The organism is Hoylesella shahii (assembly GCF_937990675.1).
GTDB lineage: Bacteria > Bacteroidota > Bacteroidia > Bacteroidales > Bacteroidaceae > Prevotella > Prevotella shahii.
On record NZ_CALKQY010000032.1, the window covers coordinates 1 to 57,671 of the forward strand.

General features: G+C 45.8%; 35 protein-coding genes and 1 tRNA gene (1 of these 36 running past the window's edge). 16 read left to right on the forward strand and 20 right to left on the reverse strand.

Features of this window, described 5'->3' with window-relative positions:
• The 6 genes from QME03_RS05355 to QME03_RS05380 all read right to left on the reverse strand — a co-directional run.
• Nucleotides 1-4,243 (reverse strand): SpvB/TcaC N-terminal domain-containing protein (locus tag QME03_RS05355; RefSeq protein ID WP_281723704.1); only part of this gene is annotated, 4,243 nt, incomplete at its 3' end.
• Nucleotides 4,244-4,319: 76 nt separating this feature from the next.
• Nucleotides 4,320-6,002, reverse strand: a complete 1,683-nt coding sequence (locus QME03_RS05360) for a T9SS type A sorting domain-containing protein (protein WP_281723705.1) — start codon at nucleotides 6,000-6,002, stop codon at nucleotides 4,320-4,322.
• Between the two features lie 137 nt (nucleotides 6,003-6,139).
• Nucleotides 6,140-6,952: a hypothetical protein gene (locus tag QME03_RS05365; RefSeq protein ID WP_281723706.1), complete on the reverse strand. Its 813-nt coding sequence runs from the start codon at nucleotides 6,950-6,952 to the stop codon at nucleotides 6,140-6,142.
• A 382-nt stretch (nucleotides 6,953-7,334) separates the two neighbouring features.
• Nucleotides 7,335-8,060, reverse strand: a complete 726-nt coding sequence (locus QME03_RS05370) for an outer membrane beta-barrel protein (protein ID WP_281723707.1) — start codon at nucleotides 8,058-8,060, stop codon at nucleotides 7,335-7,337.
• A 1,718-nt stretch (nucleotides 8,061-9,778) separates the two neighbouring features.
• Nucleotides 9,779-11,164, reverse strand: a complete 1,386-nt coding sequence (locus QME03_RS05375; RefSeq protein WP_281723708.1) for an MATE family efflux transporter — start codon at nucleotides 11,162-11,164, stop codon at nucleotides 9,779-9,781.
• 170 nt (nucleotides 11,165-11,334) lie between these two features.
• Nucleotides 11,335-12,039: a hypothetical protein gene (locus tag QME03_RS05380; protein WP_281723709.1), complete on the reverse strand. Its 705-nt coding sequence runs from the start codon at nucleotides 12,037-12,039 to the stop codon at nucleotides 11,335-11,337.
• A 1,787-nt stretch (nucleotides 12,040-13,826) separates the two neighbouring features.
• Here QME03_RS05380 and QME03_RS05385 point away from each other — a divergent pair.
• Entirely contained in the window at nucleotides 13,827-14,993 is a 1,167-nt protein-coding gene (locus QME03_RS05385) for a sensor histidine kinase (RefSeq protein WP_025816039.1), read from the forward strand.
• Nucleotides 14,994-15,228: 235 nt separating this feature from the next.
• Here QME03_RS05385 and QME03_RS05390 read toward each other — a convergent pair.
• Both QME03_RS05390 and QME03_RS05395 read right to left on the reverse strand, forming a co-directional pair.
• A tRNA-Leu gene (locus tag QME03_RS05390) sits at nucleotides 15,229-15,310 on the reverse strand.
• A gap of 28 nt (nucleotides 15,311-15,338) precedes the next feature.
• Entirely contained in the window at nucleotides 15,339-15,494 is a 156-nt protein-coding gene (locus QME03_RS05395; protein ID WP_156932199.1) for a hypothetical protein, read from the reverse strand.
• A 192-nt stretch (nucleotides 15,495-15,686) separates the two neighbouring features.
• On the opposite strand from QME03_RS05395, the gene QME03_RS05400 reads away from it, so the two are divergent.
• Nucleotides 15,687-16,202 (forward strand): hypothetical protein, encoded by a 516-nt coding sequence (locus QME03_RS05400; RefSeq protein WP_281723710.1) that lies wholly within the window; start codon nucleotides 15,687-15,689, stop codon nucleotides 16,200-16,202.
• Between the two features lie 324 nt (nucleotides 16,203-16,526).
• Here QME03_RS05400 and QME03_RS05405 read toward each other — a convergent pair whose 3' ends face one another.
• Entirely contained in the window at nucleotides 16,527-17,252 is a 726-nt protein-coding gene (locus QME03_RS05405) for an MIP/aquaporin family protein (RefSeq protein WP_273115952.1), read from the reverse strand.
• A gap of 705 nt (nucleotides 17,253-17,957) precedes the next feature.
• On the opposite strand from QME03_RS05405, the gene QME03_RS05410 reads away from it, so the two are divergent.
• A complete protein-coding gene (locus QME03_RS05410) occupies nucleotides 17,958-18,611 on the forward strand; it encodes an outer membrane beta-barrel protein (protein ID WP_281723711.1) in 654 nt (217 codons plus the stop codon).
• Between the two features lie 820 nt (nucleotides 18,612-19,431).
• Here the strand turns inward: QME03_RS05410 and QME03_RS05415 are convergent.
• The 3 genes from QME03_RS05415 to QME03_RS05425 are packed head-to-tail and all read right to left on the reverse strand — an operon-like array spanning nucleotide 19,432 to nucleotide 24,093.
• On the reverse strand, nucleotides 19,432-20,451 hold the full coding sequence (locus QME03_RS05415; protein WP_281723712.1) for a S41 family peptidase: 1,020 nt from the start codon (nucleotides 20,449-20,451) through the stop codon (nucleotides 19,432-19,434).
• Nucleotides 20,448-21,362, reverse strand: a complete 915-nt coding sequence (locus QME03_RS05420) for a DUF3316 domain-containing protein (protein WP_281723713.1) — start codon at nucleotides 21,360-21,362, stop codon at nucleotides 20,448-20,450. Before QME03_RS05420 ends, QME03_RS05415 begins: the two co-directional genes overlap by 4 nt.
• Entirely contained in the window at nucleotides 21,352-24,093 is a 2,742-nt protein-coding gene (locus tag QME03_RS05425; protein ID WP_281723714.1) for a DNA gyrase/topoisomerase IV subunit A, read from the reverse strand. The genes QME03_RS05420 and QME03_RS05425 overlap by 11 nt, the downstream gene beginning before the upstream one ends.
• Nucleotides 24,094-24,941: 848 nt before the next feature.
• Between QME03_RS05425 and QME03_RS05430 the strand changes: the two genes are divergently transcribed.
• From QME03_RS05430 to QME03_RS05470, 9 genes are all read left to right on the forward strand, one after another.
• Complete coding sequence (locus QME03_RS05430) at nucleotides 24,942-25,532, forward strand: outer membrane beta-barrel protein (RefSeq protein WP_281723715.1); 591 nt, start codon at nucleotides 24,942-24,944, stop codon at nucleotides 25,530-25,532.
• 277 nt (nucleotides 25,533-25,809) lie between these two features.
• Entirely contained in the window at nucleotides 25,810-27,351 is a 1,542-nt protein-coding gene (locus QME03_RS05435; protein WP_281723716.1) for a glycine--tRNA ligase, read from the forward strand.
• A gap of 2 nt (nucleotides 27,352-27,353) precedes the next feature.
• Nucleotides 27,354-27,977: an FKBP-type peptidyl-prolyl cis-trans isomerase gene (locus QME03_RS05440; RefSeq protein ID WP_025816032.1), complete on the forward strand. Its 624-nt coding sequence runs from the start codon at nucleotides 27,354-27,356 to the stop codon at nucleotides 27,975-27,977.
• A 506-nt stretch (nucleotides 27,978-28,483) separates the two neighbouring features.
• Nucleotides 28,484-30,364: a family 20 glycosylhydrolase gene (locus tag QME03_RS05445; RefSeq protein WP_281723717.1), complete on the forward strand. Its 1,881-nt coding sequence runs from the start codon at nucleotides 28,484-28,486 to the stop codon at nucleotides 30,362-30,364.
• 238 nt (nucleotides 30,365-30,602) lie between these two features.
• Nucleotides 30,603-31,472: an electron transfer flavoprotein subunit beta/FixA family protein gene (locus QME03_RS05450; protein WP_025816028.1), complete on the forward strand. Its 870-nt coding sequence runs from the start codon at nucleotides 30,603-30,605 to the stop codon at nucleotides 31,470-31,472.
• Nucleotides 31,473-31,540: 68 nt separating this feature from the next.
• Nucleotides 31,541-32,557 carry an electron transfer flavoprotein subunit alpha/FixB family protein gene (locus QME03_RS05455; RefSeq protein WP_273263846.1) on the forward strand — a complete coding sequence of 339 codons (1,017 nt, stop codon included), beginning with the start codon at nucleotides 31,541-31,543 and terminating at the stop codon, nucleotides 32,555-32,557.
• Nucleotides 32,558-32,786: 229 nt separating this feature from the next.
• Entirely contained in the window at nucleotides 32,787-33,176 is a 390-nt protein-coding gene (locus QME03_RS05460; RefSeq protein ID WP_274947050.1) for an endonuclease domain-containing protein, read from the forward strand.
• Nucleotides 33,177-33,405: 229 nt separating this feature from the next.
• Nucleotides 33,406-35,115, forward strand: a complete 1,710-nt coding sequence (locus tag QME03_RS05465; RefSeq protein ID WP_281723718.1) for an acyl-CoA dehydrogenase family protein — start codon at nucleotides 33,406-33,408, stop codon at nucleotides 35,113-35,115.
• 436 nt (nucleotides 35,116-35,551) lie between these two features.
• Entirely contained in the window at nucleotides 35,552-36,559 is a 1,008-nt protein-coding gene (locus QME03_RS05470; RefSeq protein ID WP_281723719.1) for a virulence RhuM family protein, read from the forward strand.
• A 229-nt stretch (nucleotides 36,560-36,788) separates the two neighbouring features.
• Here QME03_RS05470 and QME03_RS05475 read toward each other — a convergent pair whose 3' ends face one another.
• Nucleotides 36,789-37,688, reverse strand: coding sequence for a diaminopimelate dehydrogenase (locus tag QME03_RS05475; RefSeq protein ID WP_274947047.1), 900 nt, complete (start codon nucleotides 37,686-37,688; stop codon nucleotides 36,789-36,791).
• Between the two features lie 407 nt (nucleotides 37,689-38,095).
• On the opposite strand from QME03_RS05475, the gene xseA reads away from it, so the two are divergent.
• Nucleotides 38,096-39,394, forward strand: a complete 1,299-nt coding sequence (gene xseA, locus QME03_RS05480) for an exodeoxyribonuclease VII large subunit (protein WP_281723720.1) — start codon at nucleotides 38,096-38,098, stop codon at nucleotides 39,392-39,394.
• A gap of 144 nt (nucleotides 39,395-39,538) precedes the next feature.
• Nucleotides 39,539-39,733, forward strand: a complete 195-nt coding sequence (gene xseB / locus QME03_RS05485; protein ID WP_025816021.1) for an exodeoxyribonuclease VII small subunit — start codon at nucleotides 39,539-39,541, stop codon at nucleotides 39,731-39,733.
• Between the two features lie 1,108 nt (nucleotides 39,734-40,841).
• Here the strand turns inward: xseB and QME03_RS05490 are convergent.
• Complete coding sequence (locus QME03_RS05490; RefSeq protein WP_281723721.1) at nucleotides 40,842-42,080, reverse strand: reverse transcriptase family protein; 1,239 nt, start codon at nucleotides 42,078-42,080, stop codon at nucleotides 40,842-40,844.
• A 430-nt stretch (nucleotides 42,081-42,510) separates the two neighbouring features.
• Here QME03_RS05490 and ruvA point away from each other — a divergent pair, with 430 nt between their 5' ends.
• Nucleotides 42,511-43,128 (forward strand): Holliday junction branch migration protein RuvA, encoded by a 618-nt coding sequence (gene ruvA / locus QME03_RS05495; protein WP_273113405.1) that lies wholly within the window; start codon nucleotides 42,511-42,513, stop codon nucleotides 43,126-43,128.
• 45 nt (nucleotides 43,129-43,173) lie between these two features.
• Nucleotides 43,174-50,847 (forward strand): T9SS outer membrane translocon Sov/SprA, encoded by a 7,674-nt coding sequence (gene sov, locus QME03_RS05500; protein WP_281723734.1) that lies wholly within the window; start codon nucleotides 43,174-43,176, stop codon nucleotides 50,845-50,847.
• A 230-nt stretch (nucleotides 50,848-51,077) separates the two neighbouring features.
• Here sov and QME03_RS05505 read toward each other — a convergent pair whose 3' ends face one another.
• The 6 genes from QME03_RS05505 to QME03_RS05530 all read right to left on the reverse strand — a co-directional run.
• Nucleotides 51,078-51,503 (reverse strand): hypothetical protein, encoded by a 426-nt coding sequence (locus QME03_RS05505; protein ID WP_281723722.1) that lies wholly within the window; start codon nucleotides 51,501-51,503, stop codon nucleotides 51,078-51,080.
• 4 nt (nucleotides 51,504-51,507) lie between these two features.
• Nucleotides 51,508-53,643 carry a Tex family protein gene (locus QME03_RS05510; protein WP_281723723.1) on the reverse strand — a complete coding sequence of 712 codons (2,136 nt, stop codon included), beginning with the start codon at nucleotides 53,641-53,643 and terminating at the stop codon, nucleotides 51,508-51,510.
• Nucleotides 53,644-53,957: 314 nt separating this feature from the next.
• Nucleotides 53,958-54,500 (reverse strand): rubrerythrin, encoded by a 543-nt coding sequence (gene rbr / locus QME03_RS05515; protein ID WP_281723724.1) that lies wholly within the window; start codon nucleotides 54,498-54,500, stop codon nucleotides 53,958-53,960.
• A gap of 540 nt (nucleotides 54,501-55,040) precedes the next feature.
• A complete protein-coding gene (gene trmB / locus QME03_RS05520; protein ID WP_025816014.1) occupies nucleotides 55,041-55,811 on the reverse strand; it encodes a tRNA (guanosine(46)-N7)-methyltransferase TrmB in 771 nt (256 codons plus the stop codon).
• 133 nt (nucleotides 55,812-55,944) lie between these two features.
• Entirely contained in the window at nucleotides 55,945-56,967 is a 1,023-nt protein-coding gene (locus QME03_RS05525; RefSeq protein WP_281723725.1) for a branched-chain amino acid aminotransferase, read from the reverse strand.
• A gap of 244 nt (nucleotides 56,968-57,211) precedes the next feature.
• On the reverse strand, nucleotides 57,212-57,671 hold the 3' portion of the coding sequence (locus QME03_RS05530; RefSeq protein ID WP_281723726.1) for an ABC transporter permease. Its footprint extends 1,247 nt past the window's final position; 460 of the gene's 1,707 nt are visible here — the last part of the coding sequence; the start codon falls outside the window, past its right edge — the gene reads right to left on this strand; the stop codon is at nucleotides 57,212-57,214.

The window sequence follows — 57,671 nt, forward strand, 5'->3', positions numbered from 1 at the left end:
TACTCGGTTTCGGTTTAACTTTTGGGGAAATACTCACTGCAATGGCTCCTTTACCCTTTCCTTTTACTGCACCTTCGATATTAGCCCCAATGGTAGAGGCATTCGAATCGAATTTGGGAAGCGGAACATCGCTATCCAATCTCAAATTGCTGAGCGTTCCTGTCTGTGCCGTATATTGTGTACGGATATGGTCATCATTTTCATCAATCCAGTCCGGATATCCGTCGCCGTTGATGTCCATAGCGGCAACTTTCGTATAAGATGTCTGCCAGCTTTTGCTTCCGCTTACTCCAAAAGAGACGACACCGACACCCGCACCAGCACTGACAGCAAAGCCTTCTCCTGTCGCTTTTGTCTTCAATACAGGAGCTGAGAGTCCTTCACCTGCAACGTATTGGATGCTATCTATCTTTATTTCGCTCTCACCCATACGTGAAGAGCACTGGAAGGAGTTGCCGATATAGGCGCTGTCGGTTGCACTGACATAGACCTTACGGGCCACATCATAGGCCATTATGAAGAAACGTTGCTTGTTAGTTTCCATCAATCCATCAAGGTCTTTGGGGTCATGGCTATTTTTGAACTTATCTGCCATGTCTTTGTAATCATCCGTCTTTATTTGTAAAACATCGGGATCAATGGCTTCATTTGCATATTCCCCATTTCCATTGTAGCCAAACTGTCCCCAGCCCTTATAGAGATGGCCAAATTCCAAAGAGTTGTAACCCGAAAAAACAGAGGCGGCAAGTGTGTCCAACAGAACCTTTTCTTTATGGTCAAAATGTTTCACTCCTACAGAATCGATTGTATAAACCAAAGAGTCACGAAGAATCTGTACCACAGCCGTTTCTACTGACTGAAGCTCGTTGGGAATATTGAAAGTTGCCTGCAATTTACCTGTGGAAAGTTCTGTAAGTAAGGCTGCATCGGTAATCTTTGTTGTGTCTACCACGAGCGTAGCGCCCTTGCTGAGGGTATAATGGCGTTTATATAACAGTGTACCTTCTTCCTGGTTGATATGCATCCAAACAGATGCCGTATCCTTGTCTTCTCCCGCATCTTTTCTGATGACTTTCAATTTGGATACAAGAGTAATACCTGGGTCGTAGTTGGTACTTGTACCGAGATTTCCAGATAGCTGTTTAGATGCTTTGATAACAAGTGGCTTATTATACATCTGTTTGAACGGTGTGACACGAACAGTATCCGGATTGGAAGCATACTTGATTGTAGGTGTCCATTCCACTTTCTTCCAATTCAAAACACCAACCGTCTGTATCTCGAAACTCAGCTGTACCGAGTCTTTTTCCAATATGTCTAACGAACGTGTCAATACTCCCGTAGCAGAGGCATTGGCAGGGAGAGTTCTTTTTTCTACGACGCTTTCTCCATGAACATCCTTTCTCTTTATAATAAGCGTTACATCATCATTGGTCTTATCTTTTTTGTAGGGAGCATTGATCTCAACCCGCCCATCTTTCTGTAAAGGCAAACCTGTGGTCATTCCCTCCAAGAAGTCTTCCTTAGCATCATAATGAGCAAAATCTTGTCCCAAATAAGAAGAGGCATTGCCTATGATTTGGGTATAAGTTATCTGAGGTGCCCATCCCACGCTGTCTGCAACTCCCGAATAACGTGATTGAAGTCGGAAGAAAATCCTGTCACCTGCGTTGACTGACGCTGTAAGATTATCCTGTTTAATTCCTTCACCGAGGATGGAGTCTTTCTTTAAAACGTTCTTTTCTTTCTGGATGCTGTAAATGATACCATCGCCATAAGTAGTAGTTTTCTCAACCTTGCTAGAAATGGAAACCGTTCCCTTAAACGGAGCACACCATACACGCACCACATCATGCAAAGGATATTCTTTTTCAAGCGAATCCCTGATGGCTTTATAATCGGGAATAAAATTCTTATCAATCTCAGCATTCTTCCCAATGATGGGATTGCCTGTCCCAGTTGTTGAAGGTGTGAAAGTAGGGACTCCCTCCGCATCTATCTTGTTGAACCATACCGTACCATTTTTGGCAATATCTACCAGTCCGTCATTGTTGAAGTCGGAAAAATATACGGGGGTTTCCGTATTATCCCATGTCTTACTGTAACTTACACCCGGAGTGAATACGATGATATCCAATGCTGCATCAGCATTAACGGATTTGCTCCAGCTGGTACTTCGTGAAAACTCACCGATGTTCTTTATCGCAATACTTTTTCCAAAAACATTCTTACCTGTCGTTCCGAAGAGGTTTTTCCTATAACGCAATCCTCCGCCCGACTGGAACACCTTATCGGGGAGTCCGTCACCATCAATATCTATGAGTACGTTCTTTCCGACACTGTTATTTTTTGACTGGGTGTAAGAGGCACCGACATTCATTGTACCAATACTAACGCCAAAGCCCACCATTAAGCCACCGCCATAAGTCTTTCCTTTCGAATAGCCGCCACCCAGCATCGTCAATTCATCGCTGCATTTGTCTATCTTGTGTCCTATTTGTCGAATATAGACATCTCTATCGTCTTGTTCTGCCGTCCACTGATCTCCCTTACCGAACATGCCATTCTTGATATCATTGTAATAGTCGAAACTTTGTGTGGCGACAAGCTGATCTTTACTGTCTTTTTGGTCGATACTTTTAAGCAGCGTTTTTCCAAATTCTCCTTCCTTGAAGTTCAGGTCGTATGCTCTGAGCAGTTCATCTTTATAAAAGACAGATACTTTTCTGAGCAACAGCGAGTCGTATTGCAATACACCCATTCTTGCTCCGCTTGTGATGTCTTTACGTCCTGTTGCCGTATAAGTAAAATTAACACTATGAATTCCCTCTTCATCTTTGCTACCCGTATAGCGGTAGGTATCGGGATAGAGATTATTTCCCTTTTTGAGGTATTTGTAAGAAACAAAATTGCCGTGGGTGTCTTGTGTTTTGCAGAGTGCCCAGCGCAGGATGTTGCCTTGGCTGTCTTTGAGCACGGCACCTTCGTCCACCATACCGTCCACGCCTCCGAAATAAGACACGGTACCGTCTTTGGAGGTTACTTCCCACGTGTAGTTCTGCGGATTGTCGCCCTTGCGGATAATCTTGGCAAAGCCACCCTCGACAAGCGGATAGAAGCGTTTGTCTTTGGTTCTCGCAGGTGCATCGGCTGTGCGGTAGGTGCGGTCGTTGAGCTTACTACCCATGAGCAGGTAGCTTTCGCTTTCCTTATCGGCCTCGAAACGGGGCACACCCCAGCGTGTTTCGATATCGATGCTTTGCAGAGGAAGGCTCCAACCGTAACCCACATAAGAAGAACCGCCATCGCTGCTGTATTGCAAGCCGATGCTCGGCTGCATGCCCGCCCGTCCTTTGGGCAGTTCAAAGGGATAGCTTAATGCTGCCGTTCCGCTTTGATTGGCGGTGGGGGCGCTCACTGTTGTGATGCCAGCACTCGGGTCGGCTGCTTTGAGTTCGCTGATGCCCGTGGGTACGTAGTTCTGCGTCTCGGGATTTTCCGGAACTTTGATGATACCATTGATAACGTCGGTAAAGTGCGAGGTCTCTGCCACAACCAGCTCTCGGTCTTTATCCAAAACCTTATGCCGCAACATTACCCATTGGGCTTTTAATTCGTCGTAGTAGTAAGTGTGTATGTCTTCGGCGGTATAGCCCTGCGGGATAAGGGTACTATCGTATGGCACGGTGATGCTTGCCAACGAATGAACGAAGTGCTCGCCATGTGGCAGGAAACGGTAACCGGCGATGCTGTCTTTCGAGTTGGCGGCAACGGTAGGATTACTCCTATCTGCCGTTACGTTCACCATGCCTGCGGGCAGGTGGGGCAGCTCGCCCTTTCTAAGTGGCGTAATGCTCAAAATCTTTGCATGCTCCATACTGCCATGGGGCACTTTCAGCTCAGCGCGCCCCACAGACAGAGAGTCTGCAAGGGTGCCGGCGAAGTATTTGCTTACCGTGCGTTTGCGAAAATCTTGCAAATGCTTGGACACATGGTTTCTTTTATTTGTCCTTGTTGCTTTTTCCCTTTCTATTTCTTTCGTGCCCGTTACCGTATGTGCATACTTCTTTACCTGTAAAGATTGATTGTCTTTACCCGTTTTCTGTTCTTTGGCATCCGAAACATGAGCTTCCTTTATTTCTTGCTTATTGCTGATATGCGAAGTTCTCCTGTTGCCGTTACAAGAAACAAACAACAGAAACGCACTTAAAATAACCGCTGAAAAACATACCGACTTGTTCATAACTTCGTTTTTATGACTATTCCGTTTAATGGGAAACCGTTTACTTTATTGTCCTTATAAAATATATCCCTATCGCCTATTTCCTGATGAGTTTGACACTTTGTCTGCTCTCGCCACAACTCATCTCAAGTACGTATGTACCATTCATAGGCAGATGGCAACGGGTGGCATGATAGGTGTCGGCTGTGCGCGTCTCCTTTTGCAACAGGGTGCCATCGGGGGAATACAGCCTAAATTCAAGAGGGAGCGACTCGGACATTTCCACGCGCACATCAACGTTGCCGTCGGTGGTGGGATTTGGGGAGACGTCGTGGCGTGCGAAACCGTCTTTGGCCATTGTCGATACGTTTAGCGTGCGGGTGGTGGAGCAACCTTCGGCGTTGGTCAGTTCGAGGATGTACGCTCCATCCTCGTCCAGCGTAACGCTCTCGCCACTCAGGTATCTACCCTTAGGGCTCTTCCATCGGCAGGTGTAATCGCCCTTGGTGTCAAGGTGGTAATCGCGAGATGCACCGCGGGCGAAACGTACGTCCTGCAACTCGGGCACATCGGCCATGTCGGCATTGGAAACCATGATTTCATTCAAAAGTGTCTTACCCGTATGGTCTTTGGCGGCAATCGTGTATTTGCCTTGTTGCAGGTCGGACACGGTGATAAGGCTGTCACTTGTGGATTGGCTGTAACATGCTTTCCCATCAAGGCTTATCGTAACATTATATGGAGCAGTGCCGCCTGTGAAAAGCACTTTGAGCTGTCCTTTTTGCGCTGTGGAACAGTGGGGCCGTGCTATTTCAACGGTTGCAAAGAAGTCTTTAGCGACACGAAGCGTAAAAATGCTTTCCCCCGCATCGGTGGCAATGCCTGCAAAGACGATGCTGTCGGCATGGCTGTCCTGTGCTTTGTAATAGCGTATTTGCCCGACGGGGAATTTACCTGTACCGCTGTTGTCTACGGCGAGATAGTAATACTCGTCCTTTCCGAGTGGTTGCAGTTGATGGATGCTTCGTGTGTCGAAAGTCAAGGTGAGATGTTCTGCGGACTGTCCTGTCGTTGTGGCGGCCCAGCATCGCTGCATCCATTTCCCATTTCCTTTGTCGGCAGTGAAAGAGAGTTGCTTGGCGTTGTCGCCCCAAAGGAAACTTGCGCCTTCGTTAATTGAGCTTGCAGATACTTTGACGACGGCTTCGTTCTCGCTACTCTCGCCCGTGGTGCGGTGGAGTTTCGAGGTGGCGTCGCCGATGATGCCGGCAACGCGGTGGTTGTATGCTTTAAGCCGATAATAGTTGCGGATGGTTTGGCCTTTGGAATTGAGGTAGGAATGGGCAAGGGTGATGCCGTGGCGAAGGGCGAGGGCACTCTCCACGCGCATGCGTTCGGCGGCGGTGAGGGCGCGGGCGTAGACCACATATTCCTCCATGCCATTCTTTAGGCTCTTGATGGGAAGTTTTTCTTTGGTCGTTCCACCCACATTGAGCGTGCCGCGCGTACCGCTTGCAGATGAGGTGCTATAAGCGTACAGGCGCAGTTGTGGCAAGGTGTCGCGCCCGGTGTAGTTCATAAACGTGCCATTGGCAAGGTTGGCGGTGCGGGCCGTGGTCTGCACACGTTCGGTTTTTCCCGCTTGTGTGCTGACATTCCATAGCAGCTGTTCGCCCGCTTTCTGTATTTTCCCTACACCGATAAAGGTCAGGCCGCCAGCACCGGTAAGGCGTACAGGGGTATTGTCGTTGCCGCTTGCCCATTTCACAAAACCTGCCACTCCGCCAGGGGCTTGGCATTCCGGTTTCGGTAGAACTTGCGCTTGGGTCTGCGCTTGTGCCCGACTTGTCGTTATGGATACGGCGCACAAGAGCGAAACAAGTATGCTTGTAAGATGGCGTGCGGATTGTTTCATCGTCATTTCTGTTTGGTTAGGGGAATGGTATAGCCCACTGTCAGCAAAAGCAGGTGACTGTTGTTCGTGGTTTTGTGATAGCCGTAAGGGTTCTCGTTCGTCTTGATAAGGTCCATAAAGCCGTAACCGTATTGCAGGCTGGCTTCGATGCCGTTCTTAAACGACGAGTAGCCTATCTTGAGCAGGGGCATCAGGTGCAAGCGCGCTCGAAATGTTTCTCTTAAATGTTCCTGTGTGAGTTTGTCCACCGAAACGTATAGAGCTGCACGATTGCTCGAAAAGTCGATGCCACCAGGATTGAGCGGGATGCACATGCCCACACCAGCACCCATATAAAGGTCGCTCAGCAGGTAGATTCGCGCGGCTACCTGCGGCATGATGACGTGATAACGAAAGACCGTCTTCTCGTCGATGTTGCCGATTTGCTTATGTTCCTTTAAGGTAGAAGATAGCCACGTGTAGTCTGCCGCCAATTCAATACCAAGGCGGTCGTGCCGCCAAAGGGCAAAAACGCCTATCGAGGGAACAAACGCACCGTTTTCGTCCATCGTATAACGAGGACGGACGGCCCCGTCTTCTACTAAGGCACCAAGATTACCGATAACGCTGTAACCCACGCCAGAACGAATGCCGATACGGGTTTGGTAATACCATTTGTGCGAGAAAATACGCCTCGGCTTGGACTCGCGAATGATTTCCGCTGTATCTATTACCACACCGTCAGATTCAGGTTCTATGCCTGTTTGTTGCTTAGGTTGTTCTTTGGGTGTTTCTTGCACAACAGCAGGTTCTGCTTTCTTTTCCATAACAGCCACTTTCTCTGCGGGTTGAAGAGCAGAGGCGGCAATAACCTTTCTTTTCCTCTTTGGTATTGAAACCCTATGACACGCTTTTGGCGAAACTGTTGTCGTGCCTTGTTTCATAGTGTTTTGCGGGGTAGAAGCCGAGGGGGTTGCTTGTGGTGTCGGCACTTCCTCCTTGCCGTGTTTGCAAAGTCGTAAACACAACAGGATAATGAGGATAACGATTAACGCAACAATGCCGCTAATGACATTACGGCGGGTATTGGGAGTAGAATTGCCCATAGGCACTTTTCTATTATTTACATGAAATATGTTGAAATAAAACCAAGCCTAAATCTTATGCCTATCTTGGCAAAGAGGGGAAAGAGGCTAAGGATAAGAACCAGGTCAGAACTTATCGGATATTAATCATATAGCCCACCGTCAGTTCAATCTGCTGATTGTGGTTGTCGTGTTCCACCCAGTTATAGGTGTTTGTTTCGGTCTTGATACTGTTGGTCAGGCTGTAATGATAGCGCAAGTCGAGCGTCATGCCGAATGGGAAGTCATAGCCGATACCGCCGCCCAATGCCGCATCGGGACGACCTTTGAGTTTGTCTTTGAGCATCCCTTCGGTCTCTTTTAAGTTGGGATAACCCAACGCCGAGAACTTCGCATCCTCTTGGTTACCCGTATAAGTTAGATTGCTTGGAGAGAGGTTTGCGCCAATTCGCCCGCCCAATGATACGTGCAGCGAGTTTTTTGCCTTAAATGGATAGAGATTGAAATAAGCGGCAAGCCCCAGATGGTGATAACGGGTGGAGAGCGTGTAGTTCAATTCGTTCTTGTCCTCGTAACGAACGCGCGCCGTTTTGTTATAATAGGCAATGCCTGCTTCAACACCCCAAAGGCTTGCAGGCTGCCTATAAAGGAAAAACAGCTCGGCACTTGGCACGAACAGTCCTTTGTTGTCGAACGAATAATTGGCGTAATAATCCTCGCTCACTAATATCTTGTCTACATGACTGTTGACACTGTAACCGCCGCCCAAGCGGACACCAGCATTGAAAGCACCCTCCTGAGCGCTTAGCGAAAGACTGGAAACGATAAAAAGAATAAGTAAATTAAATTTTATGCCCATAACAGTCTAACTTCTTTGTTATTAATGTTTCTAAGGGACTGAAGCTCCTCATTCTTCCGCAAATTTAATCATTCTTTTGGAACAAGCAATGTTTTTGCGAAAAAAATATTGTACAAATAGAAAGATGTTGCATAGATAGGCTTTTATTAAAACTGGTAAAACGCCCGAAATATTCAAAAAATACCACAAAGTAAGAATAAATTTAGAGCATATTTTACTTATGCATGCCCTGCAACCGCTTGCGATGGCGGTAGTATGTGTGTGCGTTTTCCAAGCCATTGATTATGCGCGCGCAATCCAAATAAAAGTTTTGTAAATTTTTTAGCCTAGAATTTAACATAAAAAGAGCTACTTCTATTCACCAACCGTAAACCGCGTTGCAAATAATCGATTCTCGCGAAGGTTTGTTTTGAGACAAGAAGGGGGATAAGAGTAAATGCAGAAATATACATTCGCTTTGTATAAACTCTCAATTAGTGTCAGTAATTGGGCTATTTACGGCTAAAAGGTGTGCGTTTTGCTGCTAAACGTATTGTGTTTTGGTGCTAAACGCATTGCATTTTGCTGCTAAACGCAAGGTGTTTTGCTGCTAAATGCAAGGTGTTTTGCTGCAAAATGCAAGCCAAAGTGGTGCTAAACACAAGGCAATAAGCATAAAAATTCACTGCAAAGTAATAGGAAAAACCTTCTCTACCCATCGAAAACGCGGCCAAAAAGGGTCAAAAAATCCGTAAACAAGTAGACATTTCATAGCAAAACGGGTAAAATCGGTCTTATGAAATTTAGAGTTTACAACCAAACTAGAATGGCAAAATGGTGCAAAATGCAGGTTTTGTTCTCAAAAATAGACAAAACAAAAGACGAATAAAGTGAGAATAAGGAACTTTTTACCTACTTTTTAACCTCTTTTAGTGCTAAAATGAAGTAAAAAGCAGAGTGAATATGTAAAATAAAATAAATATTAATTTGTTGATAATTTAGACATCTAGCTCGTTTTGCAAAGTAAAAGAGGACCAATAGCTCATTTTGCAGGCTAAAAGAGTAATGCCATTCGGTATATACTCATGTTTCGCCCATTCAAGGTGCCGACAATAAAACAAAATCTGTTTAGAATCCAATGAGCGATTGGGGTTTGAGAAGCCTCAAAATTCAATGTTAGTATGCTCAAAATGAGCAATACGCCCCCTAAAACCAACCAAAGCAACACCATATTGCCAGTAGGGCATTGGTGTTAATTGGCTAAACACACGCTAAGACAATGATTTGATTTGCCCTTTATCAAAAAGAGCGAACTAGCAAAATTACATAAAGAATAAAAACAACGCAAATAAATTTATGCTTTTATATTAAACATGCTTAGAAACATGTGCGAATATGCCATTTTGTACACTCTATTTGCTTTTTTCTGCATCTTTGTTAGCATTTTCACGGTTTTACTAAATAACTACATCTTTCTATTCATCCCTTTATGTTGTGTTTTACGAAGAGATTGCAATGAAGTAACAACACGTAACTAGAGTTCTAAAACATTCTTTTGGATGGCGCAAAAATGATTGAATGTTGTCTTTTCAATGATGATTTAAATCACAAAGGGTGTTGAAACGTAATTGTTGAAAATGCATTTTACACTGAAACCAGCGCGATTTGCACATTAAATCACGCATCATTTTCGGCAAAAGCCAACTTTGTTTTGCCTCCGTGGCTTTTATTATGCGTGCTTAAGTGGTCTGCGGTTCGCCTTTGAGCCATGCTTTCCACTTTAAACGCGCAAGGAAAAGCAGTCCGCGAATGGTGAGTTCCACTGCCATAGCCACCCAAACACCCTGCAAGCCATACCATTGTACCAGCACTGCAGCAAGCGTCAAGCGCACTCCCCACATGCTAAACAAGTTGATGAGCGAGGGTTTTAGCGTGTCGCCTGCTCCCACACAAATACAGTTACCCACGATGGCAGCAGCAAACATGGGTTCTGCAAAAGCTTCTATGCGTAGCACTTGTGTGCCTAACGTGGTGATTTCTTCTACTGGTGTCATCAAAGCAATCATCTCTGGGGCGAACACATACATCACAACGCCCATCAAAGCCATAACGGCCATACCCATAATCATCGTTAGCTTGGCAAAAGTTCTACACAAACGGTATTGTCCTGCGCCCATACTCTGCCCCACAAGTGTAGTGGCGGCGTCGCCTATACCATAACCGGGCATATAACAAAGACTCTCTGCGGTGATAGCAAATGTGTTTGCCGAGATGGCTATATTGCCCAATGGTGCCACGATATAGGTGCTAACCACATGCGCACCGCTCATCAATACATACTGAACGGCCATTGGTGCGCTTATCTTTATGGCCTTTCGCACATAGCCCCACATCCAAACAAACCGTCCTTTGTCTAGTCGAAGGGCTAGAATGGACGACCTAAACAGTGCAAACCATGCCTCAACAGTGGCTACAATGGCAATAGAAAGCACTGTGCCTAGTGCTGCTCCTGGCACGCCAAGCCCTACAACGTAGATAAATAGATAATTAAATGCCACATCCAACACGCACATCATCACGCTCATAATACTGGGTATCTGCATGTTGCCCGCACTCTTTAGCATGTTAGACGAAAAAATTCCTAACTGCAAGAATGGCACCGAAAGGGCATAAATAAGGAAATATAGGGAGGCATCGTGGGATATGTCGGCGCCTCCACGTAACCAAATGGGTAACTTAAAGGCAATGAGCGAGGCGCAAAACGTAACAAGAAGGCTGAAAACAAGCGTGGAAATGAGTCCGTGACGCATCACTTGACGAGCCTTTACAAAATCGTTTGCTCCGATAAAGTGGGCTACTTGAACCGAAAAGCCTAACGAAACGGCCGAACAAAGTCCACCAAATAGCCAAGTGGCCGACTCAACTAGTCCGATTGAAGCTGAGGCTTCGGCACCCAGTTTGCCCACCATGGCCGCATCAATATAAAACATGAGCACAGTGGTTACTTGTGCCAATATCGAAGGGATGCTAAGTCCTACGATAAGACTCACCATCTCTTGCTGTGTCATTGTTTTTCCCTGCCTGATGCTGGCAAGCAATTCGTCGTTCTTTTTCTTATTAAACATGCCAACATTGTTGGTTGGTGTTAGCCACACTGCTTTTTTGTGAACGGCCTGATGTGTAAATTTTTTGTGCCAGTGCTATGCCTATGGCGTTGTTGTGGCTCACGCTAGTGGGTGGTTTTGTTGCACCCTAGTTGCCAAGCCACTCTTAGCCATTCGTTTTTAGCAGCAAACTACTTGCTCCAACCATTGCGGGCGTACTTGGGATTAACCGAGAACTCGGCTGCTCCAACATCCAAATCGCCACTGTTGGGCACGCGATATTGCCCCCAAGCACAGGGTTTGCTCTTCTTTGTGGCATAACTTTGCCATGTTCCAGCATACTGATTGTTGCAATAACTATCCGAGAAGTCGTCGATATCGTCGTAAACAATCTCTCCTTTATTTGTCTCATACCAGTAGAACAACAGATATCCCACAAACACGCCACTACCCTTTTGTTGCGCATTTTCTGCAAATCTGTACTTGGCAATGGTACAGCCACGGCGCTTAAACTGCCCTTTCATCGAGTTGTCTAATCCAAAAGTGGGATGGCTAAACTGCCTATTCTCTACCACATCTATTGTGCCCTGGAAGTTGCAACGGTTGGTTCTTACCATCGTAACGCCAGTCACCGAGTAACGATTTGCAGTGCTTTTGCGCACGCTCTGCAAACTTATATCAAACTTTTGATAGTTGTTGCCGATGTATCCAATGTATGTGGTCGAACTGTTTGACAACACATGGGTGAAGTCGGTCGTTAATTTCACGGGCTTACTGTCTACTATTTTAGCCACAATCCAGCTAGGGTATCGAGTCAACTCAACCTTAGTCTTACTGTTCAAGCCTATTGTTGCTAATATCAGCAATAACAAACCGCACGCTATTTTTCTTGTCATTATACGCTTAACTTATATTTCATAATACATGCACACAACCGCTTTGCAAAGAGTTACGTTCGTGTTGCAACATTTGTTTTTAGTAAAAACCTGAGATTACAAGGCTATGCTGGTAATCAAAGAAAGCATGGTACACATGCCTTCGAGGCAAAAGTACGAAGAAATTCCGAAAAACACTCTGTCTTTCGATAAAATATTCTTGGCTAAAACCAATCTTAGTTCCAGCCCAAATAACTTTTTTATAGATAGTGTTTCTCAAAACGCTAAACCTTGAACAACAAACAAACACGCTGATACATATCAAGGCTATGCAATTTCCTTATTTAAGTTAGCATTTACGGCGTTTCTGCATATCGCGACACAGCAACAAACGGCTCAAAGTAAATAAAATTCAAGACAAAAAATAAACGGCTGCCATGAAGCTAAGTCTTCATTACATGCCGCACACCAGTTGCGAAAACAGTCATTGTGCCTTCTCACTACCGCAAGGCGGGGGGCACATCTTGTTATCCCATCCCCACCGCTTTGCCCAATGCAGCTTGTGCTGCAAGAGGGCGTCATCTAAACATCTTTCTCTTTTTACCTTATCAAACTAACCTATTGAACCATCAATGTAAATGTCTGTTAACTTAAAGTACAATCTCTATTTATTACCTCGATTTCTACTACCTATATTAATCCTGAAATTATCAATCTTACCTATCAATACCTAACCTAAATATGTATTGTTACCTGAAAAATACTCAATCTTTGTCCTTTAATCTAGTCTAATACATTAACATGTTTCCTTTATTCAATTCTTTCTTACCTATGCTTGAATACCTATGACTATCCTTTATATCAATCTTTCAGAATTATTTTATACTCTCGGACTTAACCTTGTGCAGGTTTTCATGTCTCGTATTTCTTATCTAGCGTCTCCCATTCAGTTGCAATGGGCTATGTTTGTCCCAATACAATCTAAATGCCTCTCAAAAGTAATACCATCTACCTAAACAAATTGGATCACTCCAACAACTAAACAATCTTCAATCTTATACTTAACTAAACACCTACTTTATTCTTTTCTCTCAAACTTCTCACAATGTCGAATCATTTCTTGATTGTGATTGGTTTTCTTTTTACGATGCAAAGTTACATCTGTTTGCGCAAACAGCCAAGAAAAAAAACATGTTATTTATCACCATTTGCCCACTTTTGACGTGAATCAAGCCAAATTGTGACCGCACACAGCCGTAAAAGAGAGCATAAAAACCGCATAAAACCTACAAAATGAGCGATTTGCACGGCTTTATTTCACTACTTGTGAAATAACCTAAAAAATCGTATTAAAAAGAAAATCAATAGCCTTCATTACTCAAAATCTAGAAAAAAGAACAAATTTTGGGATTGAAACGAACAACCATCTGTTTCTTTTCTCTGGCCTTCTTCCTCTCAATTGTGGGTAAAAAGTTGGTGATAAGAACCCGAAAACGGCGTTTTCTATCTCCTCTTGCCACTAAAACTAGGGGTTAACGTGGCTAATCTGCCTGCGATTGCATGGATTTTCTAACCGCTTACAGCGCCATACTTCATCTGTTTGCGCCCGAAGCGTGCCTTTTTCCGCCTTTTTTTTGCCTTTCTTCTGTCCTATTTACGCCCAACGCTCATGCAAAGGTTGTCGTTCTAGTAGCTCAATTGCAACTTGGCATCACCTCTACTACCTCAAATCACAAACTTATTCCACTATAATGGACATCTGTTGGCACGCTTACACAATATATATATAAGACGCGCGTTATCAAAGTATGCAATGGACAGACAGAATTAGGCAAACAAAAATTATCCTTGTGGTGGTGGCAACGATTATTGTTGTGGCATCACTTGCCGTGTCACGCATGCTTACACGCGACCTCGAGGTCGAAGAACGCCACAAAATGGAAATTTGGGCCGAAGCAATGAGAACGCTTAACCTTGCCGACGAAAACACCGACCTCAACCTGGTGTTGCGCGTTATCAACGACAACAACTCCATTCCCGTGGTGGTTCTCGATGCTAAAGGCCATGTGCAGTCGGCGCGCAATGTTAATGTGCGTGGCCAATCAGATGCCGACAGCGTGAAAAAGGTTAACGCAATGGCGCAACAACTACTTGCCGAAGGACGATTTGTGCGCATCTCGCTCAACGATGCGTCTAAAAACGAATATATTTATGTGTGTTATGCCGACTCGCTCATGCTGCAACGGCTGGCCATTTACCCTTATGTGCAACTGGGAATAGGACTAATTTTTGTGCTGGTGGCTTTGATGGCGTTGCGAACCTCTAAACGTGCCGAACAAAACAAAGTGTGGGTGGGACTTTCTAAAGAAACTGCTCACCAACTGGGTACGCCTATTTCTAGCCTGATGGCCTGGACCGAGGTGCTAAAAGAAACGCACCCCGATGATGATTTGATACCCGAAATGGAGAATGATATCAAACGCCTGCAACTTATTGCCGACAGATTTTCTAAAATTGGCTCGCTACCCGAACCTCTACCCGCTAGTCTTAACGAAGTGATGGCGCACGCAATAGACTACATCGACAAGCGCACACCCAAGCGTATTAACCTCGTTACGCAGTTTCCCAGCGAGGATATTATCCTTAACCTCAACGCTTCGCTCTTTGAATGGGTTATCGAAAACTTGTGTAAGAATGCTGTCGACGCCATCGGCGAACAACCTGGCACCATCACTTTGTCTATGCAAAAAACAGCGCAAAAGGTGATTATCGAAATTTCAGACACGGGCAAGGGCATTCGCAAAAAGGATATTGGCAACGTTTTCCGACCGGGTTTCACCACAAAAAAACGTGGCTGGGGACTGGGTTTGTCGCTTGCCAAACGCATTGTTGAAGAATATCATCAAGGCAAAATCATGGTGAAAAGCTCGGAAGTGGGCATTGGCACCACCTTTCTTATCGAACTAAAGGCCTAAGTTTAGCTGCATCGTACTGTGCTTGGCGAGGCTTTACGCCTGCATTTAGTGCTACTACCCCTCCCGTTATTGGCGCAGTACGCTCCACGCGCTCACACCCCTAATACATGCTTTTGCACATTCCGCATAGGTAATTACATATAACAGGCAACCGCCTTTCGCCCAAAGCCCCAAAGATAAAAGGAGAAATAAAAAAAATATCCCAACCACTTAAACAAGCAGTTGGGATATTTTGTGCGCCTGATAGGACTCGAACCTACACGTCGCGAAACACTAGATCCTAAGTCTAGCGCGTCTACCAATTTCGCCACAGGCGCTAATTTGCGGTGCAAAGGTAGTGTTTTTTTATGGCCAAGCCAAATTTTTACGATCTTTTTTATGCATTAATTGCATTCGTACCCTTTTCCAAACGCCATCAATAGGCATAAATACAAGTGTTTTGCGGTATATTTTGCCATCTTGCCCAATACAAACAACTATTAAAAGAACCTTAATATCCATATTTTATCGCGCAATATCGTACCCATAGTGCTGAAAAGCACTAATTTTACAGCCCTATTCAAGGGCACACGCCCTTAAACACAAGGCGCTGCATTCAACTGCAAGCATGAGCAAGACTGCCCAACATGCAAACATTGAGCCAACAAAGTGTCTTATAACCAACTGTTAAACCCCATCATTTGCATCAAAACAATGAAAAGATTAAAGTTTTTTACCGCCTTCATCTTGCTCTCTTGCATCCTTTGTTTCTGCGCCTGCAGCCACGACGAGGAAGAAGAGCCCACACTCCCACCCACACGCGAAAACTTGTTGGGCGTTTGGGAGATTACAAAATACATACGCATTCATGGTCCTAAAGAAGAAAGAGACGACTATGTAAAAATTTATACTGAAGACGACCGTAGATTTCGTTGGAAACTCACTCCCAACAACATATTTTACTATCTTTACGAGGTTATTGAGCCCGAATATGTGGTGGCATGGGATGGAGAATGGGGCGCGCCCGACTTTGGGGTGGGCCGCTTCAGAATTAAAGGCGACACCATTATCACCCACTTCAACTATAAACTGAGCAACGGCAAGAGTTCGCATCATGTATGGAAAGACAAGGTGTTAAGGCTTACTAAAAACAAGATGGAGGTGCAACGTGTTAACAGATACTTACCCAAGCTTGAGACTTATCGCTTCTGGTTAAAACGCATAAGATAAACTTAAACATGGGAGCTACATTCTGCATCTACACCAACGCCCCAACGCTGCACCTAACACCAGAACTCAACCCCTGCATTTGGCGCTGTTGCGCTGATAGAGCATTTTGTTTCTAGTGCATATAAAGCAAAAGATAGCATCGGCGCTTGCCTATGCTATCTTTTTTGTTTCCATGCCTTGACATGGCTTAAATATGTTTGTTGATGCCTTGCTCGTGCTACAAGCCTTTACTTTGTGCGTATATAAAACCTAACTCCACAAGGTGCTCGCTGCCACAGCTCTTACATTTCTTATCGAAGAGAGCAAACAGGCATCGTTAAAAACTTATTCGTCAACCTTGGCAGGCTCGATAACGCGCCAAATAACACTAGCCAACGCGCCGCCTACAAAAGGACCAACGATGAAAATCCACAAGTTGCTCAATGCCGAAACAGGACCACCAGCACATTGTGCAAGGAAAGCAGGACCAATTGAACGGGCGGGATTAACCGATGTGCCGGTGTAACGGATGCATACCAGGTGAACCAAAACCAGCGACAAACCAATAGCTAAGCCTGCAAAATTGTTGGTAGCACCGTTGGTCTTAGAAGTTGCACCAAGAACCACAAGCACAAAAACACAGGTAAATACAATCTCGGCAATCAAGCCACCAGCAACGCTAATGCCATCTTGCAAGTTGTTTGAACCCAGTCCTGCCCCTGCTTGAGCAAATTCCACACCTGCACTAGACACCAACAGGTAAAGGATGCTAGCACCTAGAAACGCGCCAATAACTTGGAATACCATATACATACCGCAATCCTTAGCGCTCATGCGTCCTGAAAGAAACACACCAAGGGTGATGGCGGGATTGATGTGACAACCAGAAATGCCACCAATGGTATAGGCCATAGCCACAACCGATAAACCAAAAGCTAATGCTGTGCCAATAACTGTTCCGGCATTGGCCACATCGGCGCAGTTAGACGAACAGTTTAAACTTACGGCAACGCCGCAACCCATCAAGACTAGCACCATTGTGCCAATCATTTCTGCTAAATATTTTTTCATACTCTCTTAATTGATTAATTTATAACTGAATACTAAAATTATTATCCTGTTTTATTTGATGCTGCAAATTTACAGTAAATAATTACACTATGCAACTTCTTATCACCTTTTTCGGTTATTTATTTTCTTGCAGATTAGAATTTCAAACTGTTAAAAAACTGCATCTTATTACACCACACTTGTGCCTGTTTTGTATTATTAGCCTGCGAAGGGCTGTCTATTGAGTGGTATTAACCTTTTCATATCCCACCTTTTACATAACTAACACGTCTCACAATACCTAATCTTGTGTGCCTTTATCCCGATAACACCAAGATGAACTATGGTATAAAAGGTGTTGCGTCTTGACTGGGAATAAAGGCTTAACGCTACGTTAAAAAAAACACAAAAAACAATTTCTAAGCGTTTTTCTCGCGCAATATCAGTTGATTAAACTATCTTTGCGAATGATTAATGACCAACTTGAAGATTTAACGTAAACAACATCCAAACAAAATGGCAACACGCTAGCCCAAAACGAGGGGAAAAAGTAAGACTAGAATGTTTGCTGCACACAGCGCCCTGCTGCCCTTGCAATAAATGCATGCGCCAAAGTTAGCAAAATCACCCCCTCAAAAGGTTACCCTAAAAAGGGCTTTCGCGATGCCATTTGCAGTTTTAACGCTTATACCTAGACATTCAATTAAATAATTAAACTCAAGAATTATGAAAAGAACAATCATCTTTACGCTGCTGTCTTTGGCACTTTGTCTGCCAATAGCAGCACAAAATGTTAGATTTGGTGCACTTGCAGGCGTAAATGTACACACAGCAAACTATCTAGATGCGAAACTGGGATTCAGCATTGGAGCTAAAGCCGAGTTAGGTTTTAAAAGCTTAACCGAGGGTTGGTATGCAGATGCATCGCTACAATTTGAGTCGCACCCTTGGCAAGTGAAATTTGATGACCTTGGAACTAATAGCTATAAAACGCTCACCGAGCATGCCTCGCCTTGGTATTTGATGCTTCCCATACACGTGGGCTATAAATTTCCGGTGTCGCAAGACGTAAAACTGCTGGTTAATGGCGGTCCTTATGTCGGCATGGGATTGTTTGGAAAACTTAAATACGAAATGGTGAAGCTAGACGATAAAACCGAAGAAGGAACTACATACGACAATGTGTTTACGGCGAAAGATGGCTTTGGCAATAAGGTTCAAAACCGTTTTGCATGGGGTGCTGGCGTTCGCGTGGGCCTAGAAGTGAAAGATAAGTATCAGTTTATCTTAGGTTATGACAGAGGTTTTAACCAATTCTATTCTAATTTTGGCAATTCTAGAATGGGTCTCTACTCGCTTTCGTTTGCCTATATGTTCTAAAAAATAGCTTATTGAAAAAAACATTAGCAGTGCTTTGAAGCAAGTGAGCACTGCAAACAGCAATAATAAAAGGGGCAACACAATGTGGTTGCTCCTTTTTTATTTTGTGCTCGTGGCTCGTTTATATGTGTTTACGCACAAAAAGGGTGTGTATTTGGTGGAGCATTGTGTTCTAAGAACGAAGCCGCAAAGTAAATTATCTTTACAAATACACCTCTCTCGCCCCACCCCTTCTAGCGAAAAAAGAGCAGTAAAAGCACTATAAAAGGTGAAAAATGAGGGTGGATGCTGAGGCGAAGTAACGCGTTTTCGTCTGCTATTTCTGCGTTTTCATAGCATTTCACCTTTCTAGAAGCATCGGCACAACAGTTTTTCGGCTCCTCATTTAACCCTACTTTGGCGCATTTTGCTGCATTTAGTCGTGCGTTTTGCTGCATTTAGCCATGCGTTTTGGTGCATATAGCCTTGCGTTTTGCTGCTAAACGCACTGCGTTTTGGTGCTAAACACACGGATTTTGCTGCATTTTGCGGGTTTTTAGGGGGTAAAAAAGGGGTGTTTTAGGCATAAAATCGCACAAAACACTAAATATCAGACTGTTACAAACTTTTAAAATACGCGCATAAACAGAGACGAGTGCAGGTTTGCGAACAAAGAAGGCACTCATAATGTTAAAATTTGGTGGATTATTTTTACAAAACCATCTTCACAAACAACCAACCACACATAAAAAGAAAAAGGTGCTACGGGCGGAAGCAGCGCCCATAGCACCTTTAAAAGATAGCCACCCCAACAGCAAATAAAGGCCAAGGGCATACAAGTTTAATTCACAAGCAACATTCGAGCATACTCAATGAGGGTGTCTTTACCCGAAGCTGCATCCAAAATGTTAAGACTAACAGGATGCGTTGGCGCAATACCAAACTCGGTGTTTTTGCCATCGCGGTCGTAAATGGGGCAAGCCGAGAAGCGCACCGTCCAGCCATTGGGCAGCTCGCTGGTGAAAGGTAGACCTGCGCCACCACCAGTTTGGTCGCCCACCACAGCCACATTGGGCAAGCAAAGCATATATTTCACAAACTCGTTGGCAGCACTAAACACGCCCCTATTGGTGAGAACCACCACTTTTTTTTGCCACCTTAGCCCATTAGACGGTTTAAGAATTTGCTCGCGAAGAGGCGAAAAATCGTTGTGTCCACGCCCTGTTTTATGCTGAATATAGCCCACTTTCACCTCTTTATTAGTGAAACGTGCAGCCAATGTTTCGGCACTAGAAACCATTCCGCCACCGTTGTCGCGCAAGTCGATAATCAATCCATTGCAAGGAGCAAGATAAAGCAATATGCGGTCGAGATTACCAGCACCGAAATCTGTAGTAAACGTTGAGCAACGCAGATAGCCCACATTGTCGTTAAGTATGCAATACTTCATTCCGGCCGCTATTTTGTAGCTTGTTCCGATGTATTTTTTTATGAGGTCTTCGCTAAAGTTACTGGGATAATCTTCTTTCCACGACCAGTTGCGGCCCACGTCAAAGGGTGCAAAGAGATTAACATGGCCGTCTTTTAATTCGGCCAGCATATTAGAAAGCACCTCGAAGGTTTGCTCTTCGGTCATATCGTCGCCAAACTGTGGTGCATATTTGTTGTAAACAGCATTCCAATCCAGTCCGTAAGTCTGCTGTTTATAGTCGAAGAAGCAATAATTTTCGTCGATTATTTGCCATAGTTTTTCGAAGTTTCCGCGTGGGCTATTGTCATACTGTTCCACATCAACGCATGCGCCAAGTGTAAAACAGAGTGTAAGAAACATGATAAGCGTGCGTAAACGAGTGGTTTTCATGGTGCAATCTTGATAAGAGTGAAACGTTTAACCAAGCCAATAACCACGCCATGCGTGTAGACATGCGTTTTAAGGTTGTTGACAGCCGACTGCTGTATGTCGCCCAAATACCCCAGGCGCACAATGGAATGGAGCACGGGAAAATCAACAGTGAGCATCTGCCTAAACGAGGGAGCAGAGGCAATGGTGGTGGGTACGATGTTGTGGTCGTAGTTGCCTTGAGAGAAAATCTCGTAATACGACTGCCCATAATTGGGTGAGAACATCACGCCCACCAACGGCACGCTCACCTCGTAACGTAAAAGCAGTGGCACATTGGCCACACGCACCTTGTAACTGGCCACTGCCGAAGGAGCGAAATGCAAGAACAGGCGTGCTTGGGCAGGATTATTAGAATTGTGGGTGTTGTAGATAAAGCCCACGTTGCCCTCGGCCCTTGCGCCCACTTGCAGTTGTAGGCGCTGTTGGAGCAAGCCAAATGCATAGTGCACACCATAACCAAAGCTGTACATGCCTGCTATCTCGGTGCCACTCTGTGCTCTATTCTTTAGGTAGGCCACGTTGCCTGTATGGGTGAAAAGCTGAGAGAGGGGTTTACCTTCGCGTTCGCGCTGGTTGGAAGAGATAAAATGGAGGTCGGTGCCAGTGTAGTGTTCGGGCGAGAGATAAGTGTCGAGCACCTGCGCACGACTGATGCCTAGCATGCGAGCAGTGGTTGTTATCTTGCGGTTAGTCTCTAGCGCGTAGGCATCTGGTAGGGTTTGGGCCTGCACCAAGGTGCTGATGCACAACAAAAGCAGGCAGAAGGCCCACCCCGCCCACGTTGATTGGCGAACGCGAGCTGGAAGATGGCCGTTGATAGATGTTGTTGCGTTTGCGATGCAAGGCAACGAGAAAACATTAGGATTCATCTTGAAACAGACTAGTTTGTTGAGGATTGGGCGTTGACTTAACGCGAGGCGAAGAAGAAGCCGTGGAAGCAGCACCGCTAGCATTGCCATCGGCAGCATTGGTGTCGTCATCAGGTTCGGTTTCAGGTTCGGGCTGGCGCGTAGGTTCTAGTTCTTCCACGTGGTCTACATGCCAAGTGGTGATGCGTTTGCCCTTAGCTTTAAAGCCTTTGATGGCAACAAACTCTTCAACATCAATCTCCATGGGTGCCCGTTCTTTGTCGGAGCCACCGAAAACAACTTTGATACGGGGGTAAGGTTGGTCGGAGAGGAAGAGCAGTTTATTCTTGGGGTTATCGCCAAGGAAAGACTGCTTGCGTTTAGAGCCTTCCATCACAAAGCGTTTGACGTAAGCAAAATTATCGTTATCGGCATCGAGCACCACGGCGCTCCACACTTTGCTTTGGTCCCACTTCTCAATAATTTTCAAATTATCCTCATAATGGTTATTGGCATCGAAGTCAGAGAGGTAGAACTCGCAATTGTCGAGCACCACGAGAATAGAATCGTTCTCGTTGAACTCGCCTAGCAGTTGGCCATGGTCGTCGTAGTTGATGCGATTTACATCAGGGTCGAACCACACTTTTCGTCCTCCCAGGGTGCTATGTCCGGCTTCGAGCAAACCAATTTTCTTTATAGGTCGTTTGCAAATGATGTTACCACGCGAAGTTCTAGCCTTAATTATCACCTTAGAGAAATCGAAATCCACCACACATTTCTTACGACTGATGGGCGATTCGGGTTCGAGTATAACGCGAATGGTTTCGGCTTCGCCATTGGGGTTATCGGTGAAGTACACCACTCTCGAGCCAGCAGTGCCTTGGGTAAGGTCGTATTCGCGATCGCGCGTCATGCTAGTAATATTAAAGCGCTTAATAAAGTAGTTACCCTCTTTGCCATCGCGGTACACCATATTATAAGTGGTGCGTCTGTCGTTGCGTTTATACACTTGGAGATGCATCACGTTTTTACCCACAAAAATTTTGTCGGCCACGCGCACCAGCTTGTATTTGCCATCACGATAGAACACCAAGATATCATCGATGTCAGAGCAGTTGCACACGAATTCATCCTTTTTGAGACCTGTACCGATAAATCCTTCGCGACGGTTGATATAGAGTTTTTCGTTGGCTTCCACCACTTTAGTAGCCTCAATGGTTTCAAAGCTCTTTATTTCAGTGAGTCGTGGATGGTCTTTACCATACTTTTCGATGAGGAATTTAAACCATTTGATGGTAACATCCGTCATGTGAGCCAGGTCGTGGTCGATGCCATCAATTTCTTCTTTGATACGTGCGAGCAGTTCGTCGGCCTTATCTTTGCTAAACTTAAGAATGCGTTGCATTTTGATTTCCATCAGTCGCATGATGTCATCGCGTCGCAATTCTCGAATAAAGTTGGGTTTGAAAGGCGTCAATCGGTTGTCGATGTGTTCAACAGCGGCATCCATATTTTCGGCATTTTCAAACTTTTTATCTTTATAGATGCGTTCTTCGATAAAGATTTTTTCGAGCGAAGAGAAGAAAAGTTGTTCAAGCAGTTCGTCTTTTCTTATCTGTAGCTCCAGCCTTAGTAGTCCCATTGTGCTGTCAACATTATGTCGCAGCACCTCGCTAACGGTGAGGAAGCAAGGTTTATTGTCTTCGATAACGCAGCAGTTGGGCGAGATATTAATTTCGCAATCGCTAAAAGCGTATAGGGCATCGATGGTTTTATCCGACGAGATGCCCGGTGCGAGGTGCACTTGTATTTCAACTTCGGCCGCTGTGTTATCGTCAACGCGTTTTGCTTTAATTTTACCTTTGTCTATGGCTTTGAGAATAGACTCGATAAGCGTGGTGGTGTTTTTGCTAAAGGGTATTTCGCGTATCACCAGTGTTTTGTTGTCGAGTTTTTCAATCTTAGCCCTAACCTTTACAGAGCCGCCCCTTTGTCCGTCGTTGTATCGGCTAGCGTCGATAGAACCACCCGTGGGGAAGTCTGGATAAAGCTTAAAGGGTTTGCCTTTAAGGTAGAGAATGGCAGCCTCACACAGTTCGCGCATGTTGTGGGGCAGTATTTTAGAACTTAATCCCACGGCAATACCCTCGGCCCCTTGCGCCAAGAGCAAGGGAAACTTCACGGGTAGGGAGATGGGTTCTTTGTTTCGTCCGTCGTAGCTAGCTTGCCATTGAGTGGTTTTGGGATTGAAAACCGTGTCGAGAGCGAATTTAGAAAGCCTCGCTTCGATATAACGTGGTGCGGCAGCGCGGTCTCCAGTGAGGATATTTCCCCAGTTGCCTTGCGTATCGATAAGCAAGTCTTTCTGTCCCATTTGCACAAGAGCGTCGCCAATAGAGGCATCGCCATGAGGGTGAAATTGCATGGTGTGTCCCACGATATTAGCCACTTTGTTGTACCTACCATCGTCCATGCGTTTCATCGAATGCAAGATGCGTCGCTGCACAGGCTTTAATCCGTCGGCGATATTGGGTACGGCACGTTCCAGGATAACGTACGAGGCGTAATCCAGAAACCAAGTTTGGTACATGCCACTAAGGTGATGCACCGCCGAGGCGTCGAAGCGGTCGGCGGGTTTATAGTCGGAGTGGGTTTCAACACCCTCTTCCTCATTTTCTTCTTGTTCCATTTCGTCGGCTTTATTCAAGCCATCGTCTTCAAGTTCGTTCGGGTCTTTTATTTCGTCGTCCATAGTGTGAGTTTCTCTTTTTGTCTCATTGCGTATGAAACAGGTACACCAGTCTGTTTATTCTGTATCATGCAAAAATACAAATAAAACTTGGATTAGCGATATTTTACTATTAACAATTATTTATTTTGGACACTTTTGCCTAGCTATGACTTTCTCTTACGAAAGGTATGTTCAAGAAAAATTTCCCATAAAGGCGCAATTATTACGCTTTATGCTTTTGCTCACAGCCTATTTTCATTTATCTAGCATCACCCTTTTCACTTTCGATGTACCATTCATTAAGTATATTGAAACAAAAAGACCAAACATCTTGCTAAAAACGCAGCAAATATAATTTATAAAACCACCTTAACATTCATACACCCCCTTAACCTTAGACCTTAGCGTTTGCGAGAGAACACAAATTTAAAATGTTTGTATCATTCGCCTAAACTACTTTTTATAATACACCATACAACACTTAAATACCACAACAGCAAAGTATTTTGATATTCTTAATAACAGACAAATAATATTGAAGCTACATTTAAATTACGGATAACATTAGTAAGAACCATTTATTATTATTTATCGAGCCTTCCAGCAGCTATATCTTTATTTTTTTGTATTAAAAATTCACAACGAAAGAAGGCATACTAAAACAAAAGCTTTAAATTTGCAATAGAAAACATTGCTTATATCATTACAGAATGAAGCACAAAGATGGTAAGATATATCTACATGCGTTATAATCGAAACTTAATGAATTATGAGTAAATTGTTTCACTACCCTACGAAAGGGATATAATATTAAGAAAGAAACATCTAATTTAATAATAAATCATTTTCACAGTAAAACCTAAATGAGCATGAAAAGAATTTTATTTATATTACTTACCTGCATCATGTGCGCTCCTTTATTCGCACAGAAGGGACAGGCGGAACTAGCTGTTTATGGTGGAAAATTATCTTTTACGAAGATAGACAACCCTTATTTTGGTTCATTTGACTCAGGATTTGGTTTTGGATTTCAAGCCAAATATTTCTTAACGAATAGGATGTATTGGGCTGCAGACCTCTATGGTGGCACAGACGACGGCACAACTTATTACGAAGAAACAGCCATAGGGAGAACTATACTTTCTGCCTATCGACAAGATTATTCTATTTCTACGGGCATTGGCTTCAACTTTGTTTCACTAAAACATTTCAATTCATATATACAAGGTCTTGTTGGAATTGGAACTGTTGATGGTTATACGTCTAACTACATATCAGAGACTGTGGGATTTAAAAGGGATGCCTTAAAAAGAACATCGTACCTAGTAACGGCAGGCGCAGGATTAGACTTTGCTATTTCAAAACATTGGAAGATTGGAGGAGCGTACACTTTCAGATATTTAGGAAGCGTAGACGGCAGTCATGCCATCGTTGCAAAAATATCTTATGTGATACACTAAAACTCTGGGGAGGAGAATGGCGACACGTTGCCCTCGAAATAAATAAATTAAAATACAAAAACAGAAGCGTTGATTGCTCCCAAACGGGCAATTGACACTTTTATGGTTTGTCTACTTTGTATGTTCGCTTGGTGAACATGAGGTAAAAAATAGGGTAACACAACGTTAAACGCCTTACAATACCCCACCTAAAACGCTGATTTTAACGCCCCAGTTCGCCATCTATCAGAAATAATGTGTAACTTTGTGCCACAAATAAGTAAATAAGAAAAAAACAATGCCACAAGAAGACGTTTTCAAAAAAATAGTTTCGCACTGCAAAGAATATGGGTTTGTGTTCCCTAGCAGCGATATTTATGATGGACTGGGAGCCGTGTACGACTACGGACAAAACGGCGTTGAACTAAAAAACAACATCAAAGAATATTGGTGGAAGAGCATGGTGCTGCTGCACGAGAATATTGTGGGCATCGACTCGGCCATCTTTATGCACCCCACCATTTGGAAAGCTAGCGGGCACGTTGACGCTTTTAACGACCCACTTATCGACAATCGCGACTCGAAAAAACGCTATCGTGCCGATGTGCTGATAGAAGACCAAATTGCTAAATACGAGGAAAAAATAGATAAAGAGGTGGCTAAGGCTGCCAAAAAATTCGGTGATAGCTTCGACGAGACTATGTTCCGCCAAACAAATCCTCGTGTGCAAGAACAGCTTGCTAAACGCGATGCCCTACACGAACGCTATGCGCAAGCCATGCAAGGGCCTAACTTGGAAGAACTGAAACAAATTATTATCGACGAAGAAATTGTAGACCCCATCAGCGGAACAAAGAATTGGACCGATGTGCGCCAATTCAACCTGATGTTCTCTACCGAAATGGGCTCGCTATCGGATGCTGCAAGCAAGATTTATCTACGCCCCGAGACAGCACAAGGCATCTTTGTGAACTATCTCAATGTGCAAAAGACGGGTCGTATGAAGGTGCCTTTTGGTATCGCACAGATAGGTAAGGCGTTCAGAAACGAAATCGTTGCACGCCAGTTTATCTTTCGTATGCGCGAGTTTGAGCAAATGGAAATGCAGTTCTTCGTTACGCCTGGTACGGAACTAGACTGGTTCCACAGCTGGAAAGAAACACGTATGAAATGGCATCAAGCATTGGGTTTCGGGGCAGAAAACTATCGTTTTCACGACCATGAGAAGCTGGCTCACTATGCCAATGCTGCTTCTGATATCGAATTCCGCATGCCTTTCGGGTTTAAAGAGGTGGAAGGTATTCACTCAAGAACCAATTTCGACCTCTCGCAACACGAGAAATTCTCGGGCAAAAGCATTAAATACTTCGACCCACAAACCAACGAAAGCTACACGCCGTATGTTATCGAGACCAGTATTGGCGTAGACCGCATGTTCCTATCGGTGATGTGTCATGCCTACGAAGAAGAGAAATTGGAGAACGGCGAAACACGTACTGTGCTGAAATTGCCCGCTGCACTGGCTCCTGTTAAACTGGCGGTATTGCCCTTGGTGAAGAAAGACGGACTGCCCGAAAAGGCTCGCGAAATTGTAAACGCGCTGAAATTTAAGTTCAACACCCACTACGACGAGAAAGATACCATCGGTAAACGCTATCGCCGACAAGACGCTATTGGTACGCCTTTCTGCGTAACGGTGGATCACGATACACTCAAAGACAACTGCGTTACGCTGCGCTACCGCGACACTATGCAACAAGAGCGCGTGAACATAGACCAACTTGAGAATTTAATTGAAGACAAGGTGAGCATCACCTCGTTGCTCAAAAAAATGCAATAACAATGAAGAGAAAAAGCCTTTTACTGCTGGCTGCGACCGCACTCGTGGCCATGGCCTTCACCGCATGCAGCGAAACAGATAACTCGGCAAACGAATTTCCTAACTGGCAAGCGACTAACGAGACCTATTTCGACAGCATCTATAATGTGGCTAAGGCCAACTCTGCCCAATGGAAGGTGATACCTAACATCACACTTCCTAGCGCTGCAGTGAAGAAAAGCACCGACAACGTGGCCATTCAGGTGATTGAAACGGGTGCAGGTAGCGAGTACGCCATGCAAAACGACACGGTGCGCGTGATACTGCAAGGCCGACTAAAACCCTCGCCTGGCTATCCACAAGGAAAAGTTTTCCAACAAACATATGTGGGAACTGGAGACAAAACCACTGCTAGCGTTGCAAAAATGGCTATGGTAACGGCTGTTCCTGGCCTACAAACGGCATTGCAAAACATGCCTGTTGGGGCTAAGTGGCGCATTTATGTGCCCTACCAACTGGGCTTTGGCTCGGCTCAAGGAACTGGAACTGTGGCTCCTGCACTTAGCACCACGGTGTCTGTACCGGCCTACTCTACACTGATTTACACAATCGAACTGGTATCTATCCTGCGACAAGGACATAAGTAAGGCGATTTTTATACTGGTTTTGAAGATTTCGCTTAAGGTTCTTTGCGTATTCAACCTTGTTGTATTGAACTAAACTCGCAACTGTGCATGGTAAACGATGCCATTGCGAATCCCAACAAGGACAAACAGACGCAAAATAGAGAACATCGAAATGAAAGAAACACGTTCGTTTTACACGTACGTGTACATGTTGCAACCAGTGTTTTATATATTTGGTGTGTTCTATAAGTTCACTTTTGGTCAACTATGCCAGAACGTGAGTTTATAGAACACTCCTTATATAATACGCACGCGCGAGGATTGTGACCCTTGGCGCACATCCTAAGGCATAACTTTGACGCAAATAGCCTCTGCATTTGTTACTCGCAAGCAACAAAAGCAAACTATTGACATTGTTAAACACACATGTGGCATCAATCATTGTATGCCTTATCCACACTAAACACCTGCTAACTACCTACCCACAACCCACACACTCAACCAAACAACCCCCTAAGACCCAAACAATGACTATACACCAACAACGCAGAACATTGGCATGCGCACTGGTTGTGCTTTGCATGAATACGCTTATCTCCAAAGTTTTAGCCCAACAAGTGGTGCCTACACCCGTGGAAATTACCTTGAAAGGTGGCAACACAAAAGTGAAAAACATCGAACAGCAAATAGACGCTAAGCTAGATTTGCCCGACGAAGGCTATACGCTAGACATCGTTAAGGGGAAAGCTATCATCAGAGCGAAAAACCAACGCGCATATATCTGGGGCTTACAAACGCTCAAACAGCTGGTAACGCCCAACGGTACATTCCCCTTGGTGCATGTAAAAGATTATCCTGCATTCCCCATTCGCGGGTTTATGTTAGACACTGGGCGAAACTTTATACCGCATACACAACTGAAAGCGTATATCAACCTTCTGTCGCTCTTTAAGGTTAACGTGTTTCATTGGCACCTAACCGACAACCCTGCGTGGCGCATCGAATGCAAGGTTTATCCGCAATTAAACGACCCACAGTATCAACGCAAGGGTCGAGATGAGGGAAAATTCTACACCTACAATCAAATACGCGAAGTTATTGCTTATGCCAAAAGCTTGGGAGTAAGCGTTATTCCCGAGATAGATATGCCCGGACACAGTCAGTATTTCGACAAAACGTTTGGCTTTGGCATGGCCACCGAGAAGGGAAAGCAAGTGTTAAAGGCATGCTTGGAAGAGTTTTTCAACGAGATTTCCAAGGCCGATTGCCCCATTATCCATATCGGGAGCGACGAAATACACATCGACAAACCCGCCGAGTTTATTGCTTTTTGCGAAGATATAGCGCAAAAACACGGCCGCGAAGTGATGGTTTGGGACCCAGGCTTGCCAGCGTCGGCTAAGGCTATAGCACAAATTTGGCGCGAAAATCAAGCCGTAGCCGTGAATACCAACGCCTATGTGCACCGCTATGTAGACTCGTATATGGGTTATCTTAATAAAGGTAATCCCTTTACCAACGTCAACAAGCTTCTGCTACACACGCCTTGCGGTGTGGCTAAGGCCAACGATAAGGCGCTGGGAGGTATACTTTGTCTGTGGAACGACGTGCGAGCCGACAACAAGTCGTTGGTTTTTCCACACAACGGCATGCCACAAGCACTGCTTCCCTTTGCCGAACGGTTCTGGCATGGCGGCATGGGCGTGGCCATGAGCGAAGAAAATGTGGTGCCACAGCCTAATAGCGAATGGCATAAAAAGCTTGTTGCCTTTGAAAAAAAGATGGTTTACCTGCGCAACAACCTGCTTTACGACTACGATATGCGATGGGTGGCCAACGCTAGTCAGCCTTGGCGCGTGACGCTTCCCACCCGTAGAGGCGCTCAAAAAGACTCCATGAAATGGGTTAATGCATGGGGCGGCGTGGTGAATATCATGGAAGTGGCCAAGCGCCACAATGTAAAACTGCTGCCAACCATGGATGCTTGGATGGAAACACAGATACATGTAGACCGCGACACAGTGATAACAGCATGGGTGGGATTTGAAACCACACCACGCTCTTCGCGCATTTCAGATGGTATTGGCTATCAAGGCGAATGGGAATCGCAAGGCAGATTGTTTGCCAATGGCACTGAAGTATTTCCCTCAGAGCCATGGAAAGAACCAGCCAAATACCGCTATCACTACCAAACATGGCACCAAGCACCCTCGGAAATCCCCTTTACCAACGAACAATTCTTTTGGATGAGGCAACCCGCAAAGGTGAAATTGAAGGCTGGATGGAACAAAATTAGTCTTTATTGTCCACGCGTTTTCCCCAACGAGTCGTGGTTCGTGGCCTTCATCCCTGTGCATATCGACAACAAAGGCCATGTAAGCGAAGCACAAGGTGTAACGTTTCGCTAATGCTTTACCACCTGAACAGCCACGCAAAACATAAAAAATGCCAACAAAACACAACGCTTTAACACCCCACAGGTGGCATGCAGCCTTTGCAACTCAAGCCTCAAGCTGCATGCCACTCGCTTAGAAAAGTAGCAACTATAGCCTTTCTTACGTTATTTTTGTTTTATTTCTTTTGCCATAAACCAAAAAAAGCGTACTTTTACAAACTGAAATCACATTATATTACTATAAAAAATCTATGAGTTTGAAAATCGTTGTACTTGCCAAACAAGTACCAGACACGAGAAATGTGGGCAAAGATGCCATGACGGCAGAAGGCACTGTGAACCGCGCTGCATTGCCCGCTATCTTTAATCCAGAAGACTTAAACGCATTGGAACAGGCCCTACGTCTTAAAGAACTGCACCCCGGCTCTACCGTTGGCGTGCTTACCATGGGGCCTCCACGTGCAGGTGAAATCATTCGACAAGGACTTTACCGCGGAGCTGACACTGGTTGGCTGCTCACCGATAAGCTTTTCGCCGGTGCCGACACCTTGGCAACCTCGTATGCACTGGCTACTGCCATCAAAAAAATTGGAGATGTGGACATCGTTATCGGTGGACGCCAGGCAATCGACGGCGATACAGCTCAGGTAGGACCACAGGTGGCACAGAAATTGGGCCTTAACCAAGTAACCTACGCCGAAGAAATTCTAAAAGTGGAAGACGGAAAACTCACCATTCGCCGACATATCGACGGTGGTGTAGAAACGGTTGAGGCTCCTATGCCATGCGTTGTGACGGTTAACGGTAGCGCTGCACCATGCCGACCCTGCAACGCTAAGCTGGTGATGAAGTACAAAAACGCTCGCTGCCCCATGGAACGAAACGGCAAAGAGCCACATCCTGAACTCTACGACCAACGTGATTACCTCACACTTAACCAATGGAGCGTGGCTGATGTTGATGGCGATGCTGCACAATGCGGACTAAGTGGGTCGCCCACTAAAGTGAAAAGCGTGCAAAACATCGTGTTCCAAGCTAAAGAAAGCAAAACGCTAACCGCCACAGATGCCGACATCGAGGCGATGATGAAAGAATTGTTGGACGAAAAGATTATCGGATAAGTGAACGTGCTACTATGAAATGCACCAACATTCATAGATACACGAACACGCAAGAACTTAAAAAAAACATGAACAACGTATTTGTATATTGCGAAATAGAAAACACCACGGTGGCCGAGGTATCGCAAGAGCTGCTTACTAAAGGTCGAAGCCTGGCCAACGAACTTGGTGTACAACTGCATGCCGTGGTTGCTGGCACAGGTATCAAAGGCCATGTTGAAGCCCAAATCCTACCCTACGGCGTGGATAAGCTCTTCGTTTTTGATGCAGAAGGCCTCTTCCCATACACTTCGGCACCTCATACCGACATCCTTGTGAACCTCTTTACACAAGAGAAACCACAAATTTGCCTCATGGGCGCAACGGTTATCGGTCGCGACTTAGGCCCTCGCGTTTCGTCTTCGCTTACTAGTGGTCTAACGGCCGACTGCACTCAGCTGGAGATTGGCGACTACGATGATAAGAAGGCAGGCAAACATTACGACCAATTGCTTTACCAAATTCGCCCCGCTTTTGGTGGAAACATCGTGGCTACTATTGTTAACCCCGACCACAGACCGCAAATGGCTACCGTGAGAAGTGGCGTTATGCAAAAGAAAGTGCTGGACGAAAACTATAAGGGAGAAACCGTTTACCCCAACGTTGCACAGTATGTTCAACCCGAAAGCTTTGTGGTTAAGGTACTCGACCGCCACGTTGAAGAGGCTAAACACAACCTCAAAGGTTCGCCCATCGTTGTGGCTGGTGGCTACGGCGTAGGCAGTAAGGAGGGTTTCGACCTACTTTTCAAGCTTGCTAAAGAACTTCATGGCGAAGTGGGCGCTAGTAGAGCCGCCGTTGATGCTGGCTGGGTCGACCACGATAGGCAAATTGGACAAACGGGTGTTACCGTTCATCCCAAAGTTTATATCGCCTGTGGTATCTCTGGACAGATACAACACATCGCTGGTATGCAAGATAGCGGCATCATTATTTCTATTAACACCAACCCCGATGCACCCATCAACAAGATTGCCGACTATGTTATCGTGGGTTCTGTAGAAGAGGTTGTGCCGAAGTTGATTAAGTATTATAAGAATAAGTAGGAAAGAAACAGACCCAAAACAGCGACCGGCCTCACCCCCAACCCCTCTCCAAAGGGAGAGGGGAGTAATATGCTTAGACTATGATTTGCAAATTACTTCGGTACAAAATGGCCACAGGGCTATTTCCAACCGCAACCTCAGGAGTATTAAATTGAGGTCTGTCAGCGAGAAGTCTATTTGGGTATGCACAATGCTTACATACAACTAACAGCTTAACGGCCAGAACCTGATGGGCAAGGACAAAGATTATGGATACGAAACAGCTTCGCCCGACCGCTATTCACAACTGAAAACATTCGCACACAATAATCGAAAGGGAATGACACCAAGCGAAGAACGCTTGTGGAATGCACTCAGACATCTGTCGTGCGGATACAAGTTTAGACGGCAACACGCCATTGGCGACTTCATCGCAGACTTTGTTTGCTTGGAGAAACGTTTGGTAGTGGAAGTGGACGGTGCATATCATGGCTCGCCAGAACAACAAGCAGACGATGCCACCCGTAGTCAAGTACTCGAGCAAAAGGGCTTTCATGTTATCCGTTTCAGTAACGATATGGTTGACAAAAGCCTCGATAGGGTTCTGCACAGCATCAAAGAATATCTATTTAATCATTAAGGAATTATCACCCGCCTCATCTCCAAACGGCAAGATAACGAAGAAAATGTTCGCCATTCATTCACTTTATCACGCTGTTCGCAGGAGATTTAAGCTTAACTTCACGAGGAAGACGAAACAGGTTCACAAACGAACCACCAACTTTCGCCTGCATGAAGCAAACAAACATACCACTCCCCTCTCCCATTTGGAGAGGGGTTGGGGGTGAGGCCAATTTATTTATTACAATATGGCAAATTACTTTTCGGATGCTCCCGAGTTGGAGTTCCACCTTCATCACCCATTGATGAAAAGAATTGTTGAGCTGAAAGAGCGCAACTTTGAAGATAAAGATAAATACGATGATGCACCCGTTGACCACGACGACGCTATCGAAAACTATAAGCAACTGTTGGAAATAACGGGCGACATCACCGCTAACGTTATCGAGCCAAACAGCGAATCGGTTGACGAAGAGGGTCCGCACCTCGTCGACGGACGCATGGTGTATGCCTCGAAAACGTTCGAAAACCTCGACGCCACGCGCAAAGCTGGCCTGTGGGGCATCTCTATGCCACGCCGTTACGGAGGTTTGAACCTCCCAATAACGCCTTATTCGATGGCATCTGAAATGATGGCGACGGCCGATGCGGGCTTCCAAAACATCTGGAGCTTGCAAGATTGTATCGAGACACTTTACGAATTTGGTAACGAAGAGCAACGTAAGAAATACATTCCCCGCGTTTGCCAAGGCGAAACAATGTCAATGGACCTTACCGAACCTGACGCTGGTAGCGACTTGCAGAGCGTTATGCTCAAAGCCACCTACTCGGAGAAAGATGGTTGCTGGCTGCTTAATGGCGTAAAACGCTTTATCACCAACGGCGACTCTGACATCCACCTCGTTCTTGCACGCTCTGAAGAGGGCACTAAAGATGGGCGTGGACTCTCGATGTTTATCTACGACAAGCGCCAAGGTGGCGTTAACGTGCGACACATAGAACACAAATTGGGTATTCATGGCTCTCCTACATGCGAACTTGTGTACAAAGATGCCAAAGCCGAACTATGTGGCGACACGCGTATGGGCCTCATCAAGTATGTGATGGCACTGATGAATGGTGCACGTTTGGGTATCGCCGCGCAGAGTGTTGGTGTGTCGCAGGCGGCTTACACCGAAGGTTTGAACTATGCACGCGACCGCAGACAGTTCGAAACCAACATCATCAACTTCCCTGCTGTCTACGATATGCTATCGCGCATGAAAGCTAAATTGGATGCTGGTCGTAGCATTCTTTACCAAACGGCTAGATATGTGGATATTTATAAAGCGCTCGACGATATTGCACGCGAACGCAAACTAACGCCCGAAGAACGAGCCGAGCAAAAGAAATACATGCGACTGGCCGACGCCTTCACACCTCTGGCTAAGGGTATGAACTCTGAATACGCCAACCAAAACGCCTACGATGCCATACAAATTCATGGCGGTTCGGGATTTATCATGGAGTATAAGTGCCAACGTCTCTATCGCGATGCTCGCATCTTCTCTATCTATGAGGGTACAACGCAGCTGCAAGTAGTGGCCGCCATTCGTTATATCACCAACGGAACTTATCTGGGCATCATGAAAGAGATGCTCGAAGAGGAAGTGGCCGAAAGCTTACAACCTCTTAAAGACCGCGTGGCTAAGTTGGTGGCTCTTTACGAAGAGAGCGTGAACAACGTGAAAGAGTGTGGCAACCAAGACAGACAAGATTTCCTTGCTCGCCGTCTATACGAGATGACTGCCGAGATTTTCATGGCGCTGCTCATCATCGCCGACGCGTCTAAGGCGCCCGAACTCTTCGAAAAAAGTGCTAACGTCTATGTTCGACTTGCCGAAGAGGCTGTTATTGGCAACCATGCCTTCATAGCCAACTTTAAGGTGGAAGACTTGGAATACTACAAATCGCGCTAAAAAGCATTCCCCATCCACAACCTCGCTTAATGCGAATGAGGGGCAATATGCCTGTTCCGACCCAACTTAACGGGAAAGGCGCAATCTGGTGTTCCACTTATCCGACACTTAGTGGGGAAGAAAAACACGGTCTTACCCCTGCCGTTCTCCATGAGAAATGAGGCGTAATGACTTTCATTTCAAGCCTAACTGCATCACGGGGGACTCAGCGCATAGCATTTAAAAGGTGCGTGTTGCCACTTGTAGGTAACACGCACCTTTCATTATAGCAGTCAGCTTAAAGCACATTTCACGCTCCATTCACAATCAAGCACAAGCAACTCTGAGAAATAAAAAGGAACAAATCGTTTTGCATCACATAAGTTTGTTTGGCAATAAAAAGATGAACCACCCCCATATATTCATAGAACCACCACAACACCAAAACCGATGAAAGATGAAAAAAGACAACAACCACCTCATCATCTACCAAGACGACAACGGCTTGGTGAAAGTGAATGTGCGCTTTGCCGATGAAGACGTATGGCTCACACAAGGGCAATTGGCGGACATTTACGACACAACACAACAAAACATCGCCCTACATATCAAGAACGTCTATGCAGATGCTGAATTGGAGGAGACGGCAACTCACAAGAAATACTTGTTAGTTCGACAAGAAGGCGGTAGAACCGTGCAGCGCAACATCGACCATTACAACCTAGACATGATTATAGCCCTGGGTTACAGAGTGCAATCACAAGTTGCAACCCGCTTTCGTAGATGGGCAACCGAACGACTCCATGAATATATACAAAAGGGGTTTTCCATGGATGACGACCGACTGATGCAAGGGGGTAACCGTTACTTCCGTGAATTGTTACAACGCATCCGCGACATCCGTGCTTCGGAGCGTAACTTCTATCAGCAGGTGACGGACATTTACGCAACTTCGGTGGACTACGACCCTCGTACCGAGCTCACACATACGTTCTTCGCCACGGTTCAAAACAAACTTCACTACGCCGTACACGAACACACCGCCGCGGAAATCATCTTCGATCGGGTTGATAGCGACAAACCTCTAGTAGGCATGACCAACTTCAAGGGCGACTACATCACGAAAGACGATGTGAAGATTGCCAAGAACTATCTCACGCAAAAAGAGCTGCAACGACTTAACCTACTCGTATCGCAATTCCTAGACTTTGCCGAATTTCAGGCACTTGATGAACATCCCATGCGAATGGTAGACTGGATAACCGCTCTTGACAACCAAATTCTATCCCTGCAACGCACTGTGTTGGATGGGAAAGGCCATATATCACACAACGAAGCGATAGAAAAGGCTGAACGAGAATTTGCCATCTACCGTCAAAGGGAAATGGCACGCCTCGAAAGTGATTTCGATAAAATGGTGAAACGGCTTCCTAAGCGAGGGCAACATCCTACAAAAGAAGAATAGAAGCCCTGGTGCTAACATTTATTTGTTGCAGTCCACCCTCTTGAACTGCAACAACAAAAAAGGACATGCTACCAACGAATGGTAACACGTCCTTTTTATTTTCGATGGGCAAACAAGGCTATTCTTATGAGGTTGCCAAAGATTTGTTGAGGAGCTAAGCACAAATGTATTAGTGGGCGTTAGCCACTTTTTCATCCTCTCACTCTTTCACCTTTTCACCCTTTCACCTTTACACCAAGTGTCCAATCAATTCTTCCCTGTCGCCAGGTAGCATATCAATAACAGGAATTTCAATCATGGTATAGCATCCAGGTTGCAAGCGCATCGAAGCACGTGCCACATTAACCAGTACTTGAGCCGTAAGGGCGGGATTATTGATGCTCATATCGAACGAGAAATGTTGGTTTTGGGTCTTTCCGCTAACGCCTTTGCGCACCAAATGAACGCCATGACCCATGTCGCGAACCTCGTCTACCGACTTCACTGCAAACACATGCGTCTCGTCGTTAGCAAAATATGGATCGGCTTTCACTGCTGTCGTCACCTCTTCAAGGCTAGCACCATCCTCCAGTTCCACATAAACCATTCTGCGATGAATGCCCTCACCCAATGGTATTGTCATCGAAAGCGCATTCTTCACCCCTTTCTTACCACGCACACACACGCTATGTCCCATGCTCATTCCTGGTCCAAAGTTGGTGTAAGTCAATCCCTTTGGCGCCAAGCTTTGCATCAACGTGCGCACAATCGAGTCAGATCCAGGGTCCCATCCTGCCGAAATAACACTCACTCTTCCATGCTCTTTGCACACTGGCATTAGCTCTGCACGATAATCCACAATGCCCGAATGTATGTCGTAACTATCAACCGTGTTAATACCCATAGCCAAATAGCGCTTAGCATATGCGGGACACTCGCGCGTGGGCAAGGCCAAGATGGCCACATCCACATCGCGCAGCTCAGTAATATCGGCCACCACGTCATACCCCTCCAATTCAGCAGGCTTGTCTTTCGCCCCTTGTCGTCTTACAACGCCTGCCACTTCAAAGTCGTTAGCTGCCTCCAACGCCTGCAATGTGTACTGTCCTATATTGCCATAACCCACTACGGCTGCTCTAATCTTTTTCATATACCTGATATTTTTTTTATTGTTATCATCCTGTTTTTGTGCTGCCGTGCCAAGAAAAACAAGTTGCTAGCTTGCTACATCATCATTGCAGCGACCTACAAAAGTAGTGTATTAGAATGAAAAAACGGCAATTCGTGCAACAGAAAAACACCTTGTTTACCCAATTAGTCTCAAAACCCTCGTATTATTTAACCCAAATCAATTCTCTCTTGCATTCCAAACACCTTTTGTTGCGTGCTTGCACATCAGCATTTAGCCCATTTTGCGCCCTATTATTTCACCATTTATTTTGTCACACCCTCCTTTTACCTTAACTTTGCATTATGGTTGTACCTGCATTGCGCGCTATGTGGTTAACACAAAGGCCACAAAAACGCAGACTGCCACTTTATCTCACCTCCAAAAGCATGCACAAAGAAACCCTAACACTGTACGAACTGAGCCAAATGGTGCGCGAAGCGCTCGCCATAACCATGCCCGACGAATATTGGGTAGAGGCCGAAATCTCTGAAATGAGGGAGGTTCGTGGCCATTGCTACATGGAATTGGTGCAGAAAGACATGGCGGGAAACACGCCCGTAGCCAAGGCTTCGGCCAAATGTTGGAAGAACAAATGGGCACTTCTTCGTCCATATTTCGAACGCAACGCCAACCAAATGTTGCGCGCCGGACTGAAAGTTAGGCTCTTGGTGTATGCCGATTTCCACGAAGCTTACGGCTTTTCGTGGATTATAACCAACATCGACCCCACTTTCACTCTAGGCGATATGGCGCGCAAACGGCTCGAAATCGTGCAGATGCTGAAAGAGCAAGGTGTGTTCGACCTGCAAAAAGACTTTCGTCTACCGCTTTTTACCCAGCGTGTGGCCGTTATCTCTAGCGAACAAGCGGCTGGTTACGGCGATTTCTGTCGTCATCTTCACGATAACGACTGGCATTTGCATTTCTCGGTGCAGCTTTTTGCCGCCACCATGCAGGGCGAAGGTGTTGAAAGCAGTGTTATTGCGGCCCTCGATGCCATCAACGAACGCATAAATAGCTTTGATGTGGTGGTCATCATCCGTGGTGGCGGCGCCACCAGCGACCTCAGTGGCTTCGACAGCTTGCCATTGGCCGAGAGTGTGGCCAACTTTCCCCTGCCCATCATCACGGGTATTGGGCACGACCGCGACGAAAGTGTGCTAGACATGGTGGCATTTCTACGGGTAAAAACACCCACAGCTGCTGCTGCCTTGCTGATTGAACACCTAGCAAACACCTTACAACGCATTACCGATGCACAAGAAGAGATGCTACACCTAGTGCAAAGGCGCATGGAATTGGAGCGCGTACGCATGGCACGACTGGCCGAAAAAGTGCCGATGTTGTTTTCGCTGGTGCGCACAAGGCAAGAGAAAAGGTTTGAAAACATGGCGCTGCGCATGCAAAACACCATAACAACCACCTTGCAACGACAAGACTTGCGCCTGCAACGACTCTCAATGGCTTTGCCCACGCATGCCGAACGCTTGCTTACTAAGGCTGCACATCGCCTCGAACTGCTGCAACAAGTCGTCAAATCGCACGACCCATCGCTGTTGCTTGCCAAGGGTTACAGCATCACCACGTGCGGCGGAAAGGTGGTTCGCAACGCCAACAACCTGCAAAAGGGCGATGTTATCGTTACACAACTGCAAAAAGGAAAGGTGAAATCTGTTGTTGAATAAGTTTTTGAGTTTATGAGTTTGGAAGTGAATTAGTAAGTTTGCTTACGCTATAAACCCATTACGCTCAACAACCAATAAGCCTATAAAGCCAAATACCCATAAACTTAACAACTCACACAACTCATAAACTCAAAAACTCAAATTATGGCTAAACAAGAAATGAAATACGAAGAGGCTGTGGCACAACTAGAAGCTATTGTTCGCCGAATGGAAACAGGCGAACTCAACCTCGACTCGCTTGCCGATGAACTGAAAAAGGCTCAGAAACTTATCAAAATGTGCAAAGACAAATTGACTAAGACCGACGAGGAAATAAAGAAAATGCTGGAAGAAGAGTAAATATTGGCTTGCACTAAAGTTTCGTAATTGCTAAATACTTGCATATATCAATATAATTTTAAAACAAAGTTACATATGGTATAATAGAACTGATATTAGCTATCGTTTTAGAAATAACAGGGTTGAACTACACCAACGTTTGCGAAACACCCTCTTATTTTGTATATGCACATCCAATGTTTCATCTGCTACAAGATGTAACCCATTTGGGTTTAATAAAAGAAGGAATTAGTACAACTTCTTTATCGCATTAACACATTTCGCCCTGCACAAAAAAAGCTACATACAGTTGCACACTTGCGACATTAAACACGGTGCAAATATTATACAATCTACATAATTTTGCCAAACCATTCTAGCGAAAATTTCGCCCTAAAACATGCTATTTAGCAGAAAAACCAAGCTTTTAAATTTTATTTTTTGTATAATATTGAGCACAGCAAGGGTAAAATGCACCATTTTGCCTTTCTAGATTATTACCAACTCTCAAATTTGTGTCGCTGCAAAAATGGTATTTTGTAGTTAAAACACCGCTTTTTAAGTCCTATTTTCCTACTAAACATTTCTTTTTTCACTCCTCACAAAGCAGTAAACACAGCATCCGATGTGCAAGATTATACATTTCCACCTGCGTTTTGTAGCATTTTATCTTGCGTTTTGCTGCTAAACGCATTGTGTTTTGCTGCTAAACGCATTGTGTTTTGGTGCTAAATGCATCGCGTTTTGCTGCTAAATGCATCGCGTTTTGCTGCATATAGCACACATTTAGCTGTTATTTGGCCACCATTCTGTATAATTACGCATTTATACACTGCAAATACATTTGCTAAACTCTACAAACGAAGGTCTCTTTTCACCCCCTCAAAACCATCGCGAGAATTGAATATTTGCAACCGAGTGGACAATTGGTGAACGGAGAAGGCACTTTTCGTGTTAAAACCAAAACCGTTTTTTTTACATTTTCAAAACAAAGAGAGATGTTTTACCTTTAACAACGCAAAGATAAGTGCAAGCATAAAGCTCTTGGCTTACAAATCATAGCCAGCCTTGTGCGCCCTAAGCACGTTAAACCACTTGCTTAACGTGCCCTAGAACCAATAAAAAGCCTTTAAACCAACAAATTTAAAGCCAGCAAACCTGCTAATGTAAGCGCCACAAAGACTGCCACAACACCCGCGCAACCCTTTCGTTGCGGTTCGCCAAGATAATCGTTGGTGCTTGAAGTCTCTGGTCTATGCGCGTTAGTGCCATAAGCACCCCTCCTGCGCTTTGGCTTATCCCTTAGCATCAGCTGGTTATACTTGTTCCAAAGTTTAAGGTATGTGGGGTCTGTTTCGCCCTTCACCATTTTCATATAGTTCAGTCGGCCACGCAAAACCGTATACAAGGTGAGATATTCGCCATGCCTCCTTGTCTTACCATGTTGTTCACGATAAGCGCGCAAGGCCGCTTTGGCTGTTTCCCAATAGCCATATCGCTCCCACATATATAACAAGCTGCGTATCTGCCGTGCATATTCGCGCGATACGTTCACCTTATGGCTCACCACAATGCCCGTAACCTGCTGCCTTCTTCCGCGTCGTTGCAGTCGTGTTTTGCGGTCGTTCAGCCTAAATCCGTATTTTTCAACGATGGTAGAAACCTGCAAATAAAAACTTCCCGTGGTGCGAAGTACATCGTTATCGCAGCTAAACGTCATATCATCGGCATATCGTGAGTAGGTTGCCCCTATGCGTTGGGCTGCAGCAGCCAGTTCTTCGTCCATCTTTCTGCACACCATATTCGAAAGTGTTGGCGAAGTGGGAAATCCTTGTGGCAACACATCGCCCACAGGTTCGATAACAGTGCAAAGCCCCGAAAGCAGTTGTGCAGCCTCAGTAGAGCATCTAAGGGGTGCTGCCGTAAGTACATCTTCCACCATTTGCCTGGTGATAGAGGGGAAGAAATCTTTGATATCCACATTCAGGATATACCGTTTGCCAACGTGTAGCTGTGCATTTTGCACCACCGAACGCCCCCTAACAAAACCATAACACCATGGTGTGGGTGGGTTGTACTGCTGTAACAACACATTAAATCCCTGCAACATATGCATCAAACTGTGGTGTGGAGCCACGATAGGTCGCCTTCCGCCATGTTTTTTGTGCATAAAATAGCGTTTCACACGGCGATAGTCGTTACGGGTATCTGCAAAGCAAAGCATTTGGTTGCGCCTGAAATCCGAGGGCACGCCAACATTGCTAGCCAAGGTATTAAGAACATTGGTAAGCTCTTCGGCCGAGTATATGTATTGCAATTGATTGCCAACTAGTGCTTTTAGGTCTACATCCCTATTTACTTGTGCCATGTTACGCAGGGTTATAAAGTAAAAAAAATAGGAATGCCGTAGAAGTTTACTTTATGGTAAATCTCATTAACCATAAACGATACATTGTATCAAACTCTGACGAATACATCAGAAACATTTTCTAAATTTCTTCGGCTATTCCTATACGCAAGCAAAGTTAAGTGTTTTTATTTGCACAACTAGCGACATTATTGATATTTTATCATTTATTCACACTTTACGAATATAGCCTAACTTGCTTACACATGGTGCAAAAAGCCGTAGGCTATAGAGACACAGCATTGAAAAGACATCGCATTTAACCGCCACGACATGCCCTAACCCTCTAAAAAGCAACCTAGAAACCGTTTTTTTAGGTACGCACACAATAATAAGCGCCAACATGCGTTATATATATTCGTACACGTACACACATTTAAATGCATCATTAATGATTGAATATATCAAAGGCGAATTGGCCGAGCTAACCCCGGCCATGGCTGTGATTGAGGCGGCCGGAGTGGGTTATGCCCTCAACATCTCACTAAATACATATAGTGCCATACAAGGCAAAGCACAAATTAAACTGTTTGTTCACGAAGCATTAGTGGCTGGTGGGCGCGACGATTCGTTCACGCTTTATGGCTTTGCCACACGCCAAGAACGCGAACTTTATCGCTTGCTTATCAGCGTTTCGGGCGTTGGAGCTAACTCGGCGCGCATGATTCTATCGGGCATGTCGCCTGCCGAACTGTGCAATGTGATTGCCGCCGGCGACGACAAAATGCTGAAAACAGTTAAAGGCATTGGCGCTAAAACGGCACAACGCATCATCGTTGACCTGAAAGACAAAATTGTGAGCAGCGGGGTGGCACAAGAATTGGCCGTGCCGGCTAACAATAACGCTCCGCTACTCAACTCGCCCGTTAAAGACGAGGCCGTGGGTGCGCTCACGATGCTGGGATTTGCGCCCGCCGCGTCGGCTAAAGTGGTGGTCGAGATATTGAAAGAACAACCCGAACTGCCTGTTGAACAAGTGGTGAAAGCGGCGTTGAAAATGATTAAATGACCCTTTTAAGGCGTGCTGAGAAATAAAAAAACAAAAAGATTGTGGATGGTGTTGCTCGTTATTTGCTTGACGGGCTATGCCCTCGCCTTGCCCTTTGCGCAAGACGATAGGGGCAGAAGGACTGTTAAGCGCGCTCAAAGAAACTCCAACGCTACAATCAACACGCCCAACACCACCCCTCGCCCTCAGCAACAACGCCCAGCTAGCCCTAACAAACCTCAACCCGAGGACTCTTTGCTGGTGATTGACAACGAAGACGAAAGCGCCAGCAACACCAGCAACACACAAGCTAAACCGCTAACGCCCATTTGGCGCGTTCAACCCACCACACCCACCACTTATGCCGACCTTTGGCAAAACGCCATGGACCTAAAACGTCCCGACAACATGAAGTTGGGCATTGAATATAACGACACACTCGACAGTTATTTGCTGGGCACTAAATGGGGCAGAAACTATCTTGGTACGCCTATCATGATGACGCCCCAAGAATATCGCCGTTGGAGCGAACGACAAGCACGCAATAGCTATTTTAGAAAGAAAAACGACGAGGTGTTTAAAGCCAAGGGCAAAGAGAAATTCGACTTCACCGACTTGCATTTCGACTTAGGACCGGCCGAAAAGATTTTCGGACCGGGAGGCGTGCGCATCAAAACGCAAGGCTCGGCCGAAATACGCTTTGGCGCTACGCTTAAAGACATCGACAATCCCTCTATTCCTATCAGGAACAGAAAAACCACAACCATGAATTTTGATGAAAAAATCAACATCAACATGAATGGAAAGGTGGGAGACAAGGTGAACATGAACCTGAATTACAACACTGATGCTACGTTCGACTTTGATGCGCAGAGCCTTAAACTGAAATACGATGGCAAGGAAGACGAGATAATCAAACTGGTGGAAGCTGGAAATGTGGGCTTCCCCTCTAACTCGTCGCTGGTGAAAGGCGCCAGTTCGCTCTTCGGAATACGCACCGACTTGCAGTTTGGACGCTTAAAAATGCAAGTTGTTGCCTCGCAAAAAAAATCGTCGTCTAAGAGTGTTTCGTCGCGTGGAGGCATGCAATTAACTCCCTTCGAGATAGATGCAGCCAACTACGAAGAAAATCGCCACTTCTTTCTTTCGCACTATTTCCGCGATAAATATGATGAATGGATGGGCACATTGCCCACCATCAAAAGTGGCATCAGTATCAATCGCGTGGAAGTGTGGGTTACAAACAAAACGGGAACAACCACTAACACGCGCAACATCGTGGCCCTTACCGACCTTGGTGAGGTGAGTCACATCGCCAATCCGCTGTGGAGTGCTTCGGGATTGGTGCCAGCCAACAATGCCAATAGCGAATATCCCGCCATGGTTAGCACCTATGTGGCAGCTAGAGACATCGACAACACATCAAGCACTCTCGACGCTATAGCAGGCTTTGTGGGTGGAAACGACTACGAGAAACTGCAAAACGCTCGTTTGTTGCAACCGTCGGAATACACCGTAAATACCACCATGGGCTACATTTCGCTAAAACTGGGCTTGCAAACCGACCAGGTTTTGGCCGTGGCCTACGAATATACCTACGGCGGAAACACCTATCAGGTGGGCGAATTTGCTGCAGATAACACCGACACCAGTCAGGCTCTCTTTGTGAAATCGCTGAAAAACACCAGCAACAACCCACGACAAGGCAACTGGCACTTGATGATGAAAAACGTGTATTACTTGGCCACCTCGGTAGAACGCGAACGCTTCAGGCTAGATATTAAGTATCAAAGCGACACAACTGGTGTTTATCTCACTTATATACCCGAACAACAAGTGAAAGACCAACCCTTGGTAAGAGTGATGGGCGCCGACCGTCTTGACAACAACAATAACCTGCATGCTAACGGCTATTTCGACTTTGTGGAAGGCTACACCGTGAGCAACGGACGCGTGTTCTTACCCAAGACAGAGCCATTTGGTAAATACCTTTACACTTACTTGCGGTCTAAAGGTGTGACAGATGCCGTTGCGCGCACCTACAACTACAGTCAGCTGTACGACTCGACCAAGACCATCGCCAAACAAATTGCCGAGAAAAACAAGTTTATCCTTACAGGACAGTATCGCGGTACCAACGCCAATGTTATCTCGCTTGGCGCCTACAACGTGCCACAAGGGTCGGTGGTGGTTACGGCTGGTGGCGTAAGACTTAACGAAGGCGTGGATTATAGCGTGGATTATTATGCTGGCGAAGTAACCATACTCAACCAAAGCATTCTTGACGCTGGCACAGCAGTGAACGTTTCGCTAGAAAGCAACACCGACTATGGCCAACAACGCAAAACAATGTTTGGCCTTAACTGGGAATATAACTTCTCGAAAGACTTGCAAATGAGCGGAACAGTGCAGCACCTCACCGAACAAGCACTCACCACCAAGGTGAATATGGGCGCCGAACCGCTGAACAACACCTTGTGGGGACTGAACCTTAATTGGAAAAAAGAAAGTCAGTGGCTCACAAACTTGCTCGACAAAATACCCTTCTTGCACGTTAGTCAGCCCTCGCAAATAAGTTTCACAGGCGAGTTTGCCCACCTCATTGCTGGTCGTAACAAGGGAACTCAAGACAATGCATCCTATCTAGACGACTTTGAGACAACCAAAAGCTCGATAGACGTTAGTTCGCCCACATCGTGGACCTTATCTAGCACGCCCTCAATGTTTCCCGAACACGATGATAAAACCACGCTAGGCAGCGGTTTTAACCGAAGTTTATTGGCTTGGTACACCATCGACCCTTTGTTTACACGCAGAAGTAGCTCGCTAACACCATCGCATATCAAAGGCGATTTGCAACAACTCTCTAATCACTATGTGCGCGAAGTGCCAGTAAGAGAACTGTTTCCCAAGCGCGACCAAAACAATTATGGCGGCGTTTCAACTCTCTCGGTGCTCAACCTGGCCTTCTATCCCAACGAAAGAGGACCGTATAACTTCAATCCTAACCTTAATACCGACGGAACACTAGACAATCCCCACACACGTTGGGGAGGAATGATGCGCCGACTAGACAACAACGACTTTGAAGCAGCCAACATCGAATACATCGAATTTTGGATGCTCGACCCCTTTATCTACACCAACCGTCTGCCTAACGCTAGCGATTATGGTGGCGACTTCTACCTAAACCTAGGCGAAGTGAGCGAGGATGTGCTGCACGATGGTAAAAAATTCTATGAAAGCGGCATGCCTGTAGATGGTTCGCAAAGCTTTGTAACCACACAATGGGGTAAAATTCCCACTCAAGCCACCACAACTTACGCCTTTGCTACGTCGAGTGGCGCAAGAGCCTTACAAGATGTTGGGTTTAACGGATTAAATGATAACGAGGAGCGTTCGTTCCCCGCTTATCAATCGTTTCTTAACGCTGTGCGAGGCAATGTGAGTGCAGCAGTGTTCGACTCGATAAAAGCCGACCCCGCCAACGATAACTATCATTACTTCCGCGGGTCGGACTACGATCGCGCCGAACGCTCCATCCTTCAACGATACAAACGTATTAACAACCCGCAAGGAAACTCGCCCGACAGCGACCAACGAAGCGAAAGCTACGACACATCTTATAAAGTGACGCCCGATGTTGAAGACATCAACCAAGACTATACACTCAACGAATACGAGAAATATTACCAATACCACGTGTCGTTGCGCCCTGGAGACATGGTGGTGGGCCGCAATTTCATCGTTGACAAACGCGAAGCATCAGCCTCATTGCGCAATGGCAGCAACGAAAACGTAACCTGGTACCAATTTAGAATACCGCTTCACGAGTACGAAAAACGCTTCGGAGCCATCGCCGACTTCTCTAGCATTCGGTTTATGCGCATGTTCCTAACGGGCTTTAAACATCCCATCGTGCTGCGTTTTGGTTCGCTCGACCTGGTTAGAGGCGAGTGGCGAAGCTATCAACAAAACCTTAGCAACACGGCTGCACAAACAGGTAAGATGGCTGTGAGCGCCGTTAGCTACGAAGAAAACAGCGACAAAACACCCGTTAACTATATCCTTCCGCCTGGAATAGAACGCGGAGCCGACCCCAACCAGCCGCAAATGGTGGAAAACAATGAGCAAGCACTAAGCCTTGTTGTGGACAATCTAAGTCAGGGCGAAGCGAAAGCCGTGTACAAAAACACCACTATCGACCTGCGCCAATACCGTCGCTTGCAGATGTTTGTGCATGCCAATGCCCTTGAACCCAACGCCACGGCGCTGGCTAATGGCGAACTGTCGGTGTTTATCAGATTGGGTAGCGACTACAAAAGCAATTTTTATGAATACGACATTCCGCTATCGCTCACACCAGCACGCCGTTATAACGACCGCTCGTGGGCCGATAGTCGCGACGTTTGGCCCGAAGAAAACATGCTGGATGTGGCTCTCGACGTGTTTACCAACCTGAAAAAGGCACGCAACAAGGCGCGTGCCACGGGGCTGGCATCCTACACTTCGCTTTATAGTGCCTACGATACAGACCGTCCAAAAAACAAAATTAGCATCCTGGGTAACCCCACATTGGGTGAAGTAAAAACCATAATCATCGGCGTGCGCAACAATGCGGCATCGCAAAAAAGTGGCGAAGTGTGGGTAAACGAATTGCGACTAAAGGAATATGACAACGAAGGAGGATGGGCTGCACAAGGAAATCTCAACGTGCAACTATCAGATTTTGGAACGCTTAACCTGCAAGGACAATATATCACAGAGGGTTTTGGCGGACTGGAAGACGGTGTTGCCCAACGCGCTAAAGACAATTTTAAATCGTACAGCTTAACAACAAGTTTGGAACTAGGCAAGTTCTTCTCCGAAAAAGCAAATGTTTCGGCTCCTCTTTACTATTCGCGAACACAAGAAGAAACGACGCCTAAGTACAATCCGCTTGACACCGACCTGCGTTTTAAAGACGCTATTGAGGCTGCAAACCGACAAGAACGCGACTCGATAAAAAGCATTGCTGTGCGCCGAACCACCAATACTAACTTCTCTTTGTCGAATGTTCGTATCGGCATACAAAACAAACGCCACCCCATGCCCTACGACCCGGCAAACTTTTCGTTCTCGTATAGCAACTCATCACGATTAACAAGCGGCGAGACTACGGTGTACGAACGCGAAAACAACTGGCGAGCATCACTGGCTTATAACTGGACTCCTGTGTATAAACCCTTCGAACCGTTTAAGAATATTAAAAGCAAAAGCAAATGGCTAGACCTACTTAAACGCTTTGGGCTTAACTGGCTACCTCAAAATGTGGCGTTTAACTCGGACCTCAACCGCAACTATTACGAGCTGCAAGAGCGCGATATGGAAAGCGATGGGCACGAAAGATTGCCGCTTACCTTTAATTCGCAATTCCTTTGGAACCGCGATTTCTCTATTCGTTGGGACCTAACGCGCAACCTACATGCCAACTTCCAGAGTGCTACGCATGCCGAAGTGGAACAGCCTTACACGCCTGTAAACAAAGATTTATATGCCGAACGCTACCAGGCTTGGAAAGACTCGGTGTGGAACAGCATCAGAAGCATGGGCACACCGCTCGACTATAGTCAGCAGTTCACGCTCTCTTATCAACCACCAATCAACCTCTTGCCCATCTTTAACTGGGTGAACACCGACCTAACTTATAACTCCACCTACCGTTGGGTGCGTGGAACGCAGTTGGAAGACGGCTCTTCGCTGGGCAATACCATCGCCAATAACCGCGACTTAAACATCAACGCCAACTTCGACTTGGTGCGTTTCTACAACAATATTCCTTTCTTAAAGAAAGCCAACGAACGCTTTAACCGCGAAAATAACATGGCCGAACAAGATAAAAAACGCGAGGAAAAGCGAGCCGAACAACGCAAAAAAGCGCAGGAACGAAAGGCACTACAAGCGCGAATGAAGGAAAAAGGCATTACGCCCGATGCTCAAAAAACTGAAAATAACGAGGCCTTGGCACAACAACAGCGCAATAACTTGCCTAGAAACCGAAACAGTTTTGAGCAAGAAATTACGCTCATGCCCGACACCGCTATCACCATCAGCCATAACAAACACAGCAAACGACTCACCGTTTTGGCACGAACCGAAGATGGGAAACGCTTCCCACTGAAGTTTAAAACCAATGGCGAGAACAGCATTCGTATCCTTACGAAGGTGGACTCGGCACTTAAACTTAAACTTACTGTTACGCCACGACAACCCTTAGAGAAACAAGTGTGGTACGAAACGGCGCAATCGGTGGCACGTGTGCTGATGATGGTGCGCAATGTTAGCCTGTCTTACCGCAACCAATATGCCATGTCGCTGCCTGGTTTTATGCCTCGCATCGGCGACGCATTCGGTCAAACGCGCCTTCCTTCATCGCTTTCTCCAGGTTTAGACTTTGCTTTCGGACTCACAGACGATGATTATATCGGCAAGGCACGCGACCTAGGATGGCTGCTTAACAACGACTCTATTGCCACACCTGCAACAACCACTAAGACCGAAGACTTGCAATTGCGCATGACACTTGAGCCCGTGCGCAACCTGAAGATAGACTTGAACGCGTCGCGAATGCAAACCACGGCCCGTAACATTCAGTATATGTATGCCGGTACGCCTACAACGCAGAATGGAACGTTTATGATGACCACCATATCTATACGTAGCGCCTTCGAAGGAATGGGCTCGGCTGCCGATGGTTATCGTAGTGCATCGTTCGAAAGATTTTGCGATGCACTCGACTTATTCCGTACTCGCGTGCAAGCACAATACGAAGGGGTGCGCTATCCTGCTGGAACATCAATGCACGGAGCTGTGTTTAACGTGGCCAATGGCGATGTTGACCAGTATGGTTCGGATGTGATGATACCCGCATTCCTCAACACTTACACGGCCATGGGTGGTTCGTCGCTCAACATTTTCCCCACACTGGCACGCCTTTTGCCCAACTGGAATCTGCGTTATAGCGGACTGGGCAAGCTGCCTTGGTTTCGCGAGCACTTTAAAAGCGTGAACATCAACCACGGATATAAAAGTATTTACGCCGTTGGCGCATACGCCTCATACAACACTTTTGTGGAATACATGGACGGACTGGGCTTTATCAGCGACGTAACAACAGGAAATCCGCTGCCACGAAGTATGTTTAATGTGGCTAATGTGAGCATCAACGAGGCGTTCTCGCCTTTGCTGGGCGTGGATGTCACGTTCAACAACAACCTCACAGCTAAGGTGGAATACCGCTCAACACGTGTGCTTAATCTCAGTATGACCAGTGTTCAGATTAACGAAGCCGTGAGTAGAGACTGGGTTGCAGGCATGAGTTATCGCATTAACAACTTCAAATTCTTTGGATTAACGGCCTCACGCGCTAAGAAATCAAAGAACAAACGCTCCGATGCCAACAACAACGCTAGTGAGAACAATTCGAGAGGCAACACCAACCACGACTTGAACATGCGACTCGACTTAAGTTATCGCCAACAAGCGAGCATTAGCCGAGACATCGCCAGCAGAACAAGTACTGCCAGCAGTGGAAATAAAGCGTTTAAGATGAGTTTTTCGGCTGATTATACCCTATCGCGACTGCTCACTATGAGCTTTTATTACGACAGACAGACCAACACGCCCTTGCTAAGTAGCAATAGTTACCCCACAACTACGCAAGATTTTGGGCTAAGTCTCAAGTTCTCGCTCACCCGATAGACGCCTTTGAGGCATCAAGAGTTTGGTTGGCCTTGCACTATGAAGCTAAAACGCAGTTTGCAAAAGCGCAGCAAACCTTACATACAACAAAAAAAGGCAGAAAAGTGGATGTCGCAAGAACAAACGTTGAGATAAAATAACCCCCAAAGAGGGCACTAACCAACCAGCACTTGCATCCACCTTTCTGCCTTTTCGCCCCAAAGCGGGCAACGAGGGCTAAAAGTTTGCTCTTAATTCTTCTTCACTTTAAATTGCATCACCTTAGGAAGTTTCACCCATTTGCGGTCTACCACTATTTTAATATGGCTGCCTTCCCCTTGTTTTAGCGTAAAAATGCTATCATTATCTTTCTCCAATTTAGCTTCCAAGTCTTCGCTACCATAGTCGTTAATGATAGCAAGTTTTGCCTCATTGTCTTTATTAAGCTTCGCATCGGTGATTAGCCACAGCCGCGTGTCGCGCTTAGAGCCAAGATATCCTGGCAATTTACCAAAGAGTTCCTGACCACGGGGCAACACATCATTATCATAAAAGTTGATGCGAAGATACACTTGGTACTCTTCGTTATACAAATAACCCTTGAAACTCTGCTGTTGCTGACCGTAGCCAACTAGCGAAAACAGCGCCATTAGCATGGAAATAAACAACTTTTTCATCACATCACACTCCTTTCATCGTCAAAGATATACGGTTACGTTTGATGTCTACCTCAACAACCTTCACTTGAACATGCTGATGAAGCTTCACCACTTCAGCCGGGTCGGCAACAAAACGATTGGCCAACTGCGACACATGCACCAATCCGTCTTGATGAACACCCACATCAACAAAGGCACCGAACTTGGTGATATTGGTAACAATACCTGGCAAAAGCATGCCCGGAACCAGGTCGGCAACGGTATGCACACGCTCGTCGAAGGCAAATTCTTCGAGGTCTTCACGTGGGTCGCGCCCTGGTTTCTCTAGTTCGGCCACAATATCATTGAGTGTAGGCATGCCCACTTCGGCCGTTACGTATTTCTCTAGCGGTATTTGCCTAATCTTTTCGTTGCTTCCGATAAGCTCGCCCACCGAGCAACCCAAGTCTTTAGCCATATTTTCCACCACGGCATAACGCTCTGGGTGTACCGCACTGTTGTCTAAAGGGTTTTTAGCACCATCAACACGCAAAAAACCTGCACACTGTTCGAAGGCTGCCGGACCCAATCGGGGCACCTTTTTTAATTGTGCACGCGAGGTGAATGCTCCATTTTCGCGGCGATAATCCACAATATTCTTGGCCAAAGTGGGGCCCAATCCGCTGATATAAGTAAGCAGATGCAGGCTAGCAGTGTTTACATTAACCCCCACAAGGTTAACACAACTTTCCACAGTGGTGTCCAAACTCTTCTTCAATTTAGTTTGATCCACATCGTGTTGATATTGTCCCACGCCGATACTCTTGGGGTCAATCTTCACCAATTCGGCCAGTGGGTCCATCAATCGCCTACCAATCGACACCGCACCGCGCACCGTTACATCCTCATCAGGAAACTCGTCGCGAGCCGTTTTAGATGCCGAATACACCGAAGCACCATCTTCGCTCACCACATACACGGGTATTCTGGGGTGCGCATCGTTGCCCGCAAGGCGCAAGATATCTGCTGTTTCGCGACTAGCAGTGCCATTACCCACGGCAATAGCCTCTACTTTAAAGCGACCAGCAATCTTTTCGAACTCCATTTTGGCCGCATGCTCATTGCCACGAGGCGTAAAGGGATACACAACATCATGATAAAGCAAGTTGCCTTGTGCGTCTAAGCACACCACTTTGCAGCCCGTGCGTATGCCAGGGTCAACACCCATCACGCGTTTTTGGCCCAACGGCGCGGCTAGAAGCAGCTGACGCAAGTTGAGCGAGAACACACCGATGGCCTCTTCGTCGGCTTTTTCCTTGCTAGCCGCCGCAAATTCGTTTTCCACCGAGGGTTCAATCAGTCGTTTATAAGCATCGGCCACAGCCTCTTCCACCAACTTTGCGCAAGCGCCACGGCCTTTAACATAATGGCGTTGCAAGCGTTCGGTGGTTTCTTCGCCGTCGATTGTGATGTTCACCCGCAGAAATCCCTCGCTTTCGCCACGTCTCATAGCCAGTAAACGATTGCCATTGCATCGCCGAAGTGGTTCAGAAAAGTCGAAATAGTCGGTATATTTTTGCGCCCCTTCCTCGTCTTTCTTCGCGGCAATCACCTTCGACGAGATGATGGCTTCGCGTTTAAAGGCGTTGCGCACTTGTTGTCGGGTTTGTTCGTTTTCACTAATGGTTTCGGCAATGATGTCTTGCGCGCCCTTAATGGCGGCATCAACATCTTTTACCTCGCCTTTAACGTAGGCTCGTGCCACGTTTTCGGGGTTGGGTTCGCGTTGCAACAAGATGATTTGCGCCAAGGGTTCTAGCCCCTGTTGGCGTGCCACCTGCGCGCGAGTACGGCGTTTGGGCTTATAAGGCAAGTATATATCTTCGAGCGTAGTGCTGTCCCATGTGTTGTCAATACGACCTTTCAGCTCGGGCGTAAGCTTGCCCTGCTCGTCAATTGTTTTGCAAATGGTTTCCTTACGCTTTGCAAGTTCGGTGAGTTTGTCTTTCCATTGGCTGATATTAGCAATCTGCACCTCGTCCAGTCCGCCGGTTTTCTCTTTACGATAACGGCTGATAAAGGGTATAGTGCAACCCTCATCGAGTAGTGCGAGGGTGTTAGCCACCTTTGTTTGGTTAAGTTCAAGGCTCGTGGCGATGATATTTGCGTATTCGTTCATAAATGCAAAGATACAAAAAAACGCTGTCCGCGTAAAGTTGGACAGCGTTTTTTATAAAATTTAGTTCAGGGGAAAAAGACTTCTCTAAGATGTTAAGGGCCTCTTTAAAGGGATCAAGCGCGATGGTTTTAGACCAAAAGCGGCATTGGTTTACTCGGCTAGAAGAATTGATAAGAAAGACCCAAACAACAAGAAGGGCAGTGAAAACTTGTTGGCCTAGCCATTTTTTAAATGAACATGTTTACCAATTAACGAGTAGACTAGTTAACAAGCACAGCCAACCTTCACCTTTTCATCCTTTCAATCTTTCTCCTTTAGAAGTTTTCTGCCTTCAGTTCAAAGAAAGCTTGGGGATGCAAGCAAACGGGACACACCTGCGGAGCTTTCTTTCCAACTACCACATGACCGCAATTGCGGCATACCCAGATGCAATCGCCATCGCGCGAGAACACCAAAGCGTCTTCAATGTTCTTCAAAAGCTTGCGATAACGTGCCTCGTGCGTCTTCTCAATCTCGCCAACCTTTCTAAATTTGATGGCAATTTCTTTAAAACCTTCTTCTTCGGCCTCTTTAGCCATACGCTCATACATGTCGGTCCACTCGTAGTTTTCGCCTTCGGCGGCAATCTTCAAGTTCTCGCTGGTGTTGCCAATCTCGCCGCCATGCAGGTACTTATACCACAGTTCGGCATGTTCTTTCTCGTTGTGAGCCGTCTCTTCAAAGATGGCAGCAATCTGTTCGAAACCATCTTTCCTTGCTTTCGAAGCAAAGAAAGTGTATTTGTTGCGGGCCATACTTTCGCCAGCAAACGCCTCTTGCAGGTTTTTCTCAGTCTTTGTTCCTTTTAACTCTTTCATAATGTTCTTGTTTTTGTATAAATTCTTTGTATAATTTCGTCGGCCTTACGCCGTTCTTAATTTGTGTCTCAGTCTTATTCGATGCAAAGGTAGTGAAAATAACACATAGCCGAGCATATATTGCACGAAAATTTATGCGGTTTTTAAAGCTTACTTCGGCGTTCAATAGCTCTTCGCATTACGGTGGATAGTGTTCAAAAGGAGTGGCACATCACTCATATACCGGCGATTTCAGAACAACATACTACAAGCCGCCAATAACTCTAAACGATTTCGAGGATACACTTTGGGCATTAGGGCTGTTTGTGACTTCAAACAACTTATAAATTGGGGTAAAAAGGAAGACGGCGAAGAACACGAACAACAACTAAGCGTTGGTGCGACGCGTTAAAAATGGCGGTAGAAAATAAGCTTTGAAAGGCGTGGTTAAGGCCAAAATGCGATATACCAGCAAAGCATACCACTCCCCTCTCCCTTTTGCGAGGAGACGTGGGAGGACTGTTCACATTTTATAGCGGGGCAACGGCGAGGCGTTTCACATCATTTCCGAGCATCTAGCGAGCTGCGTTTGTTGCGATGATAGCTACGATATTCATCGAGCGGTATTTCAACATCGGGTTCAACCAGTGTGCCTTCGTGAGGCAAAGCAAACTTCATATACCTAATATTAAGGCCTCGTGCAATCCACATACTTTCGTAATAAGTCTGGATTGCGAGTATTGTGGCTGTTTCTTCATCGATGCCAGACGTATGATATAGGTCGTCTGTGCTAAACAGCAGGTTTAGTTTGTTAACCGCCACCACGTGTTGGGTGTAGGTAAAGAGGAAGTTCGAATCGGTTTTTAGATGCACCACGCCATTGTTTTGCAAAAAACGGCGATAACGTTCAAGAAAAAACGTACTAGTAAGTCGTTTGTGCACGTTCTTCATTTGTGGGTCGCTAAAGGTGAGCCAAAGGCCTTGCACCTCGTTGGGAGCAAAAAAGCGGTCGATAATCTCAATATTGGTGCGCAAGAAAGCCACGTTTTTCAGCCCCTTTTCCAAAGCCATTTTAGCCCCTTTCCACATGCGTGCGCCCTTAATATCCACCCCAATGAAGTTGGTATTGGGATAAAGTTTAGCCAATTCAACGGTGTATTCACCCTTTCCGCAGCCCAATTCTAGTACGATGGGGTTGTCGTTATGAAAATAATCGTTGCGCCATTGTCCGCGCATAGTAAAGGGTTTGTTATCAATTACCGAATAAGGATATTGGAAAACGTTGCTAAACGTCTCCATCTCGGCGAATTTTTCTAATTTTCCTTTGCTCATTTTCTTGGGTAAGGAGTGGGGTTAAGGGTTTATTTATTGTTGTTTGGATTGGGCCTATTAAGTCTCAGCACCATTCTTTTTGCGCTGTTAGAGGCTTATGTTCAGCGTTGGGGCTAGTTTTTTGTGTCTTTTGCTAGTCAATCACCACTGTTGTCCAGCCGTGTTTGTCTTCGGCTATACCATATTGTATGTCTCGCAGCAGGTTATAAAGGCGAGTAGACACTGGTCCAGGCTTACCATCGGCACTGAAAGTGTAGCAATGCCCAGTCTCCATATCGTCGAGATAAGATATCGGACTGATTACGGCGGCTGTTCCACAAGCTCCTGCCTCGTCGAATGTGTCTAATTCTTCTTCGGCGATGGGTCGTTGTTCCACCTCCATACCCAAGTCGCGCGCCAGTTGCATCAAGCTGTTATTAGTGATGCTGGGCAAGATAGACGAAGACTTGGGTGTAAGATATTTATTGCCTTTAATCGCAAAGAAGTTAGCAGCTCCGCACTCGTCAACATATTTTTTTTCTTTTGCATCGAGATAGAACTCGCTTGCATAACCTTTCTCGTGAGCCAACGCGTTAGCTCTAAGCGAAGCCGCATAGTTGCCACCAACCTTGTACATACCTGTACCCAGCGGGGCCGAGCGGTCGAAATTGCGCACAATAACATAAGGATTGGTAGAAAATCCGCCTTTAAAATAGGGGCCAACGGGTGTAACAAAGATAAGGAAGAGATATTCTGCGGCTGGTTTTACTCCCACTTGTGCACTTGTTCCGATAATCAAGGGGCGAATATAGAGCGCTGCCTTGCTCTCGTAGGTGGGCACATAGTCTTGATTAAGGCGTATCACGCGTGTTACCATCTCTTCAAAAAGTTCGATGGGCACGGTGGGCATCATGATGCCGTTACAGGTTTGTTGCAGTCGGGCTGCATTATCGCGCATTCGAAACACACGCACTTTGCCGTCAGGGCAGCGGTAAGCCTTCAGTCCTTCGAAGGCTTCTTGTCCGTAATGCAAGCATGTTGCAGCCATGTGCAGTTTCAAATACTCGTCAGAGCAGGTCTCTATTTCTCCCCACTTAGCATCGCGATAATAACACCTCACGTTGTAGTTGGTGGGTATATAGCCAAAACCAAGGTCTGCCCAATCTAAATTCTTCATGTCGTTATGCTATTTTCGTTGCCTTCGCCAGCAGCTATTTTTAATTCTTAGCGCTACGAAGGACTTTGTTTTTGTTGTTTTATTATATATAAGGCTGGCTCTAAAATCGCATAAGCGATGTTTAGAACCAGCCACAAAGGTAATCATTTAACAGCACCCCTGCAACCCTTTTATCGCGATTTATCAAGTCGCTCCTTATTTATAAGTGGGCCGTTGCGGGGGCTTGGGCTGTGCATCGCGGGCTTTATTCTTGGCCCTGCACCACCATTTTGCGCTTTACATTTTTTAATTCTATATTTAGATTTCCTCCTTTACTGGGTAACAATACTAGTCGTTTAAACCGAACATCATCTATTTGGCTAATCTCTCCACTTCCAACAACCTCTACATGGTTTACCATTGCTTTGTCGGTGGGTACAAATTCGGTATCTCCTGCGTATTCGTTTTCGGGGTCTAAGCCCAATTGCACTTTCATCACATTTATTTGTGCACTATTAAGGTCTACTCTATAAACATCGTTCAGCACCAAAGAGTCTAGTTTAAAAGCACTAGTAAACTTTAATTCGCCTTTTGAATTAACCGTAATGCTGCGTGTTTTGCCTGTTCCGATATAAACATTGTGCCCCGCAGGTTGGTTAACCACAAGGCTTCCGGGTAAGGTATTAACTATAATGCGCGCCTTATTTCTTTCATCATAATTGCGG

Excerpts from the sequence above, each read along its gene's own strand:
- QME03_RS05370 (WP_281723707.1), bottom strand. The coding sequence starts at position 8,060 with ATGGGCATAAAATTTAATTTACTTATTCTTTTTATCGTTTCCAGTCTT.
- QME03_RS05375 (WP_281723708.1), bottom strand. The coding sequence starts at position 11,164 with ATGTTTAATAAGAAAAAGAACGACGAATTGCTTGCCAGCATCAGGCAG.
- QME03_RS05380 (WP_281723709.1), bottom strand. The coding sequence starts at position 12,039 with ATGACAAGAAAAATAGCGTGCGGTTTGTTATTGCTGATATTAGCAACA.
- QME03_RS05385 (WP_025816039.1), top strand. The coding sequence starts at position 13,827 with ATGCAATGGACAGACAGAATTAGGCAAACAAAAATTATCCTTGTGGTG.
- QME03_RS05395 (WP_156932199.1), bottom strand. The coding sequence starts at position 15,494 with ATGGATATTAAGGTTCTTTTAATAGTTGTTTGTATTGGGCAAGATGGC.
- QME03_RS05400 (WP_281723710.1), top strand. The coding sequence starts at position 15,687 with ATGAAAAGATTAAAGTTTTTTACCGCCTTCATCTTGCTCTCTTGCATC.
- QME03_RS05405 (WP_273115952.1), bottom strand. The coding sequence starts at position 17,252 with ATGAAAAAATATTTAGCAGAAATGATTGGCACAATGGTGCTAGTCTTG.
- QME03_RS05410 (WP_281723711.1), top strand. The coding sequence starts at position 17,958 with ATGAAAAGAACAATCATCTTTACGCTGCTGTCTTTGGCACTTTGTCTG.
- QME03_RS05415 (WP_281723712.1), bottom strand. The coding sequence starts at position 20,451 with ATGAAAACCACTCGTTTACGCACGCTTATCATGTTTCTTACACTCTGT.
- QME03_RS05420 (WP_281723713.1), bottom strand. The coding sequence starts at position 21,362 with ATGAATCCTAATGTTTTCTCGTTGCCTTGCATCGCAAACGCAACAACA.
- QME03_RS05425 (WP_281723714.1), bottom strand. The coding sequence starts at position 24,093 with ATGGACGACGAAATAAAAGACCCGAACGAACTTGAAGACGATGGCTTG.
- QME03_RS05430 (WP_281723715.1), top strand. The coding sequence starts at position 24,942 with ATGAAAAGAATTTTATTTATATTACTTACCTGCATCATGTGCGCTCCT.
- QME03_RS05435 (WP_281723716.1), top strand. The coding sequence starts at position 25,810 with ATGCCACAAGAAGACGTTTTCAAAAAAATAGTTTCGCACTGCAAAGAA.
- QME03_RS05440 (WP_025816032.1), top strand. The coding sequence starts at position 27,354 with ATGAAGAGAAAAAGCCTTTTACTGCTGGCTGCGACCGCACTCGTGGCC.
- QME03_RS05445 (WP_281723717.1), top strand. The coding sequence starts at position 28,484 with ATGACTATACACCAACAACGCAGAACATTGGCATGCGCACTGGTTGTG.
- QME03_RS05450 (WP_025816028.1), top strand. The coding sequence starts at position 30,603 with ATGAGTTTGAAAATCGTTGTACTTGCCAAACAAGTACCAGACACGAGA.
- QME03_RS05455 (WP_273263846.1), top strand. The coding sequence starts at position 31,541 with ATGAACAACGTATTTGTATATTGCGAAATAGAAAACACCACGGTGGCC.
- QME03_RS05460 (WP_274947050.1), top strand. The coding sequence starts at position 32,787 with ATGGGCAAGGACAAAGATTATGGATACGAAACAGCTTCGCCCGACCGC.
- QME03_RS05465 (WP_281723718.1), top strand. The coding sequence starts at position 33,406 with ATGGCAAATTACTTTTCGGATGCTCCCGAGTTGGAGTTCCACCTTCAT.
- QME03_RS05470 (WP_281723719.1), top strand. The coding sequence starts at position 35,552 with ATGAAAAAAGACAACAACCACCTCATCATCTACCAAGACGACAACGGC.
- QME03_RS05475 (WP_274947047.1), bottom strand. The coding sequence starts at position 37,688 with ATGAAAAAGATTAGAGCAGCCGTAGTGGGTTATGGCAATATAGGACAG.
- xseA (WP_281723720.1), top strand. The coding sequence starts at position 38,096 with ATGCACAAAGAAACCCTAACACTGTACGAACTGAGCCAAATGGTGCGC.
- xseB (WP_025816021.1), top strand. The coding sequence starts at position 39,539 with ATGGCTAAACAAGAAATGAAATACGAAGAGGCTGTGGCACAACTAGAA.
- QME03_RS05490 (WP_281723721.1), bottom strand. The coding sequence starts at position 42,080 with ATGGCACAAGTAAATAGGGATGTAGACCTAAAAGCACTAGTTGGCAAT.
- ruvA (WP_273113405.1), top strand. The coding sequence starts at position 42,511 with ATGATTGAATATATCAAAGGCGAATTGGCCGAGCTAACCCCGGCCATG.
- sov (WP_281723734.1), top strand. The coding sequence starts at position 43,174 with ATGGTGTTGCTCGTTATTTGCTTGACGGGCTATGCCCTCGCCTTGCCC.
- QME03_RS05505 (WP_281723722.1), bottom strand. The coding sequence starts at position 51,503 with ATGAAAAAGTTGTTTATTTCCATGCTAATGGCGCTGTTTTCGCTAGTT.
- QME03_RS05510 (WP_281723723.1), bottom strand. The coding sequence starts at position 53,643 with ATGAACGAATACGCAAATATCATCGCCACGAGCCTTGAACTTAACCAA.
- rbr (WP_281723724.1), bottom strand. The coding sequence starts at position 54,500 with ATGAAAGAGTTAAAAGGAACAAAGACTGAGAAAAACCTGCAAGAGGCG.
- trmB (WP_025816014.1), bottom strand. The coding sequence starts at position 55,811 with ATGAGCAAAGGAAAATTAGAAAAATTCGCCGAGATGGAGACGTTTAGC.
- QME03_RS05525 (WP_281723725.1), bottom strand. The coding sequence starts at position 56,967 with ATGAAGAATTTAGATTGGGCAGACCTTGGTTTTGGCTATATACCCACC.